This is a genomic window from Shewanella electrodiphila (assembly GCF_023283985.1).
GTDB lineage: Bacteria > Pseudomonadota > Gammaproteobacteria > Enterobacterales > Shewanellaceae > Shewanella > Shewanella electrodiphila.
This window is the reverse complement of sequence record NZ_JAKIKU010000013.1, coordinates 57,672-113,510: the sequence shown is the minus strand read 5'-3', so window position 1 is coordinate 113,510 and position 55,839 is coordinate 57,672. Positions and strand designations below refer to the sequence as shown.

General features: G+C 40.4%; 48 protein-coding genes and 1 rRNA gene (1 of these 49 cut by a window edge). 20 read left to right on the top strand and 29 right to left on the bottom strand.

Annotated elements, in window-relative coordinates; all coding sequences use genetic code 11:
- Together rrf and L2737_RS18970 are read left to right on the top strand one after the other, a co-directional pair.
- Positions 1-102: ribosomal RNA gene (rrf, locus tag L2737_RS18975) — 5S ribosomal RNA — on the top strand; the annotation flags it as partial.
- A gap of 827 nt (positions 103-929) precedes the next feature.
- Positions 930-3,431, top strand: coding sequence for a bifunctional diguanylate cyclase/phosphodiesterase (locus tag L2737_RS18970; RefSeq protein WP_248956769.1), 2,502 nt, complete (start codon positions 930-932; stop codon positions 3,429-3,431).
- A 28-nt stretch (positions 3,432-3,459) separates the two neighbouring features.
- Here the strand turns inward: L2737_RS18970 and L2737_RS18965 are convergent, their stop codons facing one another.
- On the bottom strand, positions 3,460-4,443 hold the full coding sequence (locus L2737_RS18965; protein WP_283108411.1) for an alpha/beta fold hydrolase: 984 nt from the start codon (positions 4,441-4,443) through the stop codon (positions 3,460-3,462).
- A gap of 125 nt (positions 4,444-4,568) precedes the next feature.
- Complete coding sequence (locus L2737_RS18960; protein ID WP_248956767.1) at positions 4,569-6,404, bottom strand: DUF885 domain-containing protein; 1,836 nt, start codon at positions 6,402-6,404, stop codon at positions 4,569-4,571.
- Positions 6,405-6,641: 237 nt separating this feature from the next.
- Between L2737_RS18960 and add the strand changes: the two genes are divergently transcribed.
- Entirely contained in the window at positions 6,642-7,637 is a 996-nt protein-coding gene (gene add / locus L2737_RS18955; RefSeq protein ID WP_248956766.1) for an adenosine deaminase, read from the top strand.
- A 96-nt stretch (positions 7,638-7,733) separates the two neighbouring features.
- Here the strand turns inward: add and hemN are convergent, their stop codons facing one another.
- The 5 genes from hemN to L2737_RS18930 form a co-directional block, all read right to left on the bottom strand.
- Entirely contained in the window at positions 7,734-9,110 is a 1,377-nt protein-coding gene (gene hemN / locus L2737_RS18950; RefSeq protein ID WP_102527041.1) for an oxygen-independent coproporphyrinogen III oxidase, read from the bottom strand.
- Between the two features lie 246 nt (positions 9,111-9,356).
- Positions 9,357-9,818 (bottom strand): DUF2489 domain-containing protein, encoded by a 462-nt coding sequence (locus L2737_RS18945; protein ID WP_248956765.1) that lies wholly within the window; start codon positions 9,816-9,818, stop codon positions 9,357-9,359.
- 77 nt (positions 9,819-9,895) lie between these two features.
- Positions 9,896-10,450, bottom strand: coding sequence for a Der GTPase-activating protein YihI (gene yihI, locus L2737_RS18940; RefSeq protein ID WP_248956764.1), 555 nt, complete (start codon positions 10,448-10,450; stop codon positions 9,896-9,898).
- A gap of 56 nt (positions 10,451-10,506) precedes the next feature.
- The gene (locus tag L2737_RS18935; RefSeq protein ID WP_248956763.1) at positions 10,507-11,169 is read right to left on the bottom strand and encodes a methyltransferase domain-containing protein; all 663 of its coding nucleotides are present in this window, start codon (positions 11,167-11,169) and stop codon (positions 10,507-10,509) included.
- An 811-nt stretch (positions 11,170-11,980) separates the two neighbouring features.
- The gene (locus tag L2737_RS18930; protein ID WP_229370520.1) at positions 11,981-12,601 is read right to left on the bottom strand and encodes a c-type cytochrome; all 621 of its coding nucleotides are present in this window, start codon (positions 12,599-12,601) and stop codon (positions 11,981-11,983) included.
- 167 nt (positions 12,602-12,768) lie between these two features.
- On the opposite strand from L2737_RS18930, the gene yihA reads away from it, so the two are divergent.
- Positions 12,769-13,431, top strand: coding sequence for a ribosome biogenesis GTP-binding protein YihA/YsxC (yihA, locus tag L2737_RS18925; protein WP_102527036.1), 663 nt, complete (start codon positions 12,769-12,771; stop codon positions 13,429-13,431).
- Between the two features lie 626 nt (positions 13,432-14,057).
- On the opposite strand, the gene polA is transcribed toward yihA, so the two are convergent.
- The gene (polA, locus tag L2737_RS18920) at positions 14,058-16,820 is read right to left on the bottom strand and encodes a DNA polymerase I (protein ID WP_248956762.1); all 2,763 of its coding nucleotides are present in this window, start codon (positions 16,818-16,820) and stop codon (positions 14,058-14,060) included.
- A 385-nt stretch (positions 16,821-17,205) separates the two neighbouring features.
- On the opposite strand from polA, the gene elbB reads away from it, so the two are divergent.
- Complete coding sequence (gene elbB, locus L2737_RS18915; protein WP_248956761.1) at positions 17,206-17,859, top strand: isoprenoid biosynthesis glyoxalase ElbB; 654 nt, start codon at positions 17,206-17,208, stop codon at positions 17,857-17,859.
- 259 nt (positions 17,860-18,118) lie between these two features.
- Here the strand turns inward: elbB and glpG are convergent, their stop codons facing one another.
- The 5 genes from glpG to L2737_RS18890 all read right to left on the bottom strand — a co-directional run bounded on the left by glpG (position 18,119) and on the right by L2737_RS18890 (position 22,543).
- Positions 18,119-18,958, bottom strand: a complete 840-nt coding sequence (gene glpG, locus L2737_RS18910) for a rhomboid family intramembrane serine protease GlpG (protein WP_248956760.1) — start codon at positions 18,956-18,958, stop codon at positions 18,119-18,121.
- Positions 18,955-19,263, bottom strand: coding sequence for a thiosulfate sulfurtransferase GlpE (glpE, locus tag L2737_RS18905; protein WP_248956759.1), 309 nt, complete (start codon positions 19,261-19,263; stop codon positions 18,955-18,957). The genes glpG and glpE overlap by 4 nt, the downstream gene beginning before the upstream one ends.
- Before the next feature lie 107 nt (positions 19,264-19,370).
- Positions 19,371-20,396: an L-threonine 3-dehydrogenase gene (gene tdh / locus L2737_RS18900; protein ID WP_229370526.1), complete on the bottom strand. Its 1,026-nt coding sequence runs from the start codon at positions 20,394-20,396 to the stop codon at positions 19,371-19,373.
- Between the two features lie 10 nt (positions 20,397-20,406).
- The gene (locus tag L2737_RS18895; protein WP_248956758.1) at positions 20,407-21,600 is read right to left on the bottom strand and encodes a glycine C-acetyltransferase; all 1,194 of its coding nucleotides are present in this window, start codon (positions 21,598-21,600) and stop codon (positions 20,407-20,409) included.
- A gap of 286 nt (positions 21,601-21,886) precedes the next feature.
- Positions 21,887-22,543, bottom strand: coding sequence for a TetR/AcrR family transcriptional regulator (locus L2737_RS18890; protein WP_102527029.1), 657 nt, complete (start codon positions 22,541-22,543; stop codon positions 21,887-21,889).
- Positions 22,544-22,866: 323 nt separating this feature from the next.
- Here L2737_RS18890 and waaA point away from each other — a divergent pair, with 323 nt between their 5' ends.
- Complete coding sequence (gene waaA, locus L2737_RS18885) at positions 22,867-24,141, top strand: lipid IV(A) 3-deoxy-D-manno-octulosonic acid transferase (protein WP_248956757.1); 1,275 nt, start codon at positions 22,867-22,869, stop codon at positions 24,139-24,141.
- 84 nt (positions 24,142-24,225) lie between these two features.
- Here waaA and L2737_RS18880 read toward each other — a convergent pair whose 3' ends face one another.
- Positions 24,226-24,945 (bottom strand): 3-deoxy-D-manno-octulosonic acid kinase, encoded by a 720-nt coding sequence (locus L2737_RS18880; protein ID WP_248956756.1) that lies wholly within the window; start codon positions 24,943-24,945, stop codon positions 24,226-24,228.
- Between the two features lie 92 nt (positions 24,946-25,037).
- Between L2737_RS18880 and L2737_RS18875 the strand changes: the two genes are divergently transcribed.
- Positions 25,038-26,075 (top strand): glycosyltransferase family 9 protein, encoded by a 1,038-nt coding sequence (locus tag L2737_RS18875; RefSeq protein ID WP_248956755.1) that lies wholly within the window; start codon positions 25,038-25,040, stop codon positions 26,073-26,075.
- A 20-nt stretch (positions 26,076-26,095) separates the two neighbouring features.
- Here the strand turns inward: L2737_RS18875 and L2737_RS18870 are convergent, their stop codons facing one another.
- The gene (locus L2737_RS18870) at positions 26,096-26,944 is read right to left on the bottom strand and encodes a glycosyltransferase (protein ID WP_248956754.1); all 849 of its coding nucleotides are present in this window, start codon (positions 26,942-26,944) and stop codon (positions 26,096-26,098) included.
- Positions 26,945-26,957: 13 nt separating this feature from the next.
- Positions 26,958-28,073 (bottom strand): glycosyltransferase family 9 protein, encoded by a 1,116-nt coding sequence (locus L2737_RS18865; RefSeq protein WP_102527025.1) that lies wholly within the window; start codon positions 28,071-28,073, stop codon positions 26,958-26,960.
- Between the two features lie 218 nt (positions 28,074-28,291).
- Between L2737_RS18865 and L2737_RS18860 the strand changes: the two genes are divergently transcribed.
- The 4 genes from L2737_RS18860 to coaD all read left to right on the top strand — a co-directional run bounded on the left by L2737_RS18860 (position 28,292) and on the right by coaD (position 31,846).
- Positions 28,292-29,359 (top strand): CDP-glycerol glycerophosphotransferase family protein, encoded by a 1,068-nt coding sequence (locus tag L2737_RS18860; RefSeq protein ID WP_102527024.1) that lies wholly within the window; start codon positions 28,292-28,294, stop codon positions 29,357-29,359.
- Positions 29,356-29,748, top strand: a complete 393-nt coding sequence (locus tag L2737_RS18855) for an FAD synthase family protein (RefSeq protein ID WP_102527023.1) — start codon at positions 29,356-29,358, stop codon at positions 29,746-29,748. The genes L2737_RS18860 and L2737_RS18855 overlap by 4 nt, the downstream gene beginning before the upstream one ends.
- Before the next feature lie 24 nt (positions 29,749-29,772).
- Positions 29,773-30,522 (top strand): glycosyltransferase family 25 protein, encoded by a 750-nt coding sequence (locus L2737_RS18850; RefSeq protein ID WP_102527022.1) that lies wholly within the window; start codon positions 29,773-29,775, stop codon positions 30,520-30,522.
- An 829-nt stretch (positions 30,523-31,351) separates the two neighbouring features.
- Positions 31,352-31,846, top strand: a complete 495-nt coding sequence (gene coaD / locus L2737_RS18845) for a pantetheine-phosphate adenylyltransferase (RefSeq protein WP_102527021.1) — start codon at positions 31,352-31,354, stop codon at positions 31,844-31,846.
- Positions 31,847-31,904: 58 nt separating this feature from the next.
- Here the strand turns inward: coaD and mutM are convergent, their stop codons facing one another.
- The 8 genes from mutM to L2737_RS18805 all read right to left on the bottom strand — a co-directional run bounded on the left by mutM (position 31,905) and on the right by L2737_RS18805 (position 39,083).
- Positions 31,905-32,720, bottom strand: a complete 816-nt coding sequence (mutM, locus tag L2737_RS18840) for a bifunctional DNA-formamidopyrimidine glycosylase/DNA-(apurinic or apyrimidinic site) lyase (RefSeq protein ID WP_248956753.1) — start codon at positions 32,718-32,720, stop codon at positions 31,905-31,907.
- Between the two features lie 76 nt (positions 32,721-32,796).
- Complete coding sequence (locus L2737_RS18835; protein WP_248956752.1) at positions 32,797-33,252, bottom strand: hypothetical protein; 456 nt, start codon at positions 33,250-33,252, stop codon at positions 32,797-32,799.
- Positions 33,253-33,415: 163 nt separating this feature from the next.
- The gene (moaA, locus tag L2737_RS18830; RefSeq protein ID WP_102527018.1) at positions 33,416-34,402 is read right to left on the bottom strand and encodes a GTP 3',8-cyclase MoaA; all 987 of its coding nucleotides are present in this window, start codon (positions 34,400-34,402) and stop codon (positions 33,416-33,418) included.
- A 23-nt stretch (positions 34,403-34,425) separates the two neighbouring features.
- On the bottom strand, positions 34,426-36,240 hold the full coding sequence (locus L2737_RS18825) for a bifunctional molybdopterin-guanine dinucleotide biosynthesis adaptor protein MobB/molybdopterin molybdotransferase MoeA (protein ID WP_248956751.1): 1,815 nt from the start codon (positions 36,238-36,240) through the stop codon (positions 34,426-34,428).
- 39 nt (positions 36,241-36,279) lie between these two features.
- Positions 36,280-36,864 carry a molybdenum cofactor guanylyltransferase MobA gene (mobA, locus tag L2737_RS18820; RefSeq protein ID WP_102527016.1) on the bottom strand — a complete coding sequence of 195 codons (585 nt, stop codon included), beginning with the start codon at positions 36,862-36,864 and terminating at the stop codon, positions 36,280-36,282.
- On the bottom strand, positions 36,848-37,558 hold the full coding sequence (locus L2737_RS18815) for an ABC transporter ATP-binding protein (RefSeq protein WP_248956773.1): 711 nt from the start codon (positions 37,556-37,558) through the stop codon (positions 36,848-36,850). The genes mobA and L2737_RS18815 overlap by 17 nt, the downstream gene beginning before the upstream one ends.
- Complete coding sequence (locus L2737_RS18810) at positions 37,555-38,262, bottom strand: ABC transporter permease (RefSeq protein ID WP_102527014.1); 708 nt, start codon at positions 38,260-38,262, stop codon at positions 37,555-37,557. The genes L2737_RS18815 and L2737_RS18810 overlap by 4 nt, the downstream gene beginning before the upstream one ends.
- Entirely contained in the window at positions 38,262-39,083 is an 822-nt protein-coding gene (locus L2737_RS18805) for an ABC transporter substrate-binding protein (protein ID WP_102527013.1), read from the bottom strand. The genes L2737_RS18810 and L2737_RS18805 overlap by 1 nt, the downstream gene beginning before the upstream one ends.
- A 301-nt stretch (positions 39,084-39,384) precedes the next feature.
- On the opposite strand from L2737_RS18805, the gene L2737_RS18800 reads away from it, so the two are divergent.
- Positions 39,385-40,767, top strand: coding sequence for a sigma-54-dependent transcriptional regulator (locus tag L2737_RS18800; protein ID WP_102527012.1), 1,383 nt, complete (start codon positions 39,385-39,387; stop codon positions 40,765-40,767).
- A gap of 3 nt (positions 40,768-40,770) precedes the next feature.
- A complete protein-coding gene (locus L2737_RS18795; protein ID WP_248956750.1) occupies positions 40,771-42,900 on the top strand; it encodes a sensor histidine kinase in 2,130 nt (709 codons plus the stop codon).
- Between the two features lie 819 nt (positions 42,901-43,719).
- On the opposite strand, the gene L2737_RS18790 is transcribed toward L2737_RS18795, so the two are convergent.
- On the bottom strand, positions 43,720-44,175 hold the full coding sequence (locus L2737_RS18790) for a GNAT family N-acetyltransferase (RefSeq protein ID WP_102527010.1): 456 nt from the start codon (positions 44,173-44,175) through the stop codon (positions 43,720-43,722).
- 64 nt (positions 44,176-44,239) lie between these two features.
- On the opposite strand from L2737_RS18790, the gene L2737_RS18785 reads away from it, so the two are divergent.
- On the top strand, positions 44,240-44,380 hold the full coding sequence (locus tag L2737_RS18785; RefSeq protein ID WP_229370550.1) for a hypothetical protein: 141 nt from the start codon (positions 44,240-44,242) through the stop codon (positions 44,378-44,380).
- Between the two features lie 11 nt (positions 44,381-44,391).
- Here the strand turns inward: L2737_RS18785 and L2737_RS18780 are convergent, their stop codons facing one another.
- Both L2737_RS18780 and L2737_RS18775 read right to left on the bottom strand, forming a co-directional pair.
- Entirely contained in the window at positions 44,392-45,075 is a 684-nt protein-coding gene (locus tag L2737_RS18780; RefSeq protein WP_102527009.1) for a 7-cyano-7-deazaguanine/7-aminomethyl-7-deazaguanine transporter, read from the bottom strand.
- 274 nt (positions 45,076-45,349) lie between these two features.
- Entirely contained in the window at positions 45,350-46,708 is a 1,359-nt protein-coding gene (locus L2737_RS18775; protein WP_428848410.1) for an isochorismate synthase, read from the bottom strand.
- 348 nt (positions 46,709-47,056) lie between these two features.
- On the opposite strand from L2737_RS18775, the gene L2737_RS18770 reads away from it, so the two are divergent.
- From L2737_RS18770 to L2737_RS18760, 3 genes are all read left to right on the top strand, one after another.
- A complete protein-coding gene (locus tag L2737_RS18770; protein ID WP_248956749.1) occupies positions 47,057-48,235 on the top strand; it encodes an HD-GYP domain-containing protein in 1,179 nt (392 codons plus the stop codon).
- A gap of 161 nt (positions 48,236-48,396) precedes the next feature.
- Positions 48,397-49,059 (top strand): paraquat-inducible protein A, encoded by a 663-nt coding sequence (locus tag L2737_RS18765; RefSeq protein WP_248956748.1) that lies wholly within the window; start codon positions 48,397-48,399, stop codon positions 49,057-49,059.
- Between the two features lie 180 nt (positions 49,060-49,239).
- The gene (locus L2737_RS18760) at positions 49,240-49,461 is read left to right on the top strand and encodes a hypothetical protein (RefSeq protein ID WP_248956747.1); all 222 of its coding nucleotides are present in this window, start codon (positions 49,240-49,242) and stop codon (positions 49,459-49,461) included.
- A gap of 64 nt (positions 49,462-49,525) precedes the next feature.
- Here L2737_RS18760 and L2737_RS18755 read toward each other — a convergent pair whose 3' ends face one another.
- Positions 49,526-50,464: a YeiH family protein gene (locus L2737_RS18755; RefSeq protein ID WP_248956746.1), complete on the bottom strand. Its 939-nt coding sequence runs from the start codon at positions 50,462-50,464 to the stop codon at positions 49,526-49,528.
- 192 nt (positions 50,465-50,656) lie between these two features.
- Here L2737_RS18755 and L2737_RS18750 point away from each other — a divergent pair, with 192 nt between their 5' ends.
- The gene (locus L2737_RS18750; RefSeq protein WP_229370554.1) at positions 50,657-52,099 is read left to right on the top strand and encodes a sigma-54 interaction domain-containing protein; all 1,443 of its coding nucleotides are present in this window, start codon (positions 50,657-50,659) and stop codon (positions 52,097-52,099) included.
- A gap of 190 nt (positions 52,100-52,289) precedes the next feature.
- Positions 52,290-53,795, top strand: coding sequence for a cytochrome c oxidase accessory protein CcoG (gene ccoG, locus L2737_RS18745; protein ID WP_248956745.1), 1,506 nt, complete (start codon positions 52,290-52,292; stop codon positions 53,793-53,795).
- A gap of 153 nt (positions 53,796-53,948) precedes the next feature.
- On the opposite strand, the gene L2737_RS18740 is transcribed toward ccoG, so the two are convergent.
- A complete protein-coding gene (locus L2737_RS18740) occupies positions 53,949-54,467 on the bottom strand; it encodes an aldolase/citrate lyase/malate synthase family protein (protein WP_102526999.1) in 519 nt (172 codons plus the stop codon).
- A gap of 198 nt (positions 54,468-54,665) precedes the next feature.
- Here L2737_RS18740 and L2737_RS18735 point away from each other — a divergent pair, with 198 nt between their 5' ends.
- A protein-coding gene (locus L2737_RS18735; RefSeq protein WP_102526998.1) for a DUF3612 domain-containing protein crosses the window boundary here: on the top strand, positions 54,666-55,839 show its 5' portion. It continues 350 nt past the right edge of the window; only the first 1,174 of its 1,524 coding nucleotides appear in the window; it begins with the start codon at positions 54,666-54,668; the stop codon falls past the right edge of the window.

Sequence of the window (55,839 nt, the reverse complement as noted above, 5' to 3'; positions counted from 1 at the left end):
CATTGTGGTACCACCTGATCCCATCCCGAACTCAGTAGTGAAACGCAATCGCGCCGATGATAGTGTGGGGTCTCCCCATGTGAAAGTAGGTCATTGCCAAGCGCCTAATTTCTCTTAATTGAGAGCAGATAGCCCGTTACTCACGTAGCGGGCTTTTTTGTGTCTGGAATTTGAGTGAACTATCTAGCGGCTTATGGAAACAGATAGTGTGGTCGATATGCCCATGTACCCTTACAAGGATAGTAAATATAGGTCATCGCCAAGCGCACCATATCTTTAAAATTAGTGCCTCTTAATTGAGAGCAGACAGCCCGTTACTCACGTTGCGGGCTTTTTTATGTCTAGAATTAGAGGTGCCAGTTATTAGGAGTAAGGAATGTGGTCGGTATACCCATGTCTCCATACAAGGATAATAAAAGTAAGTCATTATTAAGCGCTTAATTTCTATTTACAGTGAGCAGTGAGCCCGGTGCTTAGGTCGTGATCTTTTTGTGTCAGGAGTTTGTGTCTAGAGTTTGAGTCTACTTGTTAGTAGGTTAGGCGAATCGATAGTGTGGATAAATGCTCATGTGGTTTAATAACACTAACAAACCAAGCGCCTGACCTTTCTTTATTGAGAGTAGATAACCTTTATTGGAATAATTGACTCTATATTAGTTGTAACTTGGGGTTAAAGAATTATTAGAGGTCATTCTCTATTGCTATGAATTTATTTTTGTCAGTTTTAAACAAGGTAAACTATTTAGTATTTGGGATATTTGTCCTGTTTAAACCATTCTAGATGCGTGGAGTAACAGAGAGATATTAGTCTTTATTTATCAGACAAATGAACTAAGTTAACCAGAAAAGGTTTTTATGGTTGTTGATTCAAGTCGTCTTTAGTATGTTACCAAAGCGACATATTCTTATTAATAATTAGTGGTGTGATTTTGCCAAAACGACCTTCTTTTTCACTATCTTTTTTAGTGCCATTTTTCTTATGCTCATTGTACTTATTATTAGTCAGTGGCGAGTTTTATTATGAAAAAGAAGAGTTACGTGCAGAGCTTGCTAACAATGAGTCGAAACAAATCCAAAAGGACTTGTTTCGAATGATCCATGTGGTTGAGTCTGCATTAGCGATACAAGATATTTCTAGGATAGAACAAGAGGTTTCTCTAATCTCCACAGATAGCAATATGATGGTTTATGTCATATTGGATGCATCAAGTCGGATTAAGTTTGCTAATCATGTGATTTGGCGAGAGAGTGATGCCAAAAACGTTATTGAAGGATACTCTGATGAGCGGCATCAACAAGTTGTTGCTGCTGAAACCGCCTATTTTAATATCAACTATAATCGCCTCTCTATTCAAGCTTATTACCCTGTTAATACTGATGCAAAATACAGCTACTCCAGCGCAGTTGATGTTATTTACCTTGAATATGATATTTCTTCGTTAATTGCAGACGCATCAGATCAACTTCAAAAAAGGTTTATTTATATTTGGGGGATTGGTGGATTATTAGTGATCTTATTTTGCTGGGCTTTATATTGGTTGTTAGTTCGCCCTATTAAACTACTTACAAAACGCGCTAATAACGTTCTTCAATCTAAATCAGATAAAACCAGAATTAATTGCTTAGTCGAAGAGGTCTATAACTTAGGTGAGTCACTACTTAAAGTTGAAAAGCACCTGCTTGATAACAATCTTAAAGTTTCTAATTCAGAGCAGCGTTGGTTATATTCGGTTGGTGCCAATAATACCGGCATATGGGACTGGAATACTGAAACTAATGATGTGTTTATGTCTGATCTCTGGAAAGAAATATTAGGCTATAAACCCGAAGAAATAACCAATTGTTACGACTCATGGGAAACACGTTTACACCCTGACGAAAAGAATACCGTGCTTAGAGCGATAGAGAATTGCTTGTCAGGAAAAACGACACATTATGAAAGCGTTCATCAATTGATGAATAAGGCTGGCGAGTTTATTTGGGTGCTCGATAGAGGACAAGTCATTCAATGGGGGGAGCAAGGTAAGCCAATAAGAATGATTGGTTCAATTACTGATGTTACCTTAGAACTTAAAAACCAGAAGATTACAGTAGAAAGACAAAGCCATGTGGGTGTATCGGATATTATCGATCGAGAGGCACTTGCTAATGAACTGTTTGATTTACAGGCATATGCACGTAAGTCAGATGAATATTGCACCATGTTACTTATTAATATGAGTAATATTAAATTAGTCAACGAAGCTGTAGGCGAGCAGCTTGGTGACAGATTACTAATGCAAATTTCAGCTAGATTAGCAGGGGCTTTTTCAGGCAGTTGCTTACTGAGCCGTTTAGGCGATGATGAATTTGTTATTGCAGCAAAAAACTTAGGCAGCAATTTAGAGCATGCCAATAAACGGGCGTTATCGTTAGCAAGCGAAGTTCGTCAAGTTGTTGGTAGAAATTTTACCTTATCTGGTCAAACAGTATCAGTGTTCACCAAAGTCGGTATGGTGGTATTTGATGGTAAAGAGTCCTTAGAGCCTACTCAGCTATTATCTAGAGCTGATAAAGCCCTTGGTAAAGCGATTGAAAGCCAAACCAATACCTGTGTATTGCATAGCTTGCAACTTGATGGCAGCCATCATGAGCCACAAAAGTTACAACAAGAGTTAAAGAAAGCAATTAAACAGAAGCAGGTGTCTTTGGTATATCAACCTGTTGTTGATATCGAAGGTAATACAGAAAGTGTTGAAGTCTTGATGCGTTGGTACCATCCTGAGTTTGGCTTTATTAGTCCGAAGCAGTTTATCCCCGTCGCTGAGTTGTCTAATTCAATTTTTGAATTAGAACTGTGGATGCTTGATGAAGTATGTCTGTTTATTCAAAGCTTGCAAAGGACTGCAATTACATGTCCATGTTTTTCTATTAATATCTCCTCAAGACACTTCCATCAGGACATGTTTGTTCAAGTGATCCAGGAAAGGATAAAGCAGCATGGTATCGAGCCTAAATTAATCCAATTGGAATTGTCTGAAGATATCTTTTCTATAAACGCAGAAACCGCTAAGAATAAAATTTTAACCTTACAACGTGTAGGCATTCGCATTGCACTAGATGATTTTGGTTCGGGTTTGTGTCCATTACATCGTTTGCACGGGATACACTTTTCTCAAGTTAAATTTGCCGCAAACTACATTGTTGATATTGCAGTGTCTGAAGAGTCTAGAAATATTTTTACTTCGCTGATAAATCTCACGAACCAACTTAATTACCCCGTCGTCGTTAAGCAAATAGAAGATCGTCAACAACTGACGGCCTTAAGTCAGCTGAAGAGTAATCTATTTCAAGGCTATGTGATTAGCCGTCCGTTATCACAACAAGATATAAAGCACCTACTTGAGTCTGAATTAACATTAAGTGTGGTGTGGAAGGTGCCTTTCAATTAAAGATTAGCCATTAAGGAGTGACTCTGTATCAATACTGATCAAGGAAAGTCACTAATGCTCGTAAAGCTTGATTGCGAGCATCATCTGCTTCAATAAACACTTCATGCTGACAATTGTTGATTCTGCGAATTTGACAGTACTTATTCTCAGCTCTATTTTGCGCCGCATTATCTACAATAGCATCGTCCATAGCCTGTAAAACCAGAATAGGCTTAATGCTAAGTGCTGCTGCTTTTATTGCTCTGTCCGCAGCATCCATCGCTTCTATTAGCCAACGATTGGTTGGTGAACCCAGTTGTATTTCAGGATCTTGTTGAAACACATCTAAGATCATCTGATATCGATTAGGGCTATTGGTAAGATGATTTTTTTCAAACACTACCGGCTGATAATCGGTGCCGCCTAAAACATAATTCGGTTGTTTATTTGGCTGCTTGTCACTAGAGGTATCCAACAAAGCGGCGAGTGAGCGAATGAAAGCTTTGTTAAATGGCAGCTTTATACCGTACATTGGGGCTGAAAATACCGCAGCATTAAATGTCGCTGGATATTGCTCCATATAGAGAGTGCCAATGGTTCCGCCCATTGAGTGCCCAACAAGATATAAATCGTTATGGTCGTTGGGTTTGACTATCTGTTCAATAAAGTCATTTAGGTCATTAATGTAGGTTTGAAACTTATCAATATGCCCTTGATTAGGGTTGATTGTTGTTCTTGATGATAACCCTTGGCCCCGATGGTCTAAAATGTAAAGGCTGTATCCCTGCTGATAGAGATCAAACATTAACTCTTTATATTTAAGATAACTTTCTACACGTCCGCTACTGATGACAATGGCTTTATCGTTATCAGGGTGTTGAATGTAAGCGTATGCTAAGGAGATACTGTCTTTGGTTAATGTTGATTGAGTGACGGTTTGCCAGAATTGCTGTTGCTCATTATTGTTTAGTTGATGTTCTGACGAAAAAAGCACAATACTCACCTTTATTAGTAACGACCAAATTGAAATCATATATCGAAGATGAGAGCAGTGTAGCAAACTAATTTGTGCAGTTTTAGCGAAAGCGTAATACAAAGATATTTGAATTGAAAATGTTGGCTGAAAACACATTCAGCCAACATTTTTAAACGATTAGTTTATGATTGAGCAGATTTTTGTTCTTGAATAAACTCATCTACTTTTTGTTCGAGAATATCCATCGTGACAGAGCCATTTTCTAATAAAGCATCGTGAAATAGGCGAATATCAAAATCTTCACCAAGTTCTGATTCTGCTTTAGTGCGTAATCGCTTAATCGTTAGCTCACCAATCTTGTATGATAGTGCCTGTCCAGGCCATGAAATATAGCGATCGATTTCAGTGGTGACATTGTGCATTGATAATGCAGTATTGCTGGCCATGAACTCAATGGCTTTATCTCGACTCCAGCCCTGAGTATGCATGCCTGTATCGACAACCAATCTAGCAGCACGCCACATTTCGTAAGTTAATCGGCCGAAATTACTGTAAGGATCTTGGTAGAAGCCCGCTTCTAACCCTAAATACTCTGAATATAACCCCCATCCTTCGCCGAAAGCTGAAATATAGCTATAGCGTCTAAAGTTGGGTAGGTCGGTTAACTCTTTATTGAGAGAAATTTGTAAATGATGGCCAGGTACAGCTTCATGTAAGGTGAGTGCTTCCATTTCATAAAGTGGGCGTTTATCTAGTGCATAAGTATTTACCCAGTAAAAGCCTGCTTCATCATCTCGATTTGAACCAGAATAACGTCCGGTGGTGTATTTCGGGGCTATTTCAGCAGGAACGGGTTTGATCCCGTAAGGTGTTCTCGGAAGCGTAGCAAAATATTGAGGCAAAATAGCGTCTGCTTTTTTAGCGATATAAGCCGCTTCCTTAAGCAGCTCTTCTGCAGTTTTAGGGTAAAACTTAGGATCTGTGCGTAAGAAATGTAAAAATTCAGGGAAGGTTCCTTTAAATTCTACATCAGTTATCACTTGCTCCATTTCTGCTCGAATTCTAGCGACCTCTTTTAAACCAAGTTGATGAACCTCATCCGCAGTCATATTAAGCGTGGTGTAGTATTCCACTCTGTTTTGGTAGAAGGCGTCACCATTAGGCATATCTTTTGCGGCAATAGAAGTGCGCGCGTTAGGGATATACTCTTCGGTCATAAAGTCATAAAACTGTTGATAAAGGGGTAGCACTTGATGTGAAATAACTTGCTTACCTTTGGTTTCAAAGTCGACTTTTTGAGCTTCAGTGAAGTGGTCTGGAAAGTCGGCAAAAGGTTTGTAATAGCCACTGTCTTCAACACTGACAATATAAGCACTGATACTGTCTTCAAATCCATTTAGTGTCACTTTTGCAGGAGTGATACCACTACTCAGCCCTTGTTTTAACCAAAATGTCTGTTGAGCAAAGTATTTCGGCAATGCGGTCATTTTATCTAAGTAGTTCTGATAATCCTCTGCTGTATTCAGTCGAGCATTTGCCATTGAGGCGACATAGGCATGAAAACCACTTTCAGCCGTTATAGGTAAGTAATGATCTTTGTAAGTGTACATATCGACACTGTTTTGCAATTGATATTGCAAAAGCTGAGCGTTAATTTTATCTGTTTTAGATAGTTTGTCTTTGTCCAACTGTTTTAAAGACGACAATAATGCTTTTTGACGTAAGTTTTTTTCAGCTAAGATTTCAGGAGATAAATCCGCAAGCAGCGCTGCTTTTGACTCATCGCCTAATGAGTAGGCCAATTGAGGTGAATAATCTACGTTAACTTGCCATGCATTATCTATAATTGTCTTTAGACTCATATCCTCAACAGTTGCCGCTTTTACTTCTTGCGGTTTATCGACGGTAGTTTCTGCTTTTTTAGTGTCGCCAAGATAATATTGAGCTTTTGACCCTGTGGTCATTTTACAGCCAGTAATAGCGAGCATGATAATCGCAGGCAAAATGAGCTTACGCATGTGAATTCCTTTATCGACAATAATTTACAAGAATAAATTACAAGTTAAATGACTAGCTAACAACATACCAATTCCGCATAAACCACGCTAGCGGAATCAGCGGAAATAATTGTTACTGATTATGCAGTTTAGGCGATAAAAACGTCACCTTTTTGTTGGGGCATGTTAAACTTCGCAGTGCTAGATGTTCATAAAACAAAAAACACATTTAGCTCAGAAAATTAATAGGGGTTAATAATGATCAATACATCCATTCCATTAGTTGATTTACACCGTCATTTAGATGGCAATGTTAGAGTCAAAACCATTTGGGAACTCGGACATCAGCATGGAATTAAGCTGCCAGCAGACTCGTTAGAAGCACTTGCACCTTTTGTGCAAATTCAGGGCAAGGAAAACAGCTTAGTCGCTTTTTTAAAAAAGCTAGATTGGATGGTCGCAGTATTGGCAGACTTGGATGCAGTTAAGCGTGTTGCCTATGAAAACGTAGCAGATGCGGCTATTTCAGGTTTAGATTATGCTGAGTTACGTTTTAGCCCGTATTACATGGCAATGAACCATAACTTACCGATTGAAGGCGTCGTAGAAGCCGTTATTGATGGGGTTAAAGCTGGCATGAAAGAACATGCTGTTAAGGTTAACCTTATCGGGATTATGTCTCGTTCATTTGGGCAAGAGAAATGTCGATTAGAGCTTGAAGGGCTTTTAGCACACCGAGATGCTTTGGTGGGCATGGATTTAGCGGGTGACGAACTAGGTTTCCCTGGCGACTTGTTTAATGATCACTTTAAGCGAGTACGTGATGCTGGCTTACAAATTACCGCTCATGCTGGTGAAGCCGCTGGAAGTGAGAGTATGTGGCAAGCTATTCAGGAATTAGGCGCTACACGTATTGGTCACGGTGTGAATGCGATACATGATCCTAAAATGATGGAATATCTCGTTAAGCACTCTATTGGAATCGAGTCATGCCCAACCAGTAACTTACATACCTCTACAGTTGCTGATTACGCTTCACATCCATTTAATCAGTTTCTAGATGCTGGTGTATTAATTGGTTTAAATACTGATGATCCTGGTGTGAGCAACATTGATATTCAACATGAGTATCGTATCGCTAAATCTGAACTTCACCTGTCAAATGATCAGATTAGCCAAGTGCAGCGCAATGGTGTTGAGATGGCATTTTTGTCTGATAGTGAGCGCAAAACTTTATACGCTTCAAAATTATAAATGGTCAAATAACACCATTTTTAAGCAATGAATAAAACAAAAAACCGCTGAAATTCAGCGGTTTTTTATTATCGTGAATTTAATATTCCACAATTATTAAATCACACGAGAGAACTGTTGTTGACGTGCCTTTTGACGGTAATACACGTCAAAGCACATACAAATATTACGAATTAACAAACGACCAGTAGGGCTAATCGTTAGTTTGCGATCAGTAATATCAACAAGTTTGTCATCGATGAAAGTTTGTAGAAGTTTTAAATCTTCTGCAAAGTATTCTTCAAAGTTAATATCAAATTGTTGCTCAATCTTAGTCAGATCTAAATCGAAATGACAAATCATTTGCTTAATCACCACACGACGAATTTCATCATCACGATTTAAGCTACAACCTTTCCATAAGGCATGACCTGCTTCATCAATTGACTCATAGTAAGGACGGATGTCTTTTTGGTTTTGTGCGTAGCAATCGCCAATTTGGCTGATTGAAGAGACACCTAAACCTAGTAAGTCACACTCTTCTTGGGTGGTATAACCCTGGAAGTTACGGTGTAATTTACCCGCATTTTGTAACTTTGATAGCTCATCATCTGGCTTTGCAAAATGGTCCATACCAATGAATTGGTAACCTGCACCAGTAAGCGACTCAATTGTTTGATGCAACATATCAAGCTTTTGCTGTGGCGAAGCCATATCTTCATCTTTAATTTTACGCTGAGCGGCAAAACGCGATGGTAAATGCGCGTAATTAAAGATTGATAAGCGGTCTGGAGAAAGCTCAATGACACGTTTAATGGTTTCAGCAAACGTTTCTGGCGTTTGATGTGGTAAACCGTAAATTAAATCGGCATTGGTCGATACAAAGCCCATGTCTTTTGCTTTTGCCATTAAGTCAAAAATGAATTGTTCATCTTGCTCACGGTTTACAGCAACTTGTACTTTCTTATTAAAGTCCTGAACACCAATCGAAATACGGTTAAAACCAGCTTCTTTTAAGGTATCAAGCATGGTTAGCTCGATTTCACGCGGATCAACCTCAATCGAGAATTCACCTTCATCAGCAAAGTTAAAGTGATTTTTGATTAATGAAGATAAGGTGAGAATTTGTTCTGGGTTTAAGAATGTCGGTGTACCGCCACCCCAATGCATTTGAGTCACTGTGTAGTTTTTGAATAGAGGAGCACGTTTTACAATTTCGCTCGCAAGGTATTCGATGTACTGATCAGCTTTATGAGCATGACGAGTAATGACTTTATTACATCCACAGTAATAACAAAGCTTGGCGCAGAAAGGAATGTGAATATATAAAGACAGCTTGTCGCTTTTACTGGTTTCAATTGCAGAGAGTAGGTTTTGCTCAGTGAAACTATCGTCAAACTCTAGCGCCGTAGGGTACGACGTATAGCGTGGACCACTGTAGTTATATTTTTCGATCATTGACTGATCCCAACTTATTTGTGTGGGCTGCTTCAAGGCACGTTCTCCGAGTAAATTAGCAATAGACGAAGTATGCAGCGATCTTAGACAAAAAACCTTGAACTACGTTGTAAATTTGAAATTTGATGTTGCTAGAAAGACGGTATTTAGTCTGAAATCTGTGAAGTTTTGTGAAATTGTGGGATGGCTCACAGCTTAGAAAGAAAGGTTAGGGCAGCAAATGGCCTGGTTATTAACGTGTTGATAATAATCAAGACCACCTTAAATGCTGATTACTGTGTCTTAGTGAATGAAATGGAACTGGGTAATTTTCTGTGCATCCTCAGTTAACCCTTGTTCTAGCTTAGCTTCTGATTTCATACGCGCTAAATCTAACTTCATTCGTTGTTGTTTCTCGAGTGACTTGCGGGCTTCTTTTATTGGATGCGCTTTAATGCAGTCATAATGCTCAAAGATATGTGGGAACTCTACTGCCATCTGTTCAGACATTGATAAAGCTTCAAATAGCTTAGCAATGCGCATGACTCCTTCAGAAGGTTCACATCGCTCCTCTAGCATTGCTGCAGCGATGTATTTTATGTCATCTAATATTTGCTGCTTTTTCGCTTTTGCTTCATCTAAGCGTTGCTGCTTAGCTTCAACAGCGTCTTGCTGTTGTTTCTTGACCTTTAATAGCAAATAACCAGCATAAGACGCTAACAGCACAATAACGATGATGGCGAGGGCAATAACAAGGCTAGACACAATTAATCCTTAATCTAGGTAGATAAATAACAGATAGAAAAATGGCATACCCAATGAGTATGCCATTTATTAATGATTTAAGACTGGTAGTCTTTTAATACATCAGCACCACTTTCGAAGCGCTCGTATAAATCATCATCAGAAGCAGGTTTTTTGCTAGTACTTGCTGTTTGAGCCGGAAGTTCTTCAGCATCAGAGATGCCAAGTTTTTCCATTAATGCTTCCATTTTAGCAAGCTGGCTATCTAACCATTTTTGGTCATCAGCAGAAAGGTCTTTACCTTCTTCTAATAAGTCTAATAAATTATTGAATCTTGGGTCATCCTCAAGTTTCAATAATTTCTGCTCATCAGTCAGTTTAGGCTGCTTAACTTTAGCAACTGGCGCAGTTGTCTCTACTGCTTTAACCATCAATGGCACAGGTTTCTTGCTGCCATGACGAGGGTCATTACTTTTACTGGTCGTTACATGCGGTGATTGTTGCTCAATCAAGGCCTCGTTGTGACGACTGCCAGACTTATGACCGTTATCTTTCTTTCTGCTGCCAGTGACTTTACGATCAGCCTTTTTGACTCTTGGTGCTTGTGTAGGGCCGTTTTCGCCGCCCTTGCGCGATTTTTTACTACGAGCCATCAGTGATCTCATGTGGTTGTAAAAAGTTGGCTAGATAGATAATCATCCACCTTGCACTAAATCAGGATGCGCTTTATATCAGACTTTGATGTTTTTTGCATCAATACGAGCTCTTTTGCTGCAAATAATAGCTTAAATTCGCTGTTTTGTGCTAAATACTCAAAAGTTTGTTGCTGGTAAAAGCTTACGTGAGTGGGATTGTTTTTAAAGTGCCACTTAGAAAAATGAGCTAAGTCAGTGAGTAATGCAGTGCTGATTGCTAACCAGCCGCCATTTTTTAATAAATTAGTGATCAATGACCACTCTTTGAGTGGTTGCTGAAAATGTTCCAGTACCCGATAGCAACAAATGAAGTCATATTGCTGATTAAAGATTTGTTGATCGGATTTGATAAAAGGATCGTATTGGTTAAGACGATGGCCAGCGAGTTCGATTATATCAAGACTTGCTTGGTCTAAGACTCTGCCAAAATTAAGTCCTGTTAATGGACCTTCTTGCTGTGCACTAATTTGACCAAGTAAAGGTTGGATAAACTGGACCAGTTGTTTTTGCTTAGCGGCTTTATTCGCACGGCCATAGCGCTGTAACTGTGCTGCTGGCATTAAATGTGATTGAGGGTTTGCGAAAACCAGTTGGCATTGAGGACAGCTGTAGAAGGCTCTTTTTTTATCTTGGATAAAAAACTCAGCAGTATGACTGCACAACGGGCATTTAATCATTGAAGTCAGATATGATCCAAACAAAGGCGAAGATTATCAATCAATAACAGATTTTTTGAAAAGAAGAAATAAAAAAAGGTGGCAGTAAACTGCCACCTTGCAAAATAGTGTTTATCACACCAAATTTTTATTCCAAGTATCCATACTTGCTATGTGACTATCCCGGTCAATATCCATCTTATTTTTAGAGCTTTCCGTGCATTTTTTATTGTTATCGGTCATCAATGACCCTTTTTCTTAATCCTGTTGCCGTCCTGACCACAGCTTCCGTAGATGGTCTTCAATGACTCATCAATTTCCTAGTTGTCTTCAATGACATTAGTAAACAATCCATGTTTAAAAGTACCTTCCAGTGATAACAAGCCTCCGCAAGTGCATCCTAAGCAATTAGCTTCCTATGCCGCTACTTTAATCCTTAAAGTAGTGTCCTTATGGGGTTTTATCTCTGTTGCGTAAGGGAGTGCTATTTAAGCGAGTCGACCAATTGGTCTGTTCCTTACAAATTCTATATGACCTGGATTTCAAGCTGAAATCACGACTCTTATTATTATTAGCGAGTGGTCTTATTTATATTATTGTTATTTATTAATTTTATTCTTATATCTTAAATGTAAACGTATCCGAAATCTGTAAGATGGAATTAATATTTTTGTTCTTACAGCTGGGTTCATCTCGGTACGGGGCTATTTAACCCTAAATACGTGATCTCTGTCAAGCATGAATGTTATTAAGTTTACGTAAACGTCAACTTGGGGTTGTAAAAAAGGGTGAATAATCACCCTTTTAGCTTCATTTAAATATGAAGAAAAAATTACTTAAGACTTGAAATATATTGAGATAATACTTCAATATCACTGTCAGATAACTTTTTAGAAACATCTTGCATCATGCCATTCAGGTCGTTGTTACGATTTGTATCACGGAACTTAGTTAACTGAATTTTGATGTAATCAGCATGCTGACCACCAATAGCTGGGAAGCCGGCAAGTTCGCCGCCTTTGCCATCTGGTCCATGACATGCCATACATGAAGTGATACCGCGAGCCATGTCGCCGCCTTTATAAAGGGCTTCACCTTCAGCTGGCACATTGGCTACATCAGCAACTGTTTGTGTTTGACTTGCATAATATGCAGAAACATCTTTAATATCTTGTTCAGATAACGCTATTGACATACCAGTCATGGTAGGATCATTACGACCTTCTTTGCCGCCGCTTTTAGCTGCCGCTTGGAAATCATGTAATTGTTTTTCTAGATAAGATGCGTGCTGTCCGGCCAATTTAGGCCAAATAGGGGCAATGCTGTTACCGTCAACACCGTGACAGGCAGAACACATAACTGATTTAGTTTTACCCGCTTCCACATCACCTTCAGCGATTGCAGGCGTTGATATAGCGGCAAATACAGACAGCGCAAGAGCTAACTTTTTCATGGCGTTCCAACTTCTTGTTTAATTTATTGTCCTGAGCTTACTAGGAAGACCCGCAAGCGTGGTAAAATCTACAAACTGTGATCAGGCTAATATTTTACACGAAAATGTGGAAAAGTAAGCAAATCTTACATAATTAAGGTATTACCCCAAATTTATTGGAGCAAATCGTGTCAGAAACGCGTATAGATTTTCGAAAAACCAAGTTTTTAATTAGTGCGCCAGACATTGCGCATCTTGATCAGTATCTTCCTGGTGATACCGGTGTAGAAATTGCGTTTGCTGGGCGATCCAATGCGGGTAAGTCTAGTGCTCTCAACGCTTTGACCGAGCAAAAAGGCTTGGCAAGAACCAGTAAAACCCCTGGTCGTACTCAACTTATCAATGTATTTGAATTAGATGAAAACCGTCGACTCGTCGATTTACCAGGTTATGGTTTTGCAAAAGTGCCATTGGCATTAAAGAACAAATGGCAAAAAGCCCTTGGTGAATATTTGCAAGAACGCACCTGTTTAAGCGGTGTAGTTGTGTTAATGGATATTCGTCATCCCCTAAAAGATTTAGATCTGCAAATGATTGAATGGGCAGTGTTAAGTGAAATACCAGTATTAGCCTTGCTGACTAAATCAGATAAGCTCGCACAAAACGTTAAAATGAAAACGGTTAACGCTGTGCGTAAAGAGTTGGCTGAGTTTGGTGACTGGGTCAAAGTAGAGCCGTTTTCATCCTTAAAAGGAACCGGTAAACCAAAAGTGTTGGGCATTCTTAACGAGTGGTGCAACCCAAGTTGGCTAACTGAAGCAGAGAAGCAAGCTGAACAAGATTCGGAATAAGAAACGATAGGCCTGCAGTCTTTTATTAACAAAAACCGTTGAGTTTATATAAATAAACTTAGCGGTTTTTTTATGCTCAAGCTTTGTGCATTAGAGGTTTTAGTGGGAGAGTGCTGCGTCTAAACAAAAAAAAACCGACGACATATTGTCACCGGTTATAAAAAATTAGCTCTTTTGGGGAGAAGCTAAATTCAACAAGACTCAAGTGTCACCTACTCATCGATGACGCTCAATAACAATATGATAATCGTTTTTTAATCTTTTTTAAAGTATTTACTCTAAATTAAGTTTTAGGCAAAAAAAAGCTCCAGCATATTAAGATGCTGAAGCGCCATAATTCGGCTTGTCACTATTTCTAGTGAAATAAAAGGTCTGAAAGATGGAACATCTTAACCTCTGTACCCTACGCAGAGAATAATACTTCATTAGCCTTAAAATGAAAAACTGTATTTTGTAAAAATGAACAATAATGTGAAGTTTGCCACATTTGAAGGTGTATTTTTCACCTTGTTGGTGTTTTTTAGGCCTAAAAACAACAATCCCATAGTTGCAAAACTACGGGATTGTTTATTTCTTAAAGTGAAACAGCTTATTTTCCTGCTTAAAGGCAGGATCAAATGGGCATATTAATGAGCTTCATCCCAGTTATCACCAAGACCTGCTTCTGCTAATAGGGTGACATCTAAAGTGGCCGCTTGTGCCATCAATTCGCACACTTTTGCTTTAAGTGACTCAGCTTGCGCTTCTTCGACTTCAAAAACTAATTCATCGTGAACCTGCATCATCATAGTGATTTCACCATGGGTGTCATTCTTGATCCATTGATCAATATTAATCATGGCTTTTTTGATGATGTCTGCAGCCGTACCTTGCATTGGTGCGTTAATCGCTGCTCGTTCAGCAGCTTGGCGGCGCATAGCATTTCTATCCTTAATATCAGGAAGGTATAAACGTCTGCCATAGTGTGTTTCTACGTAACCGACTTCAGCCGCTAATGCACGGGTGTCTTCCATATATTTAAGGACACCAGGGTAACGGGCAAAATAAGTATCGATATAAGTTTGTGCTTCCTTACGCGGAATATCTAATTGCTTTGCTAAACCAAAGGCTGACATACCGTAAATCAAACCAAAGTTAACCGCTTTGGCACGGCGTCTTTGCTCGGTGGTCACTTCTTCAAAGTGAACACCAAATACCTCAGCTGCTGTGGCTTTATGAATATCTTTATTCTCGGCAAAGGCGGTTAATAACCCTTCGTCTTGTGAAAGGTGCGCCATAATGCGCAGCTCGATTTGAGAATAATCGGCAGCTAACACTTTACGACCTTCAGGGGCGATAAAGGCTTGTCTAATGCGGCGACCTTCTTCAGTTCGAATTGGGATGTTTTGCAAATTTGGCTCGCTTGATGATAAACGCCCCGTGGCCGCATTCGCTTGGTGATAACTGGTATGCACACGACCCGTTTCTGAGTTCACCATTAACGGTAGCTTATCAGTATAAGTGCTTTTAAGTTTAGACAGGCTTCTGTGTTGTAAAATCAGCTTTGGTAGTGGGTAGTCTAATGCAAGCTCAATGAGTACATCCTCAGCAGTTGACGGCGCACCTTTTGGGGTTTTTTTGATGATCGGGTATCCGAGTTTTTCAAAAAACAAAGCTTGTAACTGCTTAGGAGAGCTTAAGTTAAACTTCTCGCCAGCAATGTCATAGGCTTTGGTTTCAAGCTCATCAATCTTCTGTGCCAATTCATCACTTTGCTGACTTAGTAACATGCTATCAATTAATACACCTTGACGTTCGATATCTGACAAGACTTGAATAAGCGGTAATTCAAGCTCATTAAATACAGATGTAAGAGAAGGTTCTTTTTCTACTCTTGGCCATAGGTGCTCATGTAATCGAAGGGTGATGTCAGCATCTTCAGCAGCATAAGGGCTGGCCGTGTCTAAATCGATTTGATTAAAGGTGAGTTGTTTAGCCCCTTTACCTGCGATTTCTTCAAAACTGATATTTTTGTGGCCTAAATATTTAAGTGCCAAACCGTCCATATCATGACGAGATGCTACTGAGTTAAATACGTATGATTCGAGCATCGTATCAAAACGGACACCTTTAAGTGAAACGCCTGCATTAGCAAAGATGCTGATGTCATACTTAAGGTTTTGACCCACTTTTTTGATGCTATCACTTTCTAATATAGGTCTTAATTGTTCTAGCGCGTATTCAACAGGGAGTTGTTCTGGTGCATCTAAATAATCATGGGTCAATGGCAGGTATGCGGCTTTTCCGATTTCGACAGCGAAAGAGATACCGACGAGCTTCGCTTCCATATAATTTAGGCTGGTGGTTTCTGTATCTACAGCAATTAAGTCCGCTTTAGATAATTTAGCAACCCATTTAGCTAAATCGGCTTCAGTAAGAATCGTTTCGTATTCTGCTTCAATTGTTGGAGCGGCTGGTGGAGTGTCTTCAGTTGTTGTGCTTGAATTAGCAGCTGAGAAGCCTGATTTATTATCTAATACTTCGGCTAACCAACGTTTGAACTCCATTTCGCCAAATAATTTAACCAGCTCATCACGGTTTTGCGGCTTAATCTCTAATGGTGCCCAATCATCATCCCATTCCACATCTGTTTTGATTGTGGCGAGATCGTATGAGAGTTGCAGCATCTCTTTATTGTCTTCAATCTTTTTAGGCATGGTTTTAGAACCACGGAAAGTCACATCTAAAACGCTTTCTGGATTTGCAATAAGCTTATCGACTCCACCTACACCCGTTAGCATTGCTAATGCCGTTTTTTCACCAACGCCAGGTAAGCCCGGAATGTTATCGGCTTTATCACCCATCATGGCAAGCAGGTCAATAATGAGTTCTGGTCCGACACCAAATTTTTCAGTGACTTCAGCTGGTCCCATTATGGTATCTGTCATGGTGTTAATTAAGGTGACATGCTCATCAACAAGTTGAGCCATATCTTTATCACCCGTACTAATCAGGGTTGCTCGACCTTCTTTACTGGCCTTAAGCGCAATAGTACCAATGACATCATCAGCTTCAACACCTGGAATACAGATTAATGGCAAACCTAAGGCGTGAATGATGGCATGCAAAGGTTCAATTTGACTGCGTAAGTCATCAGGCATTGGTGGGCGCTGAGCTTTATATTCGCTATACATGTCATTACGAAATGTTTTGCCCTTTGCATCGAATATAACTGCAATATGACTTGGGTTATATCGGCTCATTAAGCTACGAAGCATGTTGACTACACCGTAAACAGCACCAGTTGCTTCGCCTTTAGAATTAGTCAAATGTGGTGGTGCATAAAATGCGCGATAAAGATAAGAAGAACCATCCACAAGGACGAGTGGGTTATTGGGGATTGTTGGCATAGTCTATTTTCATGTTCAGTATTCTGAGATGGCCTTAGAATGCCACATACAAGGATTTTCGGCCACGGAAAATTAACCCTCAGCCTGTGGATAAGTCTGTGAGTGAATTAATTTATCATCTAAGGTGGTTTTAATTACGACTGGGAATAAAACTCTTAACTTTATGATTTTTTACGTTTTTTAATATTTTTGTGAGTTAAATTGTAGTTTTAAAAAATATTCCGAATATGTGGACTTTTTTAATATTCTTATTGATTTACTCGATTATTTGGTACAGTTTTTAAACCGTGAAACAAATTCGAGAAACTAAGTTAGCATGTTTTTTAATCAGATCAATAGATTTGTTTAAAAAAAGTTAAATTAATCGCTATTCAAAGGATCAGAAATGAAAAATATTGCAGTACTACTCAGTGGGTGCGGTGTTTATGATGGCGCAGAAATCCATGAATCGGTATTAACGCTATTGGCTTTATCTAAAGCATGTGTGAACTATCAATGTTTTGCACCTGATATTGAACAAATGCACGTCGTAAATCATTTAAATGGGGAAGTTAGCGCTGAAGAAACGCGCAATGTACTTCAGGAATCTGCCCGATTAGCTCGTGGTGAAGTGAGTAATATTACCGAGCTTAATATTAGCGAATTTGACGCACTTATTGTACCTGGTGGTTTTGGGGCAGCTAAAAACCTATGTGATTTTGCCGTTGCTGGTAGCGCTAGCAAATTGCATCCTGAGGTTGAATCCTTTATTCAAGAATTTGCCTTAGCTAAAAAGCCGATGGGTTTTATGTGTATTGCACCAGTGATGATGCCAGCTATTTTTAAAAGTGGCGTTAAAGGCACCATTGGTAATGATTCTGGTACTGCGCAAGCCTATACCGAAATGGGTGGGCAGCATGTTGATGCAACAGTGGAAGATATTGTGGTTGATATGGATAATCTTGTTGTTTCAACACCGGCCTATATGTTGGCGAATTCTATTGCTGACGCAAATATAGGAATAGAAAAGTTAGTGGATCAGGTTTTAAAGATGACATAGTCAGCTTAGTAGCAATTTGGTATAAACATAAACCGCTTCAAGCACCAAACTTCAGATAAATACTGATAAATATTTATCTGAAGTCAGGTTAACTCAATTAGTCATAAGCAAGGAAGCAATATGAAACGAACTATACAAAACTCCTCAACGACGATGGCTTTTATCTCAGGGGCAACCTTTGGAGCGCTGATATTTTGGGTTGCTTATTTTATTGTTTAACAGCGCTTTAGTGGTGTTCAAGATAGCGATAATTTAGTCGTTATCTGGATCGTTTACGACTATCAAATGCCCCTTGAGCTAACCCCACAAGCAAGCCACCAATATGAGCTCCGTTCGCTATAGGCATGCCGAGTAGATCGGTAAAACCAAGTACTAACCAAATCAACATAAATGTCATGTAGCTATTTGGAATGCCGATGCCAGACTCTGGTGCACGTTGGCCCATAATCCAGGTGTAACCAACCACGGCGTATACTACGCCTGATAAACCACCAAAGTTTGGCCCCGTCATCATGTACTGGACTAAGCTGGGCAGACTGCCTGCTACAAGTAATAGAATCATTAATGGCCGAGTGCCGAGTTTGGTTTCAATTTTACCGCCTAAATACCACCACCAGAGTAAATTGAAGAGAAGATGCATCGCTGAGAAATGCATCAAGCTCGGGGTGAATACGCGCCATACTTGGCTAAAGTCGCTGTTTGGCACCGCACCAAAAAATGATAATTGGCTGAAAACTTGGTTAGCAAAACCAAGGTTCATTGCAGCAAAAACGGCAACACATACAAAAAAGGTAACTAAAGTGAGTGGTCCTGCTCCAGTAATGAACTGTTGAATCAGCCCTAAGGAAGAGGAACCGTAATCTAGTTTGGTTTGAGTGGAACCATTGTCCCACGAGGCTTCTAAATACTTTTTCTGATATGGATTTTGTTTAAACTGCTCAAATTCATAGCGAGCTTGCTCAGCTTTATCTTGTTGATAAACGACCAATGCTACACCATGCTCATTTACGATAGGCACGCACTCAATATCTAGACCTTTTAAGTAGTCGATAAAGGCTTGCGCTGCTCTTGCGTGGGGTAGTTGGCCGATTTCAATCATGCGTGCGCTTCACTCCAAGCGGTAAAACCGCCATCAAGACTATAAACGTCATCAAAGCCTTGTTCGATAAGATACCCAGCCGCACCTTGACTACTAATACCGTGATAACACACCACGACAAGTGGTTTATCCATATCTGCATCAGCAATAACGTTGGCAATGTTTTCATTGGTGAGATGAATAGAAGTCTTAATATGACCAGCAGCATAACTGGTCGCATCACGAATATCGACGATTTGGATATCATCAGATTCTGCTGTCATATGGATAAGTTCGTTAATTGAAAGGTGCTTGAAAGTGCTCATGCTATACCGCTGCTGTTTGAAATGAGATTAAGAAGATAACTGAAGTATCTAATAAGGGGCTGTATAGATACAACCCCTTTATTATTGCGGCAATTTATAATCGGGAATTAATCCCAGTTTAAAATCACTTTTCCTGATTGGCCCGAACGCATAGCATCAAAGCCTTGTTGGAAGTCATCAATTGCGAAATGATGAGTGATAATTGGCGATAAATCTAAACCAGATTGAATAAGGCTGGCCATTTTGTACCAAGTTTCAAACATTTCTCGGCCATAAATACCTTTAAGGATAAGTCCTTTAAAGATAACTTTACTCCAATCAATAGCCATTTCACCACCAGGAATACCCAGCATGGCAATTTTGCCGCCGTGATTCATGGTATCGAGCATAGAATGAAACGCTGATGGCACACCAGACATTTCTAGGCCAACATCAAAGCCTTCTGTCATGCCCAAATCATTCATGACATCTTTAAGATCTTCTTTGGCAACGTTAACTGCGCGAGTCGCACCCATTTTGCGGGCTAAATCGAGGCGATATTCATTCACATCAGTAATGACCACATGACGTGCGCCAACGTGCTTACATACTGCAGCCGCCATAATGCCGATAGGACCTGCACCAGTAATTAATACATCTTCACCAACAACATCAAATGATAGTGCTGTGTGTACTGCATTACCAAATGGGTCAAATACAGACGCTAAATCATCAGAGATATCATCAGGAATTTTGAATGCATTAAATGCAGGGATAACCAAGTATTCAGCAAAGGCGCCATCACGGTTTACACCAACACCAGAAGTGTTACGGCATAAATGAGTGCGGCCGCCACGACAGTTACGGCAATGACCACAAGTAATATGGCCTTCACCTGAAACACGGTCGCCAACAGTAAAGCCGCGGACCTCTTGGCCCATATCAACCACTTCACCGACATATTCGTGGCCAACAACCATAGGTACAGGAATAGTATTTTGTGACCATTCATCCCAGTTGTAGATATGAACATCAGTGCCACAAATGGCGGTTTTGCGGATTTTAATCAATAGGTCGTTATGACCCATTTCTGGCTTAGGTGCATCCACCATCCAGATGCCTTCTTCAGGCTTTAATTTGCTTAATGCTTTCATCATATCGACCTTAAATTATGCCCATCTCTTTACCAATACGGGTAAAGGCTTCGATCGCTTTATCGATTTGAGGACGGGTATGCGCCGCAGACATTTGCGTACGGATACGGGCTTGTCCCTTTGGTACTACAGGGAATGAGAAACCAACAACATAGATGTTTTCAGCTAACAGACGGTTTGAGAAGTCACCGGCTAATTTAGCATCACCAATCATCACAGGGATAATGGCATGATCTGCACCTGCTAAAGTAAAGCCAGCTTTAGTCATTTCTTCACGGAAGTAACGGCTATTTTCCCATACGGCTTCACGTAATGCGTGGCCTGTTTTGAGCATTTCCAATACATGAATTGATGCACTGACAATAGAAGGAGCGAGTGAATTAGAGAATAAGTATGGGCGCGAGCGTTGACGTAACCAATCAATGACTTCTTTTTTACCAGACGTGAAACCACCCGAAGCACCACCTAATGCTTTACCTAATGTACCGGTAATAATGTCTACACGATCCATTACTTCGCAGAATTCATGGGTACCACGGCCGTTGTCACCGACAAAACCAACAGCGTGCGAATCATCAACCATCACAAGCGCGCCATATTTATCGGCTAAGTCACAAACGCCTTGTAAGTTAGCAATGACACCGTCCATTGAGAACACGCCATCTGTAGCAATCAGGATATCTCTTGCTCCAGCTTCTTTTGCTGCTTTTAACTGTATTTCAAGGTCGCTCATATCATTGTTGGCATAGCGGAAGCGCTTGGCTTTACATAAACGCACGCCATCAATAATGGATGCATGGTTCAATGCATCCGACACAATCGCATCTTCAGGACCCAGCAAGGTTTCAAACAGACCAGCGTTGGCATCAAAACAAGAAGAATACAAAATAGTATCTTCCATGCCTAAAAAGTCACTGAGGCTATTTTCTAGTTGCTTGTGGATATTTTGGGTACCACAGATGAAACGAACTGACGCCATACCGAATCCATGGCTGCTTAAACCGTTTTTAGCTGCATTAATTAATTCAGGGTGATTCGCAAGACCTAAATAGTTGTTGGCGCAGAAGTTAATGACTTCTTCACTATTTACGTTAATGGCTGTTTGTTGGGCGGAAGTGATGACACGTTCACTCTTATATAAGCCTTCAGCTTTAACATCGACAAGTTGTTGATTTATACGGTCGTAAAATGAGGTAGAGGCCACCTGATTTCTCCTAAATATAGTTTTAATATGGAAATCGCTTGGCGGCATTCTAACCTTAATTTTAATGGCTCTACAGTGTTTTTTTTAACCTGAATAGCAACATAAAAATGATTAGGGCTAGAGCTGTTTTCACATTAGATATACTAATCAGTAACAAGCTATAGCTAAGTGCTGATTAATGAATGACTTAATATGTTAACAAAATGGAAGGCCGCCTTTTATGACTCTATTTTAGTCGTAAAAAGGCGGTTAGTATGTGCTGGTGGATAAGTGGCATTTTCAGGCTTTACGCAGCGGCGTCACGCTCTTGCGAAGCAACATCTAAATAGTGTTGTTCAAGGCGGGTAAAGGTTGCCTCTGAGCCAGGTGTAGAATACGCCTTGAATATCATCAATACCCGTAGCAAGCCTTCATAAAGGGTTGCTTTAGTGATGGTTGACGTGCTTGATTGAGTGAGTTGGTAGCTAATCCAAAAGCTCACCATCATTTTAATCGTGTCAGCTAATGCAGTGACTTTTTCGTCTTCAATTTCAAGGAAACCATCACTGATTAATTTTCTTAATACATTGCTTGAGCGACTCAGCACTTGTTCTTGCGCAGTTAGGTAGCGGGCTTTTAATGCTTCGTCACGGCTTAAGATATCGGCGAGGTTGGCGTACATGAATCGAAATTGCCACAGGGTATAAAACATGGCATCGAAGTAACCCATTAGTAACTCAATATCAACCGTTGTGTCTTCGTAAGGCTTAAAACCAGACTCGAGGTGACTTTCGTATAAGGCAAAAATTGAGTTAATAATGTCTTCTTTATTTCGAAAATGATAATAAAGATTACCTGGGCTGATATTGAGGTGCGCTGCAATATGATTGGTGGTGATATTACGTTCACCATGTTCGTTAAAGAGTTCAAGACTGGCAAAAACTATTTTATCGCGGGTTTTCATATCGATTCCAATTATCATTGCTAAATACAGGAGTCTTGATGACTCAATACGACGCTTAGCGCATATCCTTATGAATGTTATACCAAACGACATCAATATCTGGTCAGTTCAGATGCTGGCAAGCTTTCATATCGAGGGTTGCTTAACACCATCCAACAATATCTCTGCAAGTCTCTATAGCCTAGTCTGAGCCTGACTTTTTTATGCTTATCCAACCTAGTTCACTGAGTTGAGTTTATGTTGAATGATCACATATTTATGTGGTTTAGGTTTATGTTAACATTGTGTTTATCTGACAAGCAAAATTGATTAAGCACTCTTTCATGACTCGTGGCCTATATTCTGTATTACTGTATCTTCTTTCACCTCTTGTGGTGTTGTATTTGGGCTTTCGTAGTATTAAAAGTCCTGATTATCGCAAACGTTGGGGCGAACGATTTGGGCTAACTCGATTATCTCAAGCCGATGTGTTGATTCATAGTGTGTCTATGGGGGAAACATTAGCGGCAATTCCACTGATAAAAAAACTTATGGCCGCTCACCCAGAATTAAGCTTCATTATTACTACCACTAGCCCGACAGGTTCAGCTGAAGTAGTAAAAGCATTTTCTGACCATTTAAATGGGCGAGTTCAACATTGCTATTTACCCTTTGATATCAGTGTTTGCGTAAAACGCTTTTTGCGTCAAGTGCAGCCTAAGCTATGTATCATTATGGAAACAGAGCTTTGGCCAAACTTGGTGTATTTTGCTAAACAGCAACAAGCTAAGATTGTTCTAGCAAATGCACGTTTATCGGCAAAGTCGGCGGCTAAATACTTAAAACAAGCAGGTTTAAGCCAGCCGATGCTAGCGTCACTTGATGCCATTGCGGTTCAAACACAACGAGAATGCGAGCGCTTTGAGTCTTTAGGCGTGAAACCTGAAAAAATTACCGTTTGTGGCAGCTTGAAGTTTGATTTACACATTGACGACTGTAAGCACCTACAAGCGAAAGCATTTCGCTCTGAATGGCAACGAAATGACGTGCCAGTATGGGTTGCAGGTAGTGTACATCCTGGTGAGTTTGAAATTATGCTCAAAGCACATCAGCAAGTGTTAGCTAAATATCCCAACGCCTTATTGATTATGGCGCCTAGACACCCTGAGCAGTTCAATGTCGCAGCAGTGACGACGACACAGCAAGGACTAACTCTTTCAAGACGAAGTATGAATCAAGCAGTTACTGAAGGTGTGCAAGTATTACTTGGCGATACCATGGGAGAGTTGCTGATGCTCTACGGCTGCGCTGACTTTGCATTTATTGGTGGTACGCTCATTGAAAATGGCGGTCATAACCCGCTTGAGCCAGCTGCGATGGGGTTACCAGTTAGTGTTGGCCCGCACCATTGGGATTTTGCAGAAATTACACAATTATTAGTCAATGCTGGTGGGTTAGAAGTGATCACAGATGAGGATAGCTTAGCCAACCATGTTTTAGACTTATTAGAAGATCCGCAGCGCTATGAACTTGCTGCAAAAGCGAGTTTGCAAGTGGTGTCACAAAATCGCGGAGCATTAGATAAGCAAGTCAATGTCATTGAAAACCAACTGAGCTGAATGATTCACGTAATAGCGGGCAATAATACTTAGGTAGCAACAGCTATAATTGCATCCAAAGCCATTAAAGAGGGAATGGATTAATTAAGAGTTATTGATAATTTGCTGATAGCCCGCGAGTAGGCTTTGCCAATTATTGTCACTAAAGTTAAGACTGGCAAGCTTAGTTTTTTCTTTATTAAATGAACGTAATAAACGACTTATATTTGCTTGCTGCCATTTTGTATTAGGGGGTTTTAGTTCGCCTCGGTCAAAGTCGATAAGATAAAACTGATCATCAGCAAATAAGATATTTTTAGCATTTAAATCGGCATGATACACACCCCGAGCATGAAATTTTGCAATGGTTTGCCCAAGTCGCTGCCATTGCTCATCCGTTAATGTGGATTTTGACAAGAGTGCGACTAAGTCATCAGCACCTTTGACTAGCTCAATAAATAAGTCTGCTCGATACCAAATACCAAAACGCTCAACATTGGCAGCAATCGGTCTTGGGACTGGGAACCCTTCTTGAAAAAGCGTCTCTAAAATAGCTAATTCAGCAATCGCTCGAGTACGCTTCATACTTGTAAATATATAGGCATCTTTGCTGAATTTTTCTATTAAGCCGCCACGCCAATAATGGCGTAAAACCCATTGTTGAGTTTGGTATTCAACAAACCAAGTTGTATAACGGCCTTTTGATTGGCCAATTATCGCATCATTGGACTGCCAATATTCTGGACGAAAATGGTCAGGAGTTAGTGTTTGAGCAATTTCATCGCACCAAGCGATAACACCATTGTTTGTTGATTTTATTTGCATAAGTGGATTACAAAGCTTTGATTTGTCGGTGGCTATAAAGCGTATTCTACATTAAGATCGAACTCTTGTACTTACTCAGGTTAATTGCACTCATGAAAGCAGACTTTGCATCTATGAAATCCTTATGTTTACTGCGTTTGTCGGCAATTGGTGACGTGTGCCATGCTGTGGCGATGGTGCAAGCGATTCAGAAGCAATATCCTCATCTGCAGATCACTTGGGTGATTGGCAAGATTGAATATCAACTGCTTAAGCATTTGCCAGGCGTCACGTTTGTCATTTTTGATAAGTCGCAGGGCTGGCGTAGTTACCCTAAGTTACGTAAAGACTTAGCATCTCATAAATTTGATGTGTTATTACATATGCAGGTCGCACTCAGAGCAACAATCGCATCGCTAATGATCTCTGCAAAGGTTAGGATTGGTTTCGATAAAGCTCGCGCTAAAGAAGGCCAATGGTTAGTGACAAATCACGCAGTTGAGCCATTAGCAACACCTCATGTGTTAGATGGTTTTATGGGGTTTGCTAAAGCCATTGGCGTTAAAGACTTAACTCCACGCTGGAATATCCCTGTCACTGAAGCGGATAGTGCATTTGCGAATGAAGTGATTAAGCCTGGCGAAAAAGTGTTAATTGTATGCCCAGCGGCAAGCAAAGCAGAACGTAACTGGCTACCAGAGCGTTACGCAGCCGTCGCTGATTATGCGGTCATACAAGGCTATCGAGTATTGTTGTGTGGCGGCCCAAGCGAGCTCGAAGTCAGCCTTGCTAAAGCAATTTTGGACTGTGCTAATACGTCTTTAGAAAATCTCATTGGCCAAACATCATTAACTCAACTGTTAGCCTTATTAAAAAATGCTTCAGTCGTTATTGCTCCCGATACCGGCCCTGCACATATGGCGGTGACTCAAGGCACGCCAGTCATTGGCTTATATGCGCATTCAAACCCTGGCAGAACCGGCCCTTATTTGTCACAGGAGCATGTGGTTAGTGTTTATGACTCAGTGATTGTGCAGCAGTTTCCCAATCAAGTTATTCCATGGGGAAAGCGTGCTAAAGGGAAGGAGTTAATGGCCTTGATTGAGATTGAAGATGTTATCGCATCGTTTGATGATCTGATAAAAAAATAGCCCGCTATTGCGGGCTATTATTAATATTTGTGCTGTGGATGGAAGAGGCCAAATACGGCGCTTAACAATGGAATAGGTAACTTAGTTTTACGTTGTTGCTTCAACATATACCAATGCCAAGCTTGTTGCTTGTATTCGATTACTTCAGCTTCACTAAGAACATCTTTAAACATATCGCAATAATCAATGATGTATTTGAGCTCTCTCATAGGCACTTTTTGACGGTAGCCTCTGCCTGAATAATGAATGAAGTCTGCTTTTTGATAGTCTTCATAGCCAAGTAGCATCATTCGGTTAAAGCCTGCTTCAACACCCACACTCTTAATTCCATCACGTCGAATAAGGTAGTTGATATAGGTCTGATCGTAAAATTTGACTTCATTACAGATCTTTTGCATTTCTTCAATGCTGGCATTATCAAACAGCCCTGTTTCTTTCGAAACTAAGAACATGCCTGAATTGTAATAAACAGTCATATCATCTTCTTTGGGCCATGAAACGTTTCCAAGCACATTATTTATCTGTTCTGCTTGCGCACTTCTATCTCGATAGCAGCCTTCATTAAACATATATACAGTGTCAGTATCAGGGTATTGCTCAAAAATGTCTCTGGCCCATGGGGTGACAATCATATCGGCATCTAGATACAGCACACGATCATAATCTTTAAGTAATTCGGTAATATACAGTTTTTCTGACCAAGCAGGACTGGCATCAAACTTAGGGTTGTTGACGTTAATTGGATAATGCAGCTTGTCGGAGACGATGACATCAGCACCCACTCTTTTGCCGTAGGCTTCTAGGCTTGCTACTGAAGCTCGGTACATTGGGTTCTCACCAATGGCGAGTGTAAAAATGGCTTTCTTCATTTATGCAACCTTGTTAGCTATTGGTATTCATTGCTATATATTGATTAAAAACACGCTCTACAGAAATATCAGAAATATGGCCTTTGCCTTCTGTTGCGTACATGACATGGGATGTTGCTGTTTCTGGTGGTGCCCAGTAAGGCTTCTTAGAGCGCATCATTGCTAATAATGGGCGCTGGGCTGCAAATGCAAAGTGCAAAATAGCCGTGTCCACAGTGATAACGAAGTCTGCTTGTGAAATCAATGAAGGTAATTCGAAAAAATGTTCATTGACGGTAAATACAGCAACCTGCAATTTCGACGTAGCAACGAAACTTGCTGTTTTATCATTAACTTCGTCAAAGTTCTCTTTAGTTACATTGATAACAAAGCGTTGGGTGTTATCCTTTTCTGCTATTTTTGATATTAATTCAAAAAGTTGCTCTAGATGCCAATCTTTTTTAGTGTTGGTCGACAAGTGGTTTAAAAAAAGCAATTTTCCCTGACATTCAGGCGCACTAAATTTTTGCTGTAACCAATGTTGAGTTACAGGCAGTATGGATTCAGGCAGCTTAAGGGTTGGCATTAGTTGATTATTATCGAGTGTTAGACCCAAGACTTCTGTAAATATTTTATTATAGCGGTCAGTGATATGGTGAGCTGCAGGTAGGCTATTCTCGTCGAGAACAAAGGTGTGGTTTGAATGACGAAAAATAATACTTTTTAGCCAACCATAAGAAGCGCTTTTAGGCACGCTTGACACGATAAATGCCGATGCACTAATTTCTCTTGCCATAGCTGAATATTGACGACTTTTACTGACTGAGTGGCAGAAAATAATATCGTAATGTTTAGATTTAGCTTGCTCAACATTTAATTGCATTGCTTTAGCTGAATCAGTACAACCATAACTGAAATTGAACACACCTTCCGCTTCCATCCACTGCTGTAATATTTTACTGCGTGAAAGCCGCCAAGCATCATCGTTACATCGATTGTCATCTAACCAAATATCTAACTCGATATGAGGATATTGGTGCTTTAGGGCGATTAAAAAGGTTTTTAAATAAAGAAAGTCGCCTAGAGCAACAGGCGATATAAACAATAAGCGCTTGCAAGCTGTTAGCTGTTCAGTTGATATTAATGGCATATATATAGGTATATTCAGTAATTGAATTTTATCTATGAAGGATACCTTGAATTTGAATACTTTTAAATTAATACCGTGACTTTACGTGTGATGAAGGGGTTATCCTTGCTGATTTTTTAAATCGAAGGATTATTAACAATGATGATGTGTGGTATTATTCTGAGCACTAATTTCAACCTGCTATCGAGCTTAATTTAACAGACGAAATAAGGTTTAATGTGATTATTTTTGATGTCTTACATCCCTATTATTTACCACAGTACCTTCCTGTAGCTGCAGAACTTGAGCAGCGTGCGATTCCTGTCTGTTTTGTTATATACAAAAGTCAGGAACAGCAACACGTTCTAGATTCTCTTGTTGTTAAACATAAGTTAGATGTCGTTTGGGTCGAAAATGAGAGCCAAGCGCTTGAGCATTACCTATCGGCAAAGCCTAATTGGGTTATTTTTGGTAATGCATTTTCGCAAGCTTCTCAATTAAAAGATGTCTCAAAAACTGCGCTTATGCAGCATGGAGTAGGTCCTAAGTCGGTCTATTACACTGTATCTAAGTCTGATATTGATGTCAGGTTTGTTGAAGGGCAGTATCGCTTAAGTCGACTACAGGAAATGTTTCCTGAAAAAATATTTATTGATACGGGTTACGCCAAATTAGATCCAATTATTCAGGGTGAAGAAAAAGGTATAGAACTCTCTGCATTGGGACTTGATCCTAGCAAAGCCACTTTATTATATGCGCCTACATTTTATCCTAGCAGTATTGAAAAGATGAATAAGGATTGGCCTGAGCAGTTTTCAGGGTACAATATCTTGCTCAAACCTCACTATTTCTCATTAAGTAAGCCTTCATACAAGAAACAAAAAGCATTATTGGAGTATTGGCAAACTTTTTCTAATGTCTATCTTGCGACGGCTGAAGAAGCAAACTTACTTCCCTTTATGGCGTCAGCTGATGTGCTAATAAGTGATGCTTCGTCAGCCTTATTTGAGTTTGCGGCATTAGATAAGCCTGTTGTTTGGTGTGACTTTTATCATTTGAGGTGGTCGTATCGAGGCATTTTTAAGTTTAGGTTTAAAAATCGTGTAGACCAAGATTTGTATCGATATGCTGATGTCGCAGCTCATGCAGAAAGTTATTCGGAGTTAAAAGCGGTTGTAGATGGGCAAGTTTCTTGTCCGCAACAATTTGCTCAAAAGCGTGCTCAATATACTGATGAGCTAGTTGGTATTGTTGATGGTCATTGTAGTCAACGTATTGCTGATTATTTATTAAAAGGGTCACAATGAACATAATTACGTTTGGAACATTTGATATGTTTCACATTGGGCATCTTAATATTTTGGAAAGAGCAAAAGCTCAAGGTGTAAAATTGACCGTAGGTGTCTCTTCTGATGCTCTCAACTTTAGTAAAAAACAACGTAACCCTATTTGTGATGAGCGAGATAGAATGCGGATTGTAGCTGCATTAAGTTGTGTTGATGAGGTGTTTTTAGAAAAATCTCTAGAATTAAAAGCAGATTATATTACTCATTTTAAAGCTGACTGTTTAGTTATGTGGGATGATTGGGAAGGGCGTTTTGATCATTTATCTCACTTATGTAAAGTCATCTATTTATCTAGAACCCCTGCTATTTCTACGACTCAGCTTATTGAAGTTGTAAAAGAAATCAGATAACCAAGGAAGGTACTGAAAAACATTATGCAGTTTAAAGTGTTTGTAATAAACCTTGATAAAAGCACTGAAAGAATGGCTTTTATGCATCAGCAACTCGAGCAACTCAATATTGAGTATGAGAGAGTACCTGCTGTTTATGGTAAAGATTTGAGTGAAACCGAAGTTCAAGCTGTGTTTAACGAATCAGATAATTTAGCGAAATACGATAAAGTACTAAATGTGGGTGAGATTGGTTGTTACTTGAGTCATATTAATTGCTGGAATATGATGGTTGAGCAAGAATTAGATTTTGCGTTAATTTTAGAAGATGATTCGGTATTGAATGAAGAGTTACTTTCATTGATTAACAGTATTAGTGAGCTATGTTCCTCTTGGGATTATATTAAGCTATGCCATGGGCGTAAGCAAAAAGCGGTTATTGATACGATGAAGTTGACTGAGCAATTCTCATTATCGACTTGCTTAAAGTTGCCTTCATCTACTCGTGGACAGTTTGTATCGATTTCTGGTGCTAAAAAGTTGCTAGCCACCGCCACACCGATCACTAGGCCAATTGATATAGATATACAGTTTTGGTACGAAAAAGCGTTAACTTGCTTCGTAGTAAGACCTTACCCTGTATTAGAAGCTAATTTTGAAAGTGAAATCTGTAATTTAGGTAATCGTCATACTGTTCAAAAACATCCATTTAAGCGTATATGGCAAAAAATTTGTTTTGAAAAAAATGTGAGATTGAACAAAGATAAAATACCTAAACTATCTTCTTTTTTATAATTAACTTAGATTCTATTAATGCCATTTTGACAGTATGTTAGCTTATTTAAAATGGCATTATTTATCAGGCGAATAGAAAACTCTTTATATTCTCCCCAAACCAACAAAAACATAACTATTGATATCAAGGATACCTTGACGCCAAAAACTAAAGTTGCCACTTACAACGTTCACTTCCTTTTACTTTACTTAGCCATCTACTGAGTACAATTGAGTGAAGAGCTGTTTGTAGCCAATTTGCGATTCTATTAATATTGAGCCTCTGGTAAGTTGGCAATTTTCTCAGAAATTGCCTGTTTAATGAATGTAGAAGAGAGCCTCACTCTTTTTGAGGTTTTGTATTTTTAAGATGTTCTTCAATAACTGTGGATGAAAAACTCTATCACTATCTATACAGGTTATATATTAAGATCTTGTTGCTTCGGATACATTATTTGGGCTCTTAGCCACTCTGAAACCTAAATTTTCCTGCCATCATTGTATTTGTTTTAAATCTGACTTTTTTGGATATTAAGTTATCAGTGCCAGAGTTTCCTCTGTTGAGCAGTCATCAGTGATGATGACTTCGTTTGGTCGTATTGTTTGTAATAAATAACTTTCTATAGACTCCTAAAGGGCTTTGGCCAGTTATGCTAATTGAGCATAACTGGCATATTATTTAGGTTTTATTCTTATATTTTTGAAGTTTTATTTCATTATTTTGATAATAGAAATAAATAGAGTAAAAGTTTAAAATTAGAAATAAGCATCTAGATTCCAAATCAAACTTTGATGCGTGTATTTGATGCTGATAAACTGTCGATAATTACTCATTATTAATGACTTTTATATGCATAGACGAGCGATATATCCAGGCACTTTTGATCCTGTTACTAATGGCCATGCAGACTTGATTGAGCGTGCTGCTAGACTATTCCGTCACGTGATTATTGGTATTGCATCAAACCCTTCTAAAAAACCCATGTTTACCCTCGAAGAGCGTGTTGAACAGGTTAAATTAGTGACAGCGCATTTAGACAATGTTGAAGTGGTTGGCTTTACAGGCTTATTGGTCGATTTTGCTAAAGAGCAGAGTGCCAGTGTCCTAGTGCGCGGGTTAAGAGCAGTGTCAGATTTTGAATATGAATTTCAATTAGCGAATATGAACCGTCGATTAAGCCCTGATTTAGAAAGTGTATTTTTAACCCCAGCGGAAGAAAATTCATTTATTTCTTCGACCTTGGTAAAGGAAGTTGCACTTCATGGTGGAGATGTCAGTCAATTTGTTCACTCTGAAGTTGTGACATCTTTGGAGACTAAAATAGCGTTGATCAAAAAAGGTTAGTTTTCTCACGGTAAAGGCCTCAACATGAGCGAGGCCTTTTCATATCTATAGATAAGTATTAATAAGTTTGGCAAATGCCACAAAAAACTGTGGTGCGTTGGCCAAGTTTAATTTCACTGAGTAAATTACCACATTCAGTACAACTTTCTCCGCCTCGTCCATAAACATGAAGTTTTTGGGCAAAATATCCAGGCTTACCATCAGCATTGGTGAAGTCTTTTAGTGTGGTGCCACCTTGTTTGATAGCGTGGGCGAGGATTTGTTTCACCTCAGTGACTAGTATCGTTAGCCTTTCAATATCAATACTCCCCGCTGCGGCTTGTGGGTGAATGCCTGCAGCAAATAACGCTTCGTTTGCATATATGTTTCCTGCACCGACGACAATGTGATTATCCATTAAGCAAAGCTTGATGGCTTTTTTCTTATTCGCTAATGCTGCTTGTAATTGCAGAGGGTTAAAAGCGTCACTTAAGGGCTCTGGGCCAAGTTTAGCCAGTAATGGGTGGGCCTCTTCTGGTAGCTCATACCATAACCAAGCTCCGAACCTCCTCGGGTCGTTATATCGCAGCACTCGTCCGTTTTGTAATACCAGATCAATATGATCATGTTTCTCTACAGGAGTGTGTGCGGGTAATATCCGCAAGCTGCCAGACATGCCTAAGTGGACGATGGTGACGCCAGCATCGGTATCAATAAGCAAGTATTTGGCGCGACGGCGGACTTGTTTGATGGTTTGGCCAATAATGTTTTTACATATCTCTGGCACAGGCCAACGTAAGGAAGCATTTCTGACAATGAGGTCGCTCACGGTTTGATTGACAAGGTGCGGTGAGATCCCCTGCTTGGTTACTTCAACTTCTGGTAATTCAGGCATATGAGTCCGTTTAAGTGTCTGTTAGCTATGTATTATGAGATTCACGATGTTGAGCTTCTCGTGAATTGAAAATCAGTTATTGGCTTGAAATCACTGGTTCTAGCTCGCTACGTAGGCTCGGTGGTATTTGGTACCAATTTTGTGATGTTGACTGTAAATAACCTGCTTGAGGGTAATACTGCCAATGCTGAGCTTGCTGTTGGTGATTTATTGCGATGGAGAGTGTTACGTAGGCTGGCAATGATTGGATCTCACCTGCCGTCATTTGAACTGGCGAAACCATTAATGCTTCCCAGGCTGTCGCTAGCGATTGGCAATTCAATACACTGTCTGTACAACGCCAAATACCATTCGATTTATTGAGCCAAACACCATTTAACTGTAATTGGGTCAATTGATTACTGTCATCAAAAAGCGCATGAGCATCATCGGGCATTTTATTGGTTTTGGAGTCGATAAAGGTTAACACTGCGACCATAAATACACAGGCAATGATGAGAATGTTATTCCACTTCTTTCGAGATAAAGCCATAAGTGAATGCGTAAGTGATTGTTAGCCACAGTGTATATCAAAAACACGATAGCAAAAAGTTATCCCATAGGAGAGGTTTAAAAGACAAGTTGCGTGGGAAGTTAAAGCAATAAAAAAGGTGATGTATCGATAACATCACCTTTAATATGAATGACTAGAACGGTTAGCCGCCTGTGGAATTCATAAAGCGTAGGATTTGCACATCATCATCTGTGCCAAAATAATGCTCTTTAGGCTTATGCTGAATACCGTCCATGATAGCCTCTTTCAGCTTGCCAATATCACCAGGGAATTCACGTACGATAGCCTTAAGGTCGACAGAGTTTTCATTACCTAAACATAACAGCAAACGACCTTCTACGGTGACACGGACACGATTACATTCGTGACAGAAGTTATTGCTGTGTGGAGAAATAAAGCCAATGTGAATATCACTGTCTGCCATCTTAAAGTAGCGAGCTGGGCCACCAGTGCGTTTACTTGAAGGTATCAGTGGATAAGTATCTTCAATAATGCCTCTAACTTCTTCACTTGAGCAGTGACGACTGCGTTTACGCTCATCAATAACACCTAATGGCATTTCCTCAATGAAGGCAATATCGAGTTCTCGTTCACGACAAAAATCAATTAAATCGATCACTTCATGATCGTTCTTACCGCGTAAAATAACAGCGTTGATTTTGATGTGTTTAAATCCAGCCGCTTTTGCGGCATCAATACCTGCAATAACGCGATCAACTTTACCGTTGCGGGTCATTTCAGTGAATAACTCAGGATTTAAAGTGTCTAAACTGATGTTCAGACGCTTCAAACCTGCATCATGCATAGGCTGAGCAAGCTTACTTAATCGAGAGCCATTGGTGGTCATCGATAAGTCATCTAAGCCAGGTAATTTACCCAGCAAATCAATTAACTTGTCACAGTCAGTTCTGACTAATGGCTCACCACCTGTTAGGCGAATTTTCTTCACGCCTAACTCAGTAAAAGCTTGTGCAATCCATGCGAGTTCTTCAAGACTTAGTACGTGGTCTTTGGGTAAAAAGCTTGGATCTTCACTCATGCAATATACACAGCGAAAATCACAACGGTCAGTGACCGATAAACGTAAGTATTCTACTTTTCGATTAAACTTGTCGACGATTAAACTCATGAATTAGCACATCTTATGGTTAGTTATAACAGTTCAGCGAACGGCTGAATGTAGACTTGTTGGCCTGGCATGACTGAGTCTTCGGCTTCACCGATAACAATCAGACAATTTGCTTTTACCATCGAGTTCAACATCCCTGAACCTTGTGCCCCAGTAGTGGCTACATGTAATCGTCCATCATTGCTTAAATGATACTGGCCACGAACAAATTCTGTTCGTCCTGTTCTACTGCGCAACATACTATCGGTAATTGCAGGCAAATACTGTGGTGTATAGTCGGTTTCGCCCGCTAATTTGCGAATAGCTGGTTGCACGAACTGTAAAAATGACACCATTACCGCAACTGGGTTACCAGGTAAGCCAAAGAATAAGCTGTCGTTCACCGTCCCAAATGCAAGAGGTCGCCCTGGACGCATGTTGATACGCCAAAAGTTAATCGCGCCAATTTTAGCTAATACGGTTTTGATGTAATCAGCATTACCAACAGAAACACCGCCAGAACTGATCACAATATCAGCATCAAAACTGGCCTGTTGCAGAGCACTCGTTAACGCATCTTCACTATCTTCAATGATGCCTAAATCGATAACTTTACAGCCCAGTTTTTGCGCCATAGATTTTATGGTGTAACGGTTTGAGTCGTAAATGCAGTTAGCTTTGAGTGGCTCACCTGGTTGGCTGACTTCATCGCCAGTTGAGAATACTGCGATAACAGGTTGCTTCACGACATCAGCTTTAGCTAAACCCAGTGACGCTAATAAACCTTGTTCGGCAGCTTGCAAACGATGACCTTTTGCTAAGGCTAATGCGTCTTTAGCAATATCTTCGCCCGCTAAGCGAACATGTTGACCGGCTTCAACTTTGCCTTGTAATTGCACATGACCATCTTGTTCGATCACTAATTCACGTGCTTCAACAGTATCAGCACCATTAGGCACTGTTGCGCCAGTCATGATACGTACTGCTTCGCCAGCAGCTAATGTGTCAGGATATTCATGCCCAGCGAGGACTTCGCCCATTAATTTAAGTGGCGAAACAGGATTGCTAGGACTGTTATCTTGGCTATAAGCAAAAGCATAGCCGTCCATTGCTGAGTTAGTTTGCTGCGGCACATTCACAGGTGAAATAGCATCTGTTGCTAAAACACGGTTCGCGGCATCATCAATGGTGACTTGTTCGCTGTCTGCCAGCGGTTTAACCATTGTCATCAACTGCTCTAAACCTTGAGCAACAGATAAGAACTTTTGCTCATCAGTGACAGCAGTTGCTGTCGTCGGAATAGGTAACTCAAGCTCTGGAGCTTGCCAATTGGTTTGGTATTCAATAACAAAGTCTGCAATTTGACCGACATTATTTAAGTCTAAACGCGTTAGTTCCGCAGGGGTGTCAGTTTCATCACAACAGGCAATGGCAACAATGTTGTCATCGTGAGTGTGGATGAGTGGTTTCCCATGTGCAGCTCGGTGTAATTCAATCTTCGGCAACTCAAGCTTTTTAAACCCTTCAACCAAGACGATATCCACTTTATCGGCTTCGATTTGCGCGAGTAAATGCGGCAGTTCAGGATCGCCTTCTACGGCATCTTCTGTCATGAGTGCCCATCGTATATGTGAAGCGACTAGCATCTGCTTAGCGCCAGCTTTGCGCATTTCGTAGCTGTCTTTACCTGGGATATCAACATCGAAGTTGTGGTGAGCATGTTTAATCACAGCTAAACGAACGCCACGGCGGTTAAGCTCTGGAATTAACTGTTTTAATAAGGTGGTTTTACCGGTGCCACTATAGGCACAAAATCCGAGAACTGGAATACTTAGCGGATTGGTAAACGGTATACTCATAAAGACCTCATTGTTGGCTTATCACTGTGTTGCCACAGATTATTTGCCATTTTCGATGACAAGTTTTTGTTCAAGTGTATTCACATTAACAAATGCATTGGGTTGGTCAGCAAAGCTTGTGACCACATATTTGTGTTGTTCATACCAAAGGAAAATTTTACGGTCGCCAGCATCTAGAAATGCCTGCATTGATGTTTTCAAATGCGGCTTAAGCAACATGACCACAGGTTGTTGATATTCACCGTCGCTGGCAACCGCGATATCGGCATCGGCTTCTACAAGCGATGCATACATACGTTCACATAAATCCTTTGGTAACATTGGACTATCACAAGGCACAACCAACAATAACTCTGCTTGAGTATTGTCCATCGCAGTGACCATACCAGCTAAAGGACCTAAATAGCCTGTTTCTTTATCGCTGAGCACATCAAAACCCAGAGCGGCATATTGCTCTTGATTGCGGTTAGCGTTAATCATAATACGATCAACTTGTGGTTTAACACGCTCAATGGTGTGGCTAATCATTGGTTTGCCGCTAAGTTCAACCAAACCTTTGTCGATACCGCCCATTCTTCGGGCCATACCGCCAGCTAAAATCACCGCATCAATTTGCACTGACATAGTGAAACTCCTGAGATTGTTCAAAGCTAGGTATATGGCTACTTTCAACAACTTTTTGCTCTGAGATATGCCAATGCTTTTGGCATAAAGCTGTTAAACCACAGGTTTGATGGCTACTGATCAGCAGCCCAGTACCTTCTTGTTTTAAAATATTAATCATGGCTAAAACTAGTTTTTGTGACTGCTTATCCATGTTAGAAATCGGTTCATCAAGCATGAGTAATTTAGGTTGAGTTATCCATGCTCTTGCAATGGCGAGGCGCTGTCTCTCACCACCAGATAAGTCCGTGGCATCACTTTTTAGTAATGAGCCAAGTTGCGCACTTTCAATCGCTTGAGCGACTCTTGCTTGTAACTCTTGAGGGCTAAAACGAGTTTTTGGTAAGGCGTAACGCAAGTTGTATTCAACCGAGCCGTCAAACAGGTATGCATGTTGATGTAAATAAACAGCTTTGCCAAGTAATGAATTAGATTGCCACCACTTTTTAGGCGCAAAACCGGTAGCGATAACGTCACCTGAATTGGGCTTAATAATACCTGCAATCAGTTTCATTAACGTCGACTTACCTGAGCCGTTATCACCTTGAAGATAGATAACATCCCCTTCGCAGAATGATAAATTATCGAACTCAAACAACTTACGCTCTTTAAAGTTGATACTGACATTTTTTGCAGTGAGCTTAGCCGTCATTATTGACTCCTAGGCATGGCTTTACCACGCAAAGAACCGATAGCGAAGTTAATCACAATGGCTAAAATTAATAGCACCAGGCCTAAAGCAATCGCTTGAGCAAAATCACCTTTACTGGTTTCAAGGGCAATGGCCGTAGGAATATTTCGAGTGTGATGCAGAATGTTACCGCCGACCATCATCGAACAGCCCACTTCGGTAAGAATACGGCTAAAGGCTGCAATCACTGCCAATAATAATGGCACGCGTAATTCACGACAAACAGTCCAAATAGCGCGTTGCCATGAAGCGCCTAACGTACGAGATGTTTCATAAGCACGTTTATCAATACTGCTAAACGCGGCTTGGGATAAAGCGATTAAGACTGGCGCGCAAATCATCATTTGCCCGAGGATCATACCTTCTTGCGTGAATAGCCAGCGTAAATCCCCTAAAGGTCCATTTCGGGTAAGCAGCAGGTAAGCCAGCAAACCGATAACAACAGTTGGAATAGATTGAAGTGTTTGGACGATATTAGTGACAAACCAGCGTCCTGGGAATTGATAAGAGGCTAGGAAAAAGCCAAGCACAATCGACGGTATTAATGTGATGATTAATGCCGCAAAAGAAACCGAAAAAGAAACACTTATGATAGACCATACGTCTGGATCTAAAGAAAGCAGCAAGCTAAAAGCTTGCTGCATTAGGGCTAACCAGCCTTCATTCATTACTTATATGTTGCCTTAAACAATTGTTCTCCCTGAACTTTAAAGTCATTAATCATCTGCTGAGCTTTAGGGCTAATAAACCAATCGCTCAATGCTTTCGCTCCTTGATGATTTAAATCAGGATATTTGTCTGCATTAATTAACATGATCTGATAAGGATTGGCTAATGCGTCGCCACCTTCGAAAGTAATCGTTAAATCTAATTTAGATTTATAAGCAACAAACGTACCACGATCGGTAAGGGTGTATGCTTGTTTTTCATTTGCCATCAGTAGAGTCTTACCCATACCTTGACCAATAGAAGTATAGCCTGAAAAGTCAGGTGTTACAGAAGCTTCATTCCAAATTGCGAGCTCTTTCATGTTGGTGCCAGAATTATCACCACGAGAAATGAAAGTATTCTCAGTTTTAGCAACTTTTTTGAAGGCTTCAACAACGTCTGTACTGCCTGCCATTTTCGCTGGATCGTTCTTCGGGCCTAAAACCACAAAGTCATTTTCCATGATGCCACGAGGCGTCGTACCGTAACCTTCATTAACAAATTTTGCCTCAGCTGCTGGAGCGTGAGTCATGACTACGTCTACGTCTCCTTGACGTGCAAGTTTTAATGCCTTACCTGTACCCGTTGCAATCACTTGAACTTTGTAACCAGATTCCGCTTCAAAAGTCGGCAAAATAGCGCGTAAAAGTCCTGAATTATCCGTGCTGGTGGTCGTGGCTAATTTGATGACTTCGTTTGCTTCAACGGTATCACTTACCATTGTGCTACTCAGTAATGCCATACCGATTAAAGCGGTTAAACTTGACTTAAAATTAAACATTCTAGCTCCTTGAAAATACTGAATTGCATTGACACCAAGCCGTGCCAATTAATGTATTTCGAAAACGAGGGCGTTGTTGCCCAAAACAGTTAAATGCAAAGGCAATTACTATGCCAGAGTGAGTCAGAAAAATGTTGATCACGACAAAATTAAAAAGTGTGATCTAACTCTCGCATTCAATTGAGGTTTAACAGACAAATTGTCCCACGGGTCTAATTCTGTAGGGCAAACTGACCCACAGCTAGATTTTTAATGGTACGATAATGTTAAATCTAGTCAAAATGTCCAAAGTAGAAGCCATATGAACAATAATGAATCAAATTCAAAACCACTACCGACTGCAGTTTCGGTTTTGATTGTTGATGATGAACCAGGGATGCGTAGCTTCCTTAGAAAGGCATTATCAAAGAAATTTGCGTTAGTCGAAACGGCTTCAACGATTGAAGAAGCTGAAAAGCTTCGTAGCCGCGGCCATTTTGACTTACTGATTGTCGATATCCGTCTACCTGATCGTTCGGGCATAGAATGGCATGAAGCCTTAAACGAAAAAGAACGCCGCTCAGATATCATCTTTATGACTGGCTATGCCGATATGGATGTGGCGATCAAAGCCTTACGAGCTGGCGCATCTGATTTCATCATGAAACCATTTCATTTAGAGCAAATGATGACATCGGTGGACCGCTGTATTGAAAGACGCTTACTTAAGCGTGAAAACTTTATGTTGCGCCGAGAGCTATCCAGTGGCCATTCAACCACCATGATTGGTAACAGTGATGCAATGGTTGAAGTTAAACAGGTTATTGAGCGCGTAGCGCCAACCAATGCAGTCGTTTTGATTGAAGGCGAATCAGGTACGGGTAAAGAATTAGTTGCAAGACAATTACATCAACTGAGTGGTCGTACAGGTCCTTTTGTGCCAGTTAACTGCGGCGCTATTGCGCCAGAGCTATTAGGCAGTGAACTGTTTGGGCATACTGCGGGGGCATTTACGGGTGCAAAAGGTAATCGAGAAGGGTTATTTCATTTCGCCACAGGTGGCACCATCTTTTTAGATGAAATTGGCGAGATGCCAATGAAAATGCAAACTGCGTTATTGCGAGTACTTGAGCAAAAAGCGATTAGACCAGTAGGTAGTGAGAAAGAAGTCGCTATTGATGTCAGGGTATTAGCTGCAACCAACCGTACTTTATCTGAGGAAGTTGCCGAAGGGAATTTCCGGAGTGACTTGTACTATCGTTTGAATGTCTTAAATATTTTAATTCCACCGCTGCGGACTCGCCCTGAAGATGTGATTGAGTTAACCCATCACTTTACCTGGCAGCTTGCTCGTGAGCTTGGAGTTAAAGAAGTCGTATGGAGTCATGAAGATTTGCAGGTACTGCAGCAACATGAGTGGCCAGGTAATATCCGTGAACTACGTAATATGATTGAACGCTGCATTTTATTGGGTAAGCCACCGGCAGAATACTGGAAGAAAAATGAACAAGCAGAAGTGGTAACGCAAGCAGGCTATCCACTCAGTTGGCCGCTAAAGGAAGTTGAAAAGCAACATGTCATGAGCGTTGTTGATGCTCATAGCGGTAATAAGTCTGCAGCAGCAAGAGATTTAGGTGTTTCGCGTAAAACACTGGATCGTAAATATAAAGAATGGTTTGAAGTCGAATCGGATAAGGAAGACTAAATCGTGTCTGTTTTTAGTCAGTTTTTTGGAGTCAGTTGGCAGCAAATGCAGGCCAAGGTGCGTTATCGCATCCTGATATTAACTCTGTTACCGATTTTACTAACCTTGATCAGTTTAGTTTTCATCACTATTTACTGGAATATCAGCTACACAGGCAAGCAGCTGTTTATGAAAGTAAAAGCTGATTTAACTGTGGCAACTAACACCTTAGAACAGGTTCAAAAGCAACAAGAGATTCAACTACTTAATGTTAGTAAGTCTTGGGATTTTCAAAATGCATTCCTAGAAGTCGATAAAGGGAGTCAAAGTGAGTTAGCCGCGCTCAATCGTTACCTCAAACAGCAAAAAGATATTCTTCAGTTAGATGTCTTACGATTAATCAGGCTCGAAGAAGCTAATGCCGATCCAGATTTACGTCAGATGTTGCCTAGAGTTGAAAACAAAGCCTTATCAGGTTTAATGGTGTTATCTGCTAAACGATTAGACAGGTTAGATCCGAGTTTAGCTAAACTCGCAAGGGTGCCATTGTCTGCAACTATGCGTGCAGAAGAGCCTACAAAGATTGCTGAAACTCGGGGCATGTTAAGCCGGACACTGCTGCCGATTGCTGATGAATCAGGTCAAGTAAGCTGGTATTTGGATGGGGCAACATTGTTCAATCGAGATACGGTTATTGTCGACCACATTCGGGATCTTGTTTACGACAAAGGTACATTACCTGAGCGCTCAATAGGTACCGTGACTATCTTTTTAGATAATGCACGGATTAGCACCAATGTGCCTATGGACATGTTCTCTCCGAATAAAGATCTCCAATCACGGGCGTTAGGCACATTAGTATCCGAAGAAGTTCGTCAAAAGGTGTTGGTTGACGGCACGCCATGGGTTGATCGTGCTTTCGTATTAAATGATTGGTTTATTTCAGGTTACTCACCGTTAGAAGATGTGCGTGGAAAACGAATAGGTATGATTTACACCGGCTTTTCTGAAGCGCCATTCATTCACACCTATATCTTAAACATCATCGAACTGGGCACCATATTAATGTTAGTGCTCTTGGTGTCTGGCTTTCTGGTGTATCGAGGGGCAAACAGCTTACTTGAACCAATCGAACGTATTCACCATGTGGTAAAAGCGGTGCAATCAGGCCGAGATTTGCGGATTGGTGAGCTTGGATTAGATAGGGATAATGAGCTATCCAATCTTGCTGAACAATTTGATCATATGTTGGATTTACTGCAGCGCCGTAACTTACAGATACAGTCTGCTGCTGAGCAGCTTGAAGTCAAAGTAGAAGAACGAACTCGCAGCTTGCAAGACAAAACTGAAGAGTTACAACGCAATGTGGCCTTACTCAATGAAACTCGCCAACAGTTAGTCACCAATGAAAAGCTGACAGCATTAGGTGAGTTAACTGCTGGTATTGCCCATGAGATTAATAATCCGACGGCAGTGATCTTGGGTAACATGGAGTTGATGAAATACGAACTTGGCCCCAATGCAAATGTGGTTGAAGAAGAAATTGAGTTAGTGATCCAACAGGTTGGCAGGATAAGCACGATTATTCGCAGTTTGTTGCAATACAGCCGTCCTGGTGAATTTAATGCCCCACTTGAGATGCATCAAGTGCAGTCAATGATTGAAGAAGTGTTAGTCCTGGTTCGACATTCGATTGAAAAGCAAAAAGTAGAACTGATTCAGCAAGTCAATACAACAGCAGAAGTCCAAGTTAACCGCCCTCAGGTTATTCAGGTGTTGATTAACTTAGTGGTCAATGCTGCTCATGCTATTGAGAGTAAAGGCAAGATTTGGATTAGAGCTGATGACTGGATAGAAAATGGAAACGTGGTGGGCGTAAAAGTAGAAGTAGAAGATGAAGGTGTGGGGATTGCACCAGAGCGCTTAAGTCGAATCTTCGATCCATTTTACACCACCCGCAAGGATGGAACAGGTTTAGGTCTATCGTTGAGCTACGGTATTATTAAGCGCATTGGCGGCACCATTGAAGTTAAATCGACATTAGGAAAGGGCACTGTTTTCTCTATTGGTATTTATAATAAAGCCAAAGAAGAGCAAGCGGATAATCCTTATGATGGCTTACATTTTGGTGCGGTAGATGACACGAATGGCTAATTTATGGGTGTCATTTAATCTTATGCGACAAATGCTATGTGGCAAGTGTGATGTGACAAATGTGGTACAGCTAAGACGTAACACGAATTATAGGCAAAAAAAAGCCGGGTGATGAACCCGGCCACAAAGAGTGTGTGAGCAATGTCGTGCTTGCATACTCAGTAGGGTAATAGGAGATGAAGCTATTATCTTAACTGAGCTTTGGAACGCACATAAACAATAATCATTCTCATTATCGTTTGCAATCATTTATTCAAATTAATTACCTACTTTACATTCTCTTTACAACCTTTTTAGTCCCTGCAGTATTTATTTTCAGTTTTATTTTTAGCTTTTCTATTCAAAAACAAATTGTTACCTCAATTGTATCTATGTCGTTTCCAAGGGGGTCAAATGTGGGTGTTTGCATGCTAATTAATGGAAAGCCGATAAGGGAAATAGATAACGAGAGGGCGTTTAACGAAAGAGCTTAATCTGCGCTATTCACTGAACGATAATAAGAAAAGATATAATCGGAAATTAAAAGCTGACTAAAAGGCACGAGTAGAGGTTTTTAAACCACTAAATTTTAGGCGAAAAAAAGCCAGGTGATGAGCCTGGCGTTTAAAGAGTGTATGAGCAATGATGTGCTAATTCAGCGTATTTAATAGGAGATGAAGCTATTAACATTACTGAGTTTTGGAACGCAATCAAATAGTAATCATTATCATTTGCGTTTGCAAGTCAATTGCTCAATATTTTTCAATTTTGTTATAAAAAAGCACCGTAATTGAAAATACTCTTCATTTTTCATTTCATAAAAGTCTTTAAGTTAATGATTTAAAGCGACTTTTGTAAATGTAATTTATTTTTAGCAATATTGCTGTGGCTTTCAACCTGTGTGATCTGATATTGATTCGCCACTAACATATTCAGCATCGCTTTATATTGATTACGGGTTTTCACTTCTAGACGACTAAACCCCTGTGCTGCAGCCCATTTCTCTTGGTATTCAAGCATAGATTTTGCTAGACCAATATTTCTGAAATCAGCCACTACACCACCTAACCAACTGTAGAAGCAATGCGCTTCAATTTGGTACCCCAATTTAAAACCAGCCAGCTCACCTTCAACATAAGTCAGTAAAATTAAGCTGGTCTTGTTACTCAGTCTTTGCTCAATAGATTCAATCGTTTGAGCACGATCTAATTCACTAATTTGAGCCGTTAATAAGGCAATTTTTTCAGCTAGCTCAGCTGTCAGCTCTGTATGAGCTTCGATTTGGATATTTAACATTTAATCTTCCGCAAGGCCGATAAACTTATCATGCTTACAGTAGAACTTTTCTGAACTATCTAGCATGGATAATTTAAACGGTAAAAAACACCTAAGCATTATATCTCATCGTACCAGTTGGGTCGTGGTAGTGATTAAAAAGTGCAGTATCGATCAAATTATCGCCAATCATTTTGAGCTTAAGCAAGACGAAGGCGATAAATAGTGTCGATATAGCTAGGTTATAGCTGGTTTATCGCCGTTATTCTCTTCCGTGTTTGCGCTGGTAGTAATCAGCTTTTCGCTGAGCACTTTGAGCAATACACCGTAAGCAGGCAGGAACAAGCCTAAACTGACAATAAGTTTAAATGCATAATCCACCATGGCAATTTCAGGCCAGTGTTGAGCCATAAAGGTATCTGTAGAGGCATAGAAAGCCACACTGAAGAAGACAATAGTATCAACGAGGTTGCCAAATAAGGTTGATGCCGCAGGGGCAATCCACCATGCTTTTGCTTTACGCATTTTGGCAAATACAGTGATATCCATTAACTGACCGACTAAGTAAGCGACAAAGCTGGCGAAGGCGATACGAAATACAAACTGGTTCCATTGAGCTAATGAATCTGTACCTTGAAAAGCGCCATTATGGAAAATAACCCCCATAACATAGGAAATCACAAGCGCTGGCAGCATAGCTTTAAAAATAATACTTCGAGCCGCTTTTTGACCAAATATTCTGACCGTTAAGTCGGTGGCTAAATATACAAACGGAAAGCTGAAAGCACCCCAAGTGGTGTGGTAGCCAAATATCTGAAAAGGGAGTTGTACCAAGTAGTTACTGGCACAAATAATAATGATATGAAAACTGACAAGAAACATCAGTGCTCGACGACATTGCGCCTGCGTTAGTTTTAACATGTTGTAGCCTTTTTATTGGGTTAGACGGGGTGAGGGAACCCGTATTTGAATGAGGTTGGCAGTGTTATTTGATTGATTATCGCGAACGTTTTGCTCTTTATCCAAATTGGATTAAAAATCGTCAGCTACGCCAAGGAGGACGCATTATAGAGAGCAAAAATTAAGATGCAACTATCAATTGTGTTTTTTGGTGTTGAGTCAGCTAAACCTAAGCACTAGTTAAGTAGCTAGAGTGTAAGTAGCTAAAATTTAAGTAGCTAAAGTTAGCAGAGCGTTATAGCTCGACCAATATGGATAAAATAGTGGTTAGTTTATTTTCAAGCTCTTGCCATTCCGCAAGTGGATCAGAACCAGCAACAATACCAGCACCTGCAAACAGGTTAATTCGTCCCGGTTCGATTAAGGCGCTGCGAATAGCGACCGAAAATTCGCTTTCATATTTATTTAAGTAACCACAAGCGCCGGCATACCAACCGCGATTATATCCTTCACGTTGGCGGATAAAACTGAGTGCCGATTCTTTTGGTAATCCGCCAACCGCAGGTGTTGGGTGTAAGCCTTGAAGTAATTGAAAGTCATTTACTCCTGCTTTTAACTCTGCGCGAATTGAGCGATGTAAATGCTGAATATGGGTGAGTTTAAAGATTTTAGCTGATTCATCAGCACCAACATAATTGCTCAGAGGGGTGAGTACATCAACAATCTCTTGTCTAACCAATTGGTTTTCATGGCTGTTTTTTGAGTCTTCTAAAAGCTGTTTAGCTAAAAATTCATCTTCTTCCTGATTGAGCCCACGCACAGTCGTCCCAGCTAATGCTTCAGTAAACAATTCTTTTTGTCTACGCAAATATAAGCGCTCAGGCGAGCATGATATAAAGGTTCTGTCTGGGCTGAACTGAAAGCCAAATTGAAAACTATTTGGGTTTCTGCCTTGCCAACATGCCAGCACCATCCAAGGGTCGACAACATCATTAATTTCAAGTTGAGTTTGACGAGACAGCACTACTTTAGGCGTGGTTTGATTGAATTTTGGTTGAGTGACCTGTTCAACCAGCTCTTTCCAACGCTGATAATTAGGTAAGTCACTACGGCCCATTAACGGTAACTTGTTAGGAGGAGATAATGGCTTTGCAGGTTTTAACTGTTTAATGGCTTCAATCGCTGCTTCGCATTCAGTTTGTTGCTCTGTATCTTCAAAATTAAGATTGACCAAGAGTTTGACAATATTGCCATGACGTCGAAGTTCGATACGTGGCAACACAAAGCGTGTGCGCCCAAAATCAGGCCAGCATTCTACTGTGCGATCAAACGCGACGCCGCCATAATAGCGAATATCTTGATTACTGCTTTTACCGCGTTGTGATTGGTAAATCGATGACAGTAATTCATCATCAATTTCTTGTTCTTGTTTGAAGTCTTTACAGGCGCCAATAGCGGCAACTTCTTCCTGTTTATCACGCCCATGCCAATAAATTCGTGGATACTGTGTTTGAGCACCTAACCAAGACAGTAATGGAATTGACTTTGCTTCCACAGAAATCTGCACTATGTGTTCTTTGGCGTGAGCCAACTTCATAGCGTTTAGCTTGTCGATTAACTGGCTAAATTGCTCAGAAAAAATGTGGCTAGGCAACAAAGACTCCAATAGTTGATAACTCAAATTGATGAAATGAGGAAGAGTAATATGGGTTTATGTAAATTATGCCTTAAGTTAATGAAGGGTTCAAAAACTGTCAATCTTAAGCCGCAATTGCTGTGATCTTAATTGCTAATATAATCTATAAAAATGGGCGATAATGATAATCAATCCCGCTAACTGCCTGAATTTGAACACTGTTAAAGATTAGTACATTTTATTTGGAGTATTTAGCCGAGACAGGATAAAATAACGATACTAAATTTACATATTTAACATTTTAAGTCATAAGTATTAGCATTATTCACTACTACTTCTTTACCGTATTCGGAGATTTACCCGTTAATGAGTCAGATTGATGAGTCAAAAGATATCATTCGCATTCCAGTAAGCCGCTTAGGTTTAGGGATGTTTGTGGTAGCGATTGACCGTAAAGAAAGCAAAGTGGCCATTAGCAATGCAGGACAAATTAAGCATCGTGACTCAATTGCGAAACTGGATAAAGCAGGTATCAAAACTGTTTGGGTGGATGTTGAGCGTTCATCTGATAGTTGTGGCTTAAAGAAAAACAATTCAGCTAAATTAGCACGAAAACCAGTAGCTACCCGCGAAACCAAGCAAACTCAAGCGAAGAAAATTCTCTCTGAGGCGAAAAACCTCGTGCGGAAAGTGCTGTCTGAAACTTATGAAGGTAAAGCGGTTGAAGTCGCGCCTTTTGAAGACATTGCAGACAAAATGATTGAATCAGTGATGGATGATGCCGATGCATTAAAGTGTGTTTCAGCGTTAAGAACAAAAGATGCCTATTTACTTGAGCATTCTGTCAATGTGGCATTTTTGTTGGTGACATTTGGTAAGCATCTAAATCTCGATAAAGCATTATTGAAAGAAATGGCTGTGGGAGGAATTTTGCATGATATTGGTAAAATTCAAGTGGATAACAAGATCCTCCACAAACCAGGCAAACTGACTGATGAAGAGTTTGAAGAAATCAAAATGCATCAGGTGTACGCAAGAGATATCATGCAAGAAACCACTGGTTTATCGCAAGTGAGTAAAGATGTTTGCTTAATGCATCATGAAAAGCTAGATGGTAACGGTTATCCCAATGGCCTTAAAGGTGATGAAATACCACAACATGGCCGTATGAGCTGTATTGTTGATATTTTTGATGCCTTGACAGCCACTCGTTGCTATAAAGAAGCAATGAGCCCTGCGGCTGCGTTTAAAATTTTAATGAAGTTAACCCCATTTCATCTCGATCAAACACTCGTTTATGAGTTCATCCGCTGCGTCGGGATTTACCCAGTGGGTTCACTAGTGCAATTATCTGATGAAAGAGTCGGCATTGTGTGGGAATCAAAGGGACGTGATGCCTTAAACCCTGTGGTGAAGTGTTTTTATTCGCAAAAGCATCGACGTTATACCGATGTCACCTTTGTTGATTTACGTAAATCAGATTTAAATATTGAGCGGGGTATATCTCCTCGTTCGCTTGAAGTCGACCCTAGTCCATTTTACTAATTCACAATAAATATCAACGCTCAATGAACACTCATGAGAGCGTTTGAAGTTAATTACTTACCCGTGTTTTTTTGATTGCTCCCATTCACCAGCGTCACCCTTTTTAGCTTTCTTGTTGTATATTCCCTTTGACTTACTCTCAATCCATTTTCGGAGATAAAATGAAATCTTTGGTTAGCATTAGTGTCATTCTACTTTCTTTAGCGTTGCTTATTCCTGGGGTGACACAACCTATTTTGACCATTCAAGGCAGCATCGAAAAAGCTGAGTTGGTTGAAACTGGGGTCAATATATTTACCGACAGTTTATCTGAAAGTTCGCGAAGTAGTGCTCGCAGCATGATGGAGATGGCCATTAATATGTTTGGGTTTGATTCCATTGAAGGCGAAGTCGAGGTGTTTTATAAAACCCGCAGCATTGTCGATACTGTCAATGAGCTTTATCAGTCAAATAATGTGCTTGTCGCAGCTTTAGTTGGCATATTTAGCATGGTGTTTCCTGCATTAAAGCTACTCCTCATGCTGGTTATTTGTTTACCATGGTTTTCTCGTCAGCAGCAAAGTGTGATTAAGGTGATTAGTGCAATCGGCAAGTGGTCAATGGCAGATGTATTTGTTGTTGCTTTGATTGTTGTTTATATGGCGGGTAATGCTTCAGCGGGAATGGGGGAATTATTAAAGACCACTGCTCAATTTGAACCTGGCTTTTATTTTTTCAGCGCTTATTGCGTCTTTTCAATCGCCAGTCATTGGATGGTTACGAGTATATTTATCAACCCAGCAGAAGATGTGTCTCATAAATTAGCTAACAGCCACACGGCGTAAATTCTGAGACGGCTTAGCTATTATTTTTGTATTACTTATTGAAAAAGTTACTATTTAAATTATCCAATAAGCCTGTCTTTAAGTAACTACAGTGTAATTCAGCATAACTTAGAAATAATCAGTATTGGCGGCTTAAATAGACTCTTCCGATAATTGCCTTGAGTATCCTAAATCGAGGCAATGATGATTTCATTGTTTAAAGCAGGGTTAAAACCCCAATCTAAAATAAAAATGTACAAAGCTATCGCGATTATCAGCTTGTGCATTATTGCTATTGTTGCTTCTGTGCAAACCACAGGACTAACCCGTGCGGTGATAGAGCTATTAGCTTTTGGCGGGCTTATTGGGCTCGCGTTAGCTAAGCCCTATATTCAGACACAAGCATCACAGGACGCTGAGTAGCGACCTCCCAGCAATATTCACATTGCTAGATTTCGTGCTGCTTTACTGTTTTTCCTATCCTTCACTATCTTATCCATAAAATATAACCCAGTGATGAACTGCCAATTGCTAGCCAGAGTAGTACGCCTAACAACAGAGGCTTAGGTCCATTGGCGCGCATTTTACTGACTGTGATACCCGCACCAATCAAGAATAAACACACAATCAATAATTGCTTCGACACGCTAAAAAGCACGTCATAGACAGGTTGGCCTTGGGGAATAAAATAAGCCGTTAAAATAGCTAAACAATAAAAACCAATAAAGTACGGAATAGATATTTTTGACTTATCACCACCAAACGCGATGGCGCTGAGTAAAGCGATTGGAATTATCCACAAAGCGCGAGCTAGCTTAATCGTGGTTGCCGTTTTTAAAGCTTCATCGCCATAAGCTGACGCAGCGCCAACAACTGAAGAAGTATCGTGAATCGCAATCGCGCTCCAAACCCCAAAGTCATACTGGCTCAATGATAATGCATGACCAATGGTTGGAAAGAGGAACAATGCGGCTGAATTGAGTAAAAAAATACAGGCGAGCGATACAGCAATTTGATCATTCTTAGCATTAATCGCAGGCGCGACAGCGGCAATCGCGCTGCCACCACAAATCGCGGTGCCACAGCTAATCAAGTGGCCAGTTTTATCTTCCAACTTCATTAATCGGGTTAACCCGAAACCCAATATAAGGGTGAAAAAAATAGAGCCAACGATTAAGCCTAAGTTATTGCTACTTGCAGAAATTGCTTCAGGTAAATTAATACCAAAACCTAAGCCGACAATAGAATAAGCCAATAGCTTTTTGGTGATTTTATTTAAATCGATACTTACTGGCACCATACCTAAGCTGGCAAGAGTAAAGCCCATTAGCAAGGCTATTGGAGAGGAGATAATTGGCGTTAAACATATCAAACCTACAGCAATAAATAGCCATAATTTGAATTGTACAGAAAAACCACTAGTCATGAACAGTCACTCAAAAAATTGATGGTCTATTGTAGCAATTCGAAAGACATTGAACGATAACAGAAGATGAAAAACCATCAGCTAGAATAACTTTTGTCGTGTTGCGGCGCTTGAGTGATATTTTAATCGCGAAATATCGTGACTTGATTATAATAACCGCACTAATGATGAGTTTTACAGATGGTATTAGAGATGACAACGTCAGCAAACTTAGCTACACCCCACTTTTTGCCTGAGAACACTTTATTGCTAAATGCGATAACCGAAGGTGTTTACGGTTTTGATCTCAATGGTAATGCCGTATTTATTAACCCAGCAGCAGAACAAATGACAGGTTGGGAAAGTGCTGAATTAATTGGCAGAAATATTCATGACTGTCATCACCATAGTCACGCTGATGGTAGCCCTTATCCTCAGCATGATTGCCCCATTTACCGAACCTTGCACGATGGTGTTGCTCGTCAGGTATCGGAGGATGTTTTTTGGCGTAAAGATGGCACTAGCTTCCCCGTTTATTATAGTTCAACCCCTGTTTATGATAACGGTGTATTGATTGGAGTCATCGCGATATTTCGAGATGTCAGTATACAAAAACATACCGAAGACTCCCTGCGCGAGGCATTAGCACAGGTGCAGGCACTGTCGGAGCGACTCGCCTCTGAAAATCAATATTTACTTACTGAGCTTCAAGGAAAGCAAGGTGCGATGGGGTTATCTGGTAACAGCCAAGCAATTAGCCATTTAACTCAGCAAATCAACCTAGTGGCTAATACCGACAGTACCGTGTTGATTTGCGGCGAGAATGGCACAGGTAAAGAGCTGGTGGCGCGAAGCCTTCATCAATTAAGTCACCGCAAAGATCATCCTTTAGTAAGCGTGAACTGTGCGGCCTTTTCTGCATCAATATTAGAAAGTGAACTGTTTGGTCATGAAAAAGGCGCTTTTACTGGTGCAGTTAGCAGACGCAAAGGTCGATTTGAGTTGGCCCATAATGGCACCTTATTTCTCGATGAAATTGCCGAATTAAGCCTTGAAGCCCAATCAAAGCTATTGCGAGTAATTCAAGAACAGGCCTTTGAGCGAGTCGGCAGTAGCGAAACGATTAAGGTCAACATTCGACTAATCGCCGCAACTCATCACGATTTACAAGCACGAGTAGAGCAAGGCTTGTTTAGAATGGATTTGTACTATCGACTCAATGTGTTTCCTATTATCGTGCCGCCCTTACGACAACGTCGTGAAGATTTACCTGCATTAGTCAGCGACTTAGTCGCTTCTTTAAGTCAGAAATTAGGCAAGAAAATCACCAAAGTGAGTGCCCAGGGTTTAAAGAAACTTCAGCAATATGCTTGGCCTGGCAATGTACGTGAACTGCAAAATCTAATTGAGCGCGAAATCATTCTGACGCAAACTCAAATGCTGGATTTTAAGAGCTTATCGCTTAACTCTGCTCAACAAACTGACTTATCGACTAATCAGTCCCTCACTATGGCGCAAGCTGAAGCTGCACATATTGTCAAAACGCTAGAGGCTACTCAATGGCGAATTTCTGGGGCTCATGGCGCAGCTGCGGTGCTTGATATGCCACCAAGTACCTTACGTTCGAGAATGAAGAAGTTATCCATTAGCCGCTAGATGATTTGGTTAAACAGAAAGATAAGTTCGATTGAGTCACGGTATATCGCCAATTGGTGATATGTCGTGACTTATTAAGTAGCAGATGTTATTTATAGTGATTAAAATCAGGTGGTTATGTTTTTATTGTGATTGGCGCAGGTTTTGCTATTTAGCGTACAGCTAATAAGAGAAAACTAGGAACCACACAATGTCAGATCCAGTATCGTCAGAGCCAGTATCAAGTCGGTTACCCACTTCTTCCACCCAGCGCATTCCCGTTGTTAATGTTAGCGCTTCAGGCAAAATTCATGTGCGAGAACAGCAAGGCGTGTTTCAAAAGATCCGTCAGCACACTAATACTTTGCTAATAGCCATATTTTTCATTATCCCTTTCCTCAATTTCAACGGGCGTCAGGCCATTTTGCTTGATGTGACTGAGCAGCAGTTTTTCTTTTTCAATATTACCTTGTGGCCGCAAGATTTCACTGTGTTGGCCTGGGTGTTCATGGCCGCGGCATTCGCGCTGTTTTTTGTCACTGTGTATTGGGGCCGAGTTTGGTGCGGTTTTTTATGTCCGCAAACTGCCTGGACAGCTATGTTTATGTGGGTTGAAGCGAAAATTGAAGGTAATCATCATCACCGTACTGCATTAGATAATGCGCCGTTATCTGCATCTAAAGTGGGCAAAAGGTTGTCAAAGCATACTGCTTGGGCATTCATTGCATTAGTGACAGGTTGTGGTTTTATGGGGTACTTCATGCCTGCACGCGACTTGTATATTGATATTTTCACTTTTAGCAGCGGTTTTTGGACCGGAGTCTGGGTGTGGTTTTTTGCACTCTGTACTTACTTAAATGCGGGTTGGATGCGAGAGATGATGTGCTTGCATTGCTGCCCTTATTCACGATTTCAGGCGGTGATGTTCGACTCGAACACTAAAACGGTCAGTTATGACGCGGCTCGAGGTGAAAATCGTGGTCCTCGTAAGCGCAATAAAAGAGGAACAGACATCGACAAAGTCGTTAAACTTGAAGGTTTAGGTGACTGCGTTGATTGTCATTTATGTGTAGATGTTTGCCCAACAGGTATTGATATCCGTAATGGACTGCAATATGAGTGCATTAATTGTGGTGCCTGCGTTGATGCATGTAATCAAACGATGGAAAAGTTTGGGTATCAGCCAAACCTTATTAGCTTTACCAGCGAAAATGCCCTTGAAAAAGGCCAGAAACCGTCTATCTGGTCAGTCAAAGCGCTGGGCTATGCGAGTGCGCTATTAGTGATGTTGGTGCTTATTGTGATGGATTTGAATAGTCGCACTGATATTCAATTAAATGTAATTCGTGATCGCCAAAGTCTATATCGCGTGATCAATAGTCAGCCGGATAATGAAGTGATAGAGAATAGTTATTTACTGAAAATACGTAATAAAACTCAGCAAGCGGCTTTTTATAATATCAGTATTGCTTATGACAACGTGTCTGCTTATGAATTTGAGATTGAAACCGAAACCTTGGTATTGATTAAGGCGGCTGAACAGTTGGAATATCCTTTAACGGTCACCAATGTAATGAGAGATAATCTTGGCATGACAGCAGGTAATGCACGTGATGAACTCACCTTCTTGATCACTGAAGTGAATTCAGCGGCTGAAATTGACTCTCAAAAACCGTTAAATCAAGTGTCTCAAGAATCGCGATTTTTTAGGCCTTAGACGGGCGACTTGAAACCTTTGGCTAGTCTATTTATCGCGCCATTGACCCAAGCTTATGTCAAAAACTAAAAAGCCAACCGATTCGGTTGGCTTTCATTACAGACTAATAATTATTACAAAGCTGCAATGGGTTTAAAGCAATACTAACGCCAACTAGCGCTGATGCATTGCGTAATCAGTACCGTCTTTAGCGGTAAATACTTTGCAATTTCCTTCTGTCGGTAAACAGCGAGAATGCAGCATGCTTACCCATTGCTTATAAGGCGTAGGTAGGTTTTTAATTGGCAATGCAACTTGTATATCTTCAATGTGTGCAGGGTCGTTTGCACCTAGTTCGCCATTTCGATCAAAACTTACTTCAACATGGGTATCGTTGTTTTTTAGTACGATAGAAGTTGGATCACTTTTATGACCGGTTAGCGCAACAAATTGACAAGGATTTTGTAATCCACATTGGCTACCATCTTTCATAAACGCTAAAAGATGCGTGTAGTAAATAACATAGCTACTGACATCGGCATGTGAGCCTTCTGTAAGTGGAAAATTGTCATCTAAAAATACTTTCGCATTGTTAATTTTATCTGCGTTAGTACTGGTCGCCACAAATTGTTCTTCAATGAAGTTGTTAAGGTTGTGAGCGGCTGTGTTGGTGTGCATTGTTGTCATAGTCATAACCTTATCCTCTTCGCTTGGGTCATTACACTGACTGGTTGTTTAACTCAGCTCAGTGTTACTTCTATTTATTTCTGATTCATGTTGTAAGTTCAGTAAGCAAATCTTAAAAACTGTTTCCCGATTGCTTAATTTGTAGTCTAGAGTATTTTTCACTACAATTTCACAATAAAAATTTTACACTGTGAATTTTACAAAATGCGTAATGATCAAAGCTTAATGAGAAAGTCACATTTTCTTGGCACCAAGATTCGAAATCTACGTAAACGAAATCACCTGACGATGGAAGATTTATCGGCCAGGTGTATTCGTGTCGATTCCAGTTCTGCGCCTTCGGTATCGTATCTGTCGATGATCGAGCGAGGTAAGCGTGTGCCCAGTGCTGGGATGTTGGCTGTGATTGCGACAGTGTTTCAAAAAGAGGTGGAATGGTTCTTAGATGACATGCCTGAAGAGCAATCCATTACGCCAGAAAAAGGTCGCCGTGGCGGTATAAGTGGCATGCCACTTGAGCCCAGCTTCTTATTTTCAAATGATATTCTACAGATTGCGATCCCTGAAATGTTGTCACAAACCGGCACATCAGGAAGGCAATTTGCGCAGTTACTTATTCGTGCTCATCAAGAGCATCATCAGAATCACTTCCCTGATCTTGAACGCGCCGCAGAAGATATCGGCAAGAAACAAATGCCATTAAGCGCCGATGAAATGCTCAGTACAGCTAAAAGTATGGGGCTAAAAATTAAGTGGATTGATGAAATTCCTACTGAAGTCTTGGATGAAACGGGGGCGAGTTCTGCGCGGCTGACGACATCATTTTTTGAACCGCCAGCGACAATTTTTATTAATAAAGCCCTAAAATCTAATGCGCCAAGATTGAAATATGACCTAGCAGTGCATATTGGTCATTGTGTTTTACACAATAAAGATGGCTTAAAAAGTGTCATGACTTCAGGGCGACGTATTGAGGCTGATGACGATGCCACCATGCAATCAAATACCCTAAATGCGCAAGATATTTTGCACGCTTGGCGTGATTTTGAATCTAGCTTTTTTGCAGGAGCATTGTTGTGCCCTAAGGTGCCATTTAGACAGCTACTTGACCGCCACGGTTACGAGATTGATATCCATAAACAATTGCAAGTTTCGGCTTCTGTGGCGATGAGACGGATGACGGTGGTTTCGCCTTATCCGCATTGGCATTACTTTGATGCTTATGCGCCAGGAAAGCTTAAGGCCGTTTATCGTGGTAATGGTATTCCACTGCCTTGGGGTAATATGCGCATTGTTGAAGACCCTTGTCATCACTGGGCTGTGTTTAGAAAAATCAATGAGCCTTCAACAGGCACATCAGCGCAAATATCGATTTTGA

Excerpts from the sequence above, each read along its gene's own strand:
- L2737_RS18965 (WP_283108411.1), bottom strand. The coding sequence starts at position 4,443 with ATGATTTCAATTTGGTCGTTACTAATAAAGGTGAGTATTGTGCTTTTT.
- L2737_RS18960 (WP_248956767.1), bottom strand. The coding sequence starts at position 6,404 with ATGCGTAAGCTCATTTTGCCTGCGATTATCATGCTCGCTATTACTGGC.
- add (WP_248956766.1), top strand. The coding sequence starts at position 6,642 with ATGATCAATACATCCATTCCATTAGTTGATTTACACCGTCATTTAGAT.
- yihI (WP_248956764.1), bottom strand. The coding sequence starts at position 10,450 with ATGGCTCGTAGTAAAAAATCGCGCAAGGGCGGCGAAAACGGCCCTACA.
- L2737_RS18935 (WP_248956763.1), bottom strand. The coding sequence starts at position 11,169 with ATGATTAAATGCCCGTTGTGCAGTCATACTGCTGAGTTTTTTATCCAA.
- L2737_RS18930 (WP_229370520.1), bottom strand. The coding sequence starts at position 12,601 with ATGAAAAAGTTAGCTCTTGCGCTGTCTGTATTTGCCGCTATATCAACG.
- polA (WP_248956762.1), bottom strand. The coding sequence starts at position 16,820 with ATGCCAACAATCCCCAATAACCCACTCGTCCTTGTGGATGGTTCTTCT.
- elbB (WP_248956761.1), top strand. The coding sequence starts at position 17,206 with ATGAAAAATATTGCAGTACTACTCAGTGGGTGCGGTGTTTATGATGGC.
- glpG (WP_248956760.1), bottom strand. The coding sequence starts at position 18,958 with ATGATTGAAATCGGCCAACTACCCCACGCAAGAGCAGCGCAAGCCTTT.
- glpE (WP_248956759.1), bottom strand. The coding sequence starts at position 19,263 with ATGAGCACTTTCAAGCACCTTTCAATTAACGAACTTATCCATATGACA.
- tdh (WP_229370526.1), bottom strand. The coding sequence starts at position 20,396 with ATGAAAGCATTAAGCAAATTAAAGCCTGAAGAAGGCATCTGGATGGTG.
- L2737_RS18890 (WP_102527029.1), bottom strand. The coding sequence starts at position 22,543 with ATGAAAACCCGCGATAAAATAGTTTTTGCCAGTCTTGAACTCTTTAAC.
- waaA (WP_248956757.1), top strand. The coding sequence starts at position 22,867 with ATGACTCGTGGCCTATATTCTGTATTACTGTATCTTCTTTCACCTCTT.
- L2737_RS18880 (WP_248956756.1), bottom strand. The coding sequence starts at position 24,945 with ATGCAAATAAAATCAACAAACAATGGTGTTATCGCTTGGTGCGATGAA.
- L2737_RS18875 (WP_248956755.1), top strand. The coding sequence starts at position 25,038 with ATGAAAGCAGACTTTGCATCTATGAAATCCTTATGTTTACTGCGTTTG.
- L2737_RS18870 (WP_248956754.1), bottom strand. The coding sequence starts at position 26,944 with ATGAAGAAAGCCATTTTTACACTCGCCATTGGTGAGAACCCAATGTAC.
- L2737_RS18865 (WP_102527025.1), bottom strand. The coding sequence starts at position 28,073 with ATGCCATTAATATCAACTGAACAGCTAACAGCTTGCAAGCGCTTATTG.
- L2737_RS18855 (WP_102527023.1), top strand. The coding sequence starts at position 29,356 with ATGAACATAATTACGTTTGGAACATTTGATATGTTTCACATTGGGCAT.
- L2737_RS18850 (WP_102527022.1), top strand. The coding sequence starts at position 29,773 with ATGCAGTTTAAAGTGTTTGTAATAAACCTTGATAAAAGCACTGAAAGA.
- coaD (WP_102527021.1), top strand. The coding sequence starts at position 31,352 with ATGCATAGACGAGCGATATATCCAGGCACTTTTGATCCTGTTACTAAT.
- mutM (WP_248956753.1), bottom strand. The coding sequence starts at position 32,720 with ATGCCTGAATTACCAGAAGTTGAAGTAACCAAGCAGGGGATCTCACCG.
- L2737_RS18835 (WP_248956752.1), bottom strand. The coding sequence starts at position 33,252 with ATGGCTTTATCTCGAAAGAAGTGGAATAACATTCTCATCATTGCCTGT.
- moaA (WP_102527018.1), bottom strand. The coding sequence starts at position 34,402 with ATGAGTTTAATCGTCGACAAGTTTAATCGAAAAGTAGAATACTTACGT.
- L2737_RS18825 (WP_248956751.1), bottom strand. The coding sequence starts at position 36,240 with ATGAGTATACCGTTTACCAATCCGCTAAGTATTCCAGTTCTCGGATTT.
- mobA (WP_102527016.1), bottom strand. The coding sequence starts at position 36,864 with ATGTCAGTGCAAATTGATGCGGTGATTTTAGCTGGCGGTATGGCCCGA.
- L2737_RS18810 (WP_102527014.1), bottom strand. The coding sequence starts at position 38,262 with ATGAATGAAGGCTGGTTAGCCCTAATGCAGCAAGCTTTTAGCTTGCTG.
- L2737_RS18805 (WP_102527013.1), bottom strand. The coding sequence starts at position 39,083 with ATGTTTAATTTTAAGTCAAGTTTAACCGCTTTAATCGGTATGGCATTA.
- L2737_RS18800 (WP_102527012.1), top strand. The coding sequence starts at position 39,385 with ATGAACAATAATGAATCAAATTCAAAACCACTACCGACTGCAGTTTCG.
- L2737_RS18790 (WP_102527010.1), bottom strand. The coding sequence starts at position 44,175 with ATGTTAAATATCCAAATCGAAGCTCATACAGAGCTGACAGCTGAGCTA.
- L2737_RS18785 (WP_229370550.1), top strand. The coding sequence starts at position 44,240 with ATGGATAATTTAAACGGTAAAAAACACCTAAGCATTATATCTCATCGT.
- L2737_RS18780 (WP_102527009.1), bottom strand. The coding sequence starts at position 45,075 with ATGTTAAAACTAACGCAGGCGCAATGTCGTCGAGCACTGATGTTTCTT.
- L2737_RS18770 (WP_248956749.1), top strand. The coding sequence starts at position 47,057 with ATGAGTCAGATTGATGAGTCAAAAGATATCATTCGCATTCCAGTAAGC.
- L2737_RS18765 (WP_248956748.1), top strand. The coding sequence starts at position 48,397 with ATGAAATCTTTGGTTAGCATTAGTGTCATTCTACTTTCTTTAGCGTTG.
- L2737_RS18760 (WP_248956747.1), top strand. The coding sequence starts at position 49,240 with ATGATGATTTCATTGTTTAAAGCAGGGTTAAAACCCCAATCTAAAATA.
- L2737_RS18755 (WP_248956746.1), bottom strand. The coding sequence starts at position 50,464 with ATGACTAGTGGTTTTTCTGTACAATTCAAATTATGGCTATTTATTGCT.
- L2737_RS18750 (WP_229370554.1), top strand. The coding sequence starts at position 50,657 with ATGACAACGTCAGCAAACTTAGCTACACCCCACTTTTTGCCTGAGAAC.
- ccoG (WP_248956745.1), top strand. The coding sequence starts at position 52,290 with ATGTCAGATCCAGTATCGTCAGAGCCAGTATCAAGTCGGTTACCCACT.
- L2737_RS18740 (WP_102526999.1), bottom strand. The coding sequence starts at position 54,467 with ATGACTATGACAACAATGCACACCAACACAGCCGCTCACAACCTTAAC.